We start from the raw sequence: 55311 nt of genomic DNA on the forward strand, positions 1-55311 counted from the left end.
CGCGGGCCAACCGGGCCACCGCCGAACGCTCCGCCGCCGAGCTGCGTGAACAGCTCGCCGAGGCGCGCGCCGAGGTGGCCGCCGCCAAGGAGGCGGTGCAGCACGCCGCCGCCGCGAAGCGGGAGGCGGAGAGCCACCGTAACGCCGCCGCCCGCCGCCTCGCCGAACTGGGCGCTGCCGCCCGCTCCGCCAAGGCGGAGACCGACCGGCTCGGCGAGTCCCGGGCCCGCGCCGAGGCGGCCCGGGAACGGGACCTCGCGGCGCTGGCCGAGCTGGAGGAACGGCTGCGGCTGGCCGAGGCCACCCCGATCGACGCCGAACCGTCCACCGAGGAACGCGACCAGCTCGCCGCCATGGTGCCGCAGGCACGGCAGAACGAGATGGAGGTCCGGCTCGCGGTGCGTACCGCCGAGGAGCGGGTGGCCTCGATCGCCGGGCGGGCCGACTCGCTGGCCCGGCAGGCCACCGCCGAACGGGCGGCGCGGGAGCGCGCCGCGGCCCGGCGCGCGGCCCGCACGCGCGGCGCCCAGATCGCCCGGGCCGTGGTCGGCGGCGCCCGGGAGGCGCTCACCCGGCTCACCGTCTCGATCGCCCGGGCCGAGGAGCACCGCGACGCCGTCGCCCGCGAACGCGCCGCGCGCGAGGCCGAGCTGTCCGAGGTACGCGGCGCGGCCAAGCGCCTCGCCGCCGAGCTGGAACGGCTGACCAGCCAGGTGCACCGCGACGAGGTGGCCCGCGCCGAGCAGCGGATGCGCATCGAGCAGTTGGAGGCCAAGGCCGCCGAGGACTTCGGGCTGGACGTGGCCACGCTCGTCGCCGAGTACGGCCCGGACCGGCTCGTCCCGCCCACCGACGCGGACGTGGCGCTCGCCGAGAAGGAGGGCCGGCCGGTGCCCGAGCCGGTCCGTTACGAGCGGCCGGTGCAGGAGAAGCGGGCCGCCAAGGCGGAACGGGAACTGGCCCTGCTGGGCAAGGTGAACCCGCTGGCGCTGGAGGAGTTCGCCGCGCTGGAGGAGCGCTTCAAGTTCCTCTCCGAGCAGCTGGAGGACCTCAAGGCGACCCGGCGCGACCTGCTCACCGTGGTCAAGGACGTGGACGACCGCATCCTGGAGGTCTTCGCGAGCGCGTTCGAGGACACCGCACGGGAGTTCGAGCAGGTCTTCACCGTGCTGTTCCCCGGCGGCGAGGGCCGGCTCGTGCTCACCGACCCGGAGGACCTGCTCACCACCGGCGTCGAGGTCGAGGCCCGCCCGCCGGGCAAGAAGATCAAGCGGCTCTCGCTGCTCTCCGGCGGGGAGCGGTCGCTGACCGCGGTGGCGATGCTCGTGGCGATCTTCCGCGCCCGGCCCAGCCCGTTCTACATCATGGACGAGGTGGAGGCGGCGCTCGACGACGTGAACCTGGGCCGCCTGATCACGCTGCTGGCGCAGTTGCGGGAGAAGAGCCAGCTCATCGTGATCACGCACCAGAAGCGGACCATGGAGATCGCCGACGCGCTCTACGGAGTGACGATGCGCGCCGGTGTGACCCAGGTGATCAGCCAGCGGCTCAACCGGGCCGACGACGAGGAACAGGTGACGAGCGAGTGAGTCGGGAACGCGCCACGGCGCTCCTGGTGGACTTCGACGGCGTACTGCGCCGCTGGGATCCGGCGGTGGCCGCCGGCGTCGAGCGGGAGTACGGGCTGACCGAGGGCGTCCTCGGTGAGATCGCGATGTCCTGGGGACTGCTCCAGCCGGTGCTCACCGGCCAGGTCAGCCACGCCCAGTGGATGGTGAGCGTGGCCGACGCGCTGACCCCCGCCGTCGGCGCGGACCGGGCCCGCGCGGCGGTCCAGGAGTGGCAGAGCTACCGCGGCGAGGTCGACCCGGAGGTGCTGGCGTTCGTCCGCGAGGTGCGGGCTGCGGGCATCCGGGTCGGGCTGGGCACGAACGCCACCGACCTGCTCGACGCCGACCTGGCCGCGCTGGGCCTGACCGAGGAGCTGGACGTGATCGTCAACTCCTCGGTCGTCGGGGTGCACAAGCCGGCGAAGGAGTACTTCCAGGCCGCCTGCGAGGCGCTGGCGACGCCGCCGGGGCGGGTGCTGTTCGTCGACGACGAGGACCGCGCGGTGGCCGGCGCCCGGGTGGCGGGTCTCTCCGCGCACCGCTGGAACGGCCCGGCCGACCTGCGGTACCTGCGGGCGGCGCTGGCGTACTGAGCCGGGCTCAGGCGCCGGTGACGCCGTCGATGCGTTCCCGGATCAGGTCGGCGTGGCCGTTGTGCCGGGCGTACTCCTCGATCATGTGCACGTACACCCAGCGCAGGCTGATCTCGTGCGTGGTGTCGCCCCGGCGGTGGCGGAAGGTGTGCTCCAGCGGCAGGCCGGCCACCGCCTCCCGGGCCGCCTCGATCTCGGCGCGCAGCGTGGCGAACGCCTCGGCCGGGTCGGCGTCGGCGATGTCGTTGAGGTCCGCGTCCGGGTCGGTGCTGTAGTCGTAGAGGTCGGGCAACTCCAGGGCGGCGGCGCGGTGGCGGAACCACCAGCGCTCCACGTCGGCCATGTGCCGGACCAGGCCGAGCAGGGTCAGCCCGGAGGGCTCGACGCTTCGGGTACGCAGTTGCTCGGCGGTCAGCCCGGCGCACTTGTGCACCAGGGTGTCGCGATGGTGGTCGAGCCAGCCTTCGAGCATGGTGCGCTCGTCGGCGACGTACGGCTCGTGGCGGCGGTCGATCTCAGGCACGGTCCAGGTCATGGGCGCAGATGTTAAGAGGGGCCCCCGGTACGACGCGAGGCGTTAACAGGGGGCCCTTCCTTCAGGGCACCACGACGACGGGCCAGCGGCCGGTGCGGACCAGCCGGGTGGCGACCGAGCCGACCAGCCTGTGCCCGGCCTGCTCGGACGAGCCGACCACGACCATGTCGGCGCGGTGCTCGTCGGCGGCCCGGCACAGCTCGGTGTAGGCGTCGCCGCGCCGGCACAGGAACGTCACCGGCAGGTCCAGTTCCTCGGCCCCGCGCCGGCACTCGGCACGCAGCTCGTCGGCCAGCTCGTCGTGGGTCTGCTGGACCGCGCCGGCCACCACGCCGGAGAGCATCGCGCTGTACGAGGCGGGCGAGCTGACGAACACCGCCACCAGCGTGGCGCCCTGCCGCCGGGCCAGTCCGGCGGCGTACGCGGCGGCGCGCATCGAGGTGCGGCTGCCGTCCACGCCGACGAGCACCACCCGTGGCCCGTCCGTACCCCGTTCGTAGGGCAGCGGCCGGGTCTGCGGGCCGTACCGTTCACGCTCCGCGGCGTCCATCGTCAGTCCTTCGTTCCGGCCGGAACGGCCTCGGCCGTCTCCCGCCCGGTGGGGACCGGCTCGGCGTTGGAGCGGCGCAGCGGCACCTCCCGGATGAGGACCACCGCGATCAGGGCGAGCAGCCCGAACGGGGCGGCGGCCAGGAAGATGTCACCGGCGGCGTGGCCGTACGCGGACTCGACCACGGCCCGGATCGGGCCGGGGAGCGTGTGCACGTCCGGCAGGCCGCCGCCACCCGACCCGGAGGCCGGGACGCCGAGGCGGCTCAGGCCGTCGGCCAGGTAGCCGGTGACCCGGTGCCCGAGGATCGCGCCGAGCGCGCTGACGCCGATCGCGCCGCCGAGGCTGCGGAAGAACGCCACCACCGAGCTGGCCGCGCCGAGTTCGTCCGGGCGGACGGTGTTCTGCACGGCCAGCACCAGGTTCTGCATGCTCATGCCGACGCCGAGGCCGATCAGCGCCATGAACACGGCGAGGCGCCAGTACGGGGTGTCCGCGCGCATGGTGCCCATCAGCGCGAAGCCGGCGGTGAGCAGCACCGAGCCGATGACCAGCCAGCTCTTCCAGCGGCCGGTGGCGGTGATGATCCGGCCGACCACCGTCGAGGAGACCAGCAGGCCGCCGATCATGGGCAGCGTCATCAGGCCGGACATGGTCGGGCTGGCACCACGGCTGATCTGGAAGTACTGGCCGAGGAAGACCGAGGCGCCGAACATGCCGACGCCGACCGCGATGCTGGCGATCACGGCGAGCGTGATGGTGCGGTTGCGGAACAGGTGCGGCGGGATCATCGGTTCCGCGGCACGCTTCTCGACCCGGGCGGCGAGCACGCCGAGCACCGCCGCGCCGGCCACCATCGCACCGCTGGTCCAGGAGATCCAGTCGTACTTGTCGCCGGCCAGGGTGATCCAGACCAGCAGCAGCGAGACGGCGGCGGTGATGAGCGTGGCGCCCCACCAGTCGATCTTCACCTCGCGCTTGACCACCGGCAGGCGCAGCGTCCGCTGGAGCACGACCAGGGCGAGCACGGCGAACGGCACGCCGACGTAGAAGCACCAGCGCCAGCCGAGCCAGGAGGTGTCCACGATCACGCCGCCGATCAGCGGGCCGCCGATGGTGCCGACGGCCATCACCGCGCCGAGGTAGCCGCTGTACCGGCCGCGCTCGCGGGGCGCGATCATCGTCGCCATGATCACCTGGGCCAGGGCGGTGAGGCCGCCCGCGCCGACGCCCTGCACCACGCGGCAGGCGATCAGCTCACCCGTGGTCTGCGCCTGCCCGGCGAGCACCGAGCCCAGCACGAAGACCACCAGGGAGAGCTGGACCAGCAGTTTCTTGCTGAACAGGTCGGAGAGCTTGCCCCAGATGGGCGTGGTCGCGGTGGTCGCCAGCAGCGTCGAGGTGACCACCCAGGTGTACGCGGACTGGCCGCCGCGCAGGTCGGTGATGATCCGCGGCAGCGCGTTGGAGACCACGGTGGAGGAGAGGATCGCGACGAACATGCCCAGCAGCAGGCCGGAGAGTGCCTCCAGGATCTGCCGGTGGGACATGTCGACGGCGGTCGCCCGCGCGGGCGCAGTCGCCTGGGTCATCGTGGATTGCCTCCGGAACGGGGGAGAAAGGTTGCCTCGGGCAACCGTATAAGCCGTTGCCTTGAGCAACAACTCGGGTCGGGCCGGCTTTGTTCCCCCTCGCCGGGGGCTCAGAACGACTCGTTGAAGCGGTGCATCAGCCGGGCCAGGTCCGCCACGTCCTCTTTCGGCCAGCTTTCGAGCGAACGCCTGATCTGTCCGAGTCGTGCCGCCCGGGCCGCGTCGAACCGCCGGGTGCCCTCCTCGGTCAGGCTCAGCTGGGCCGCCCGCCGGTCGGTCGGGTCCGGGTCGCGCCGGACCAGGCCCAGCGCCTCCAGACCGCCGATCTGGCGGCTCAGCGTGCCCTTGCCGATGCCCAGCTTCGCGGCCAGGTCGGTGAGGCGGATCGACCCGGAGCGGCGTAGCCAGAGCAGCAGGCCGTACGCGTTGGGTTCCAGGTTCGGGTGGACCTCGCGGGCGATCTCCCAGGACAACGCCCGGCCGCGGCGCAGCAGCGCGGTCAACTCGTGCTCCACGGCGCGCAGCGTCTCGTCCACGCTCAGAGGGTACTCAGTCCCCGTCGCTGAGTTGCTGGTGCGCCACCGGTCGCAGCTCGCCCTCGCTGGTCGTGCCCTCGATCACCACGGCGGCCCTGCGGCCCTGATGGGTGAGCGTGGCGACCGCGTTGCCGAAGTAGGGCCCGGCCAGCTTCCGCCAGCGCACCGGCGGGCGGCGTACCCCGGCCGAACGCGCCAGCGCCCGGGTCGCCCCGGCCGGCCCCGGATTCCAGCCGAGCGTCATCAGCGGGCGCATGCCGGCCGGCACCTGGTTGTGGATCGGCGAGCAGGTGAGCTGGTGCACGGGCGTCCGGACGTCACGGTCGGCGAACCGCGCCCGGGCCACGTACGAGTGGTGCACGTCACCGGAGAGCACGCTGATCGACGCCGGTCGCGCGTACGCCGGCCCGGCGCCCACCCGCGCCCCGGTGCGCGGCGCGGTGCCGCTGCCCAGCCGCGCGAACAGCTCGCCCAGCGCCTCGAACGAGCGCCGGAACGCGGCCCAGTGCTCCAGGTCCAGGGCCCGGCGGATCTGCTCGGAGATCCGCGCCACCCACTGCCGGTTGGAGTCGGCCAGGCGCTCGTTCCACGCCTCGACGTGGTGGATGCCCGGCGGCAGCAGCCACGGCAGCGAGCTGCCCACCACCAGATGGTCGTAGGTGCCGTGCGCCTGGTCGAGGAACCACGACCACTCGCCCGGCGGCAGCATCGCCCGGCTGCCGGGCAGGAGCACCCGGCTGGACCGGTTGTCCAGCATGACCAGGCGGGTGCGGCCCAGGTCCAGCGCGTAGCTCCACTGGTATTGCACGGCCCGCCAGCGCTCGGTGTCGTGCGCCAGGTCGGCCTCCTTGTCGACCCGCTCACCGAACTCGTGCAGCACGCTCGTGGCGTCCTCGGCGGCGATCACCTTCGCGTACACCGGGTCGGCGGCGATCTCGTCCGGGCTGAGGTTGCCCAGGTGCTGGTAGACCCAGTAGGAGGCGAGGCCGCTGCGGATCCGCTCGGCCCACCACGGCTGCTCGCGCATGTCCGCGCGCCACGACTGCGAGGTGTTCCAGTCGTCGATCACCTCGTGGTCGTCGAAGATCATCACGCTCGGCACGGTGGAGAACAGCCAGCGGATCTCCGGGTCGCGCCACGACTCCAGGTAGAGCTTGGTGTACTCGTCGAAGCTCACGACCTGCGTCGCCGGGGCGTCCTTCGGCCGCCGCCGGCGCCGCTTGAGCAGCCGCCGCACGGTCGGCGAGGTCTCGTCCGCGTACACCTGATCGCCGAGCAGCACCAGCAGGTCGGGCAGCACGGCCTCGTCGGGCGCGGCCATCACCCGCCGGGCGTACGCGTCCAGCGCGTCAGGCGGCAGCCGGCGCGCGGTGGAGTGCTGGGTGGTCTCCCGGCACGAGCCGAACAACAGCCGCACCGGCTGGTCGGCGTCGTCGAGCGCGCGGGTGCGGATCACGCTGGGCGGGAACGACGAGTCGGGCAGCGGCCACGCCACCTCGTCGTCGATCAGCACCTCGTAGGTGGTGGCGCTGTCCGGGGTGAGCCCGCTCACCACGACGATCGCGTAGTGGTGGTCGTACGCGGAGAAGGTGGGCGAGCTGCCGGTGGCGCCGTCCGCCGTGCGGACGGTGACCACAGCGGGCGAACTGGTCTCCACCCAGATGGTGGCCCGCGTGTCGACGACCCGGCGCAGCAGCGGGCCGATGAGCAGGCGGGAACCGGGCACGACGCACCTCCGACAAGATCGTTGCGGCTGATTCCTACCCGGCCGGCGGTTGCGGTACGCCTTCCGGTGTGAGCGTACCCGCAGGTTGTTCGCGTGCCGAGGCGGTGAGTGGGACGCCGTCGCCGGCATCTGACAGGATTTCGGGCATGACGGAATACCTCCTCGTCGCTCTCGCCCTGCTCGGCGTGCTGATCATCGGCGGCCTGAGCCTCGTGGTGCCCCGGCTGCGCCGGCGCCCGCAGCCGCCGCTGCCGCGCACGGAGGTCGACACCCGGACGGAGGAGGACCTGGCCGGCCCGCCGGTCGAGGCCCCGGAGGCGGAACTCACCACCGGCGTGGTGGTCGAGGCGCCGCCGGCCCCTCCGGTCGAGGTGCCGCAGGTCGAGGTGCCGGAGCCGACCGCCGGCCGCCTGGTCCGGCTGCGGTCGCGGCTGTCCCGCTCGCAGAACGCCTTCGGCAAGGGCCTGCTCGGCCTGCTCAGCCGCGACCGGCTGGACGAGGACACCTGGGAGGAGATCGAGGACAGCCTGATCACCGCCGACGTCGGCATCGACGCCACCCGGGAGATCGTCGACCGGCTGCGCGAGCGGACCCGGGTGCTCGGCACCCGTACCGGGGACGAGCTGCGCGCGCTGCTCGCCGCCGAGCTGGTCAACGCGCTCGACCCGGGCCTGGACCGCTCGCTGCGCACCGCGCCGAAGGAGGGCGTCCCGGCGGTGGTGCTCGTGGTCGGCGTCAACGGCGCCGGCAAGACCACCACCTGCGGCAAGATCGCCCGGGTGCTCGTCGCGGACGGCCGCAGCGTGCTGCTCGGCGCGGCCGACACGTTCCGGGCCGCCGCCGCCGACCAGCTGGAGACCTGGGGCGGCCGGGTGGGCGCCGAGACGGTCCGCGGGCCCGAGGCCGCCGACCCGGCGAGCGTCGCGTTCGACGCGGTCAAGCGCGGCATCGACACCGGCGTGGACACCGTGCTCATCGACACCGCCGGCCGGCTCCAGAACAAGATCGGCCTGATGGACGAGCTGGGCAAGGTCAAGCGGGTGGTGGAGAAGCACGGCCCGATCGACGAGACGCTGCTGATCCTCGACGCCACCACCGGCCAGAACGGGCTGGAGCAGGCGCGGGTCTTCACCGAGGCGGTGAACGTCACCGGCGTGGTGCTGACCAAGCTCGACGGCACCGCCAAGGGCGGCATCGTGATCGCCGTGCAGCGCAAGCTCGGCATCCCGGTCAAGCTCGTCGGCCTCGGCGAGGGCAAGGACGACCTGGCCCCGTTCGACCCGGCACAGTTCGTCGACGCGTTGCTCGGCACCGAGCCGCTCGCCCGGGACGCGTAGCCTCTCCCGTGACGACTGACGATCGCGCCTACGCGGGGTGGCGCGACCCCAGCCACCCGTCGCCACGCCTCGGGAGACCGTACGTGACTTCGCAGGAGATCCCGCTGCACGGCGGGAACGTGAGCACAGTGGTCCGTGTGGGAGACACGGTCCGGCGCAACGCCGGCCCGTGGACGCCCTCCGTGCACGCGCTGCTGCGCCACCTGGAGTACGTCGGATTCACCGGCGCGCCCCGGGCGCTCGGCATGGACGAGCGCAACCGGGAGGTCCTGTCGTACCTGGAGGGGGAGTGCGGGGAGTACCCGCTGGCCCCGCACTGGGTCACCGACGAGGCCCTGGTCACGGTGGCCACGATGCTGCGGATGTTCCACGACGCGCAGTACGGCTTCACCCCGCCGCCCGGCGCGGTCTGGCGCTCGTTCGGGCCGCCCCCGCCGGACACCGAGGTCATCTGCCACCACGACGCCGCGCCGCACAACGTGATCTGGCGGCCGGACGGCACGCTCGGGCTGATCGACTTCGACCTCGCCTCGCCCGGTGCCCGCATCTACGACGTGGCGTACGCGGCCTGGACCTGGGTGCCGATCTTCTCCGACCGGGACTCGATCACGCTCGGCTGGAAGCACCCGGACCGGCCGCGCCGGCTGCGGCTGTTCGCCGACGCGTACGGGCTGATCCCGCGTGACCGGCACCGGCTGATCCGGACCATCCGCAAGCGCATCGTCGACCACGTCGAGGGCATCCGGCGGATGGCCGCCGCCGGTGAACCGGCGTTCGTCCGGATCGTCCACAAGGGCCACCTGCGTCGCCCTATGCGTGACCTGCGGCTGCTCGACTACGAGCGGCACCAGTTGGAGTACGCGCTGCGCTGACCAAGATCGGCGTTCTTCACACGCCGGAAACAACCCGTCACGCGTCGGAAATCGCGCGGTGTCGCTGAAGGAAACAGCCGGCGACAAAGCTTCCGCGCAACCGGCTGACGGGCGATGCTGCCAGGTCTCAGTCGGAGGGAGGAATACGACAACGAGAGGAGGCAGCGTGGAGATCGACACCGGGAACACTGCCTGGTTGCTTGTCTCGACTGCCCTCGTGCTGCTCATGACCCCCGGTCTCGCGCTGTTCTACGGCGGCCTGAACCGGTCCAAGGGCGTTCTGAACATGATGATGATGAGCTTCTCGTCCATCGGGCTCGTCAGCATCCTGTGGCTTTTCTACGGCTTCACCGTCGCCTTCGGCGAGGGCGGCAGGTTCTGGGGTGACCTGGGCCAGTACCTCGGCACCAAGACCTTCGTCGGCGAGAACGACCTGTGGGGCGAGACCGGCATCCCGATCTACGTCTTCATCGCCTTCCAGATGATGTTCGCGATCATCACCGTGGCGCTGATCAGCGGCGCGCTGTCCGACCGGGTGAAGTTCGCCGGCTGGCTGCTGTTCGCGTTCGGCTGGGCCACCCTGGTCTACTTCCCGGTCGCCCACATGGTCTGGGGCGGCGGGCTGATCGGCGGCGACATCGGCGCGCTGGACTTCGCCGGTGGTACCGCTGTGCACATCAACGCCGGTGCGGCGGCGCTCGCGCTGGTGCTCGTGCTCGGCAAGCGGGTCGGCTGGCCGCGCGAGAGCATGAAGCCGCACAACGTCCCGATGGTCGCCCTCGGCGCCGCGCTGCTGTGGTTCGGCTGGTTCGGCTTCAACGCCGGTTCCGAGCTGACCGCCGACGGGGTCACCGCGCTGGCGTTCATCAACACCCAGGTCGCCACCGCCGCCGCGCTGCTCGGCTGGATCGTGGTGGAGTGGCTGCGCGACGGCAAGCCGACCCTGGTCGGCGCCTCGTCCGGCGCCATCGCCGGCCTGGTCGCGATCACCCCGGCCTGTGCGTTCATCACCCCGGCCGCAGCGGTGCTGCTGGGCGTGGTGGCCGGTGCGGTCTGCGCCCTCGCGGTCGGCCTGAAGTACCGGCTCGGCTACGACGACTCGCTCGACGTGGTCGGCGTGCACTTCGTCGGCGGCTGGATCGGCTGCCTCTGGATCGGCCTGTTCGGCACCGCCTCGGTCAGCTCGCTGGTGGAGACCGACGGTCTGCTCGTCGGCGGCGACGCCTCGCTGCTCGGCAAGCAGGCGATCAGCGCGCTGATCGTCAGCGTCTACTCCTTCGTGGTCGCCTTCGCCCTGGGCTTCGTGATCGACAAGACGATCGGCCTGCGGGTCTCCGCCGAGGCCGAGGTCGACGGCATCGACATCGCCGAGCACGCGGAGAGCGGCTACGACCTGTCGCCCACCACGGGCAGCAGCGGTGGCGCGTTCGCGATGGCCGGGATCGGCGCCGGCAAGCCGGCCGCGGAGCCCGCCGTCGAGACCGACGAGTCCGCGCCGGTCAGCGAGAAGGTCGCCGGTTAACGTTCCTGGGATGGAGGGGTTGGACATGAAGCTGGTGACCGCGGTCATCAAGCCGTACCAGCTGGACGCGGTGAAGGAGGCCCTGCACGCGCTCGGCGTGGCTGGGCTGACCGTCAGCGAGGTCCAGGGCTACGGCCGGCAGAAGGGGCACACCGAGGTCTACCGGGGTGCCGAGTACACGGTCGAGTTCCTGCCCAAGATCCGGGTCGAGGTGCTCACCGACGAGATGGACGTCGACAAGATCGTGGACGCGATCGTCGGCGCCGCCCGGACCGGCAAGATCGGCGACGGCAAGGTCTGGGTGACCGGCGTCGAGGAGGTCGTCCGGGTGCGTACCGGCGAGCGCGGGCTCGACGCCCTCTGATCGCCGGATCCGCCGACGTGACCTCGTTGACCACGGCCGCCGCCCCCACCGGGGACGGCGTGCCCGTGGTCAACGAGGTCGCCGGCGTTCCCGCCGGCATCGGCGCGGCCGCCCGGACCGCCCGGGCCGAGGCGCTCGACGCCTGGCTGTGCCGGGCCTTCCCGGACCGGGACGGGGTCGCGCTCGTCGCGGTGGGCGGGCTGGGCCGCCGCCAGTGCGCCCCCTACGGCGACCTCGACCTGGTGCTGCTGCACGCCGGGGTACCCGGCATCGACGAGCTGGCCGCGTCGCTCTGGTATCCGATCTGGGACGCCGGGCTGCGGCTGGACCACTCGGTGCGCACCGTCGCCGAGGCGCTGTCGGTGGCCCAGGACGACGTCAAGGTCGCTCTCGGCCTGCTCGACGCCCGGCACGTGGCGGGCGATCCGGCGCTCACCGACCAGCTCGCGCGTACCGCCACCGACCACTGGCGGCGGACCGCGATCCGCCAGCTCCCCGGCCTGCGCGAGATCACCGCCGCGCGCTGGGAGGCGCACGGCGAACTGGCGTTCCTGCTCGAAGGCGACCTCAAGGAGGCGGCCGGCGGGCTGCGCGACGTGGGCATCCTGCGCGCCATCGCCACCGCCGGCGTCACCGACGCGCTCCGCCCCGCCGTACACGCGGCGCACCGGCGGCTGCTGGACACCCGCGACGCGCTGCACCAGCAGGTGGGCCGTCGGGTCGACCGCCTGGTCGCCCAGGAACGCGACGGCGTGGCGCGGCTGCTCGGCGCCGAGGACGGCGACGCGCTGCTGCGGCTCGTGGCCGGCGACGCCCGCACCGTCAGCCACGCCCTGGACGACGCCTGGCGGGCCGCCGACCGGCTCCGCTCCGGCCGGCACCGCGCCGCGCCCGGCCGCCCGCTGCGCCGCCCGGTCGCCCGGGACGTGGTCGAGCAGGACGGCGAACTCGTGCTCGCCCGCACCGCCATCGGGGCCCGCCCCGACCCGAGCCTGTCGCTACGTGTGGCCGCCGCCGCTGCCACCACCCGGCTGCCGATCGCGCGCGCCACCTGCGAGTGGCTCGCCGCGTACTGCCCGCCGCTGCCCGCGCCCTGGCCGTCGGCGGCCCGCGCCGCGCTGATCACCCTGCTCGGCGCCGGTCCCGGCCTGGTGCCCGCCTGGGAGACCTGCGACAGGTACGGGCTGATCGACCGCTGGCTGCCCGAGTGGACCCGGATGCGCAGCCTGCCCCAGCACAACCCGGTGCACCGGTTCACGCTCGACCGGCACCTGGTGCAGACCGCGTACGAGGCGAGCCGGCACACCCGCGACGTGGAACGGCCCGACCTGCTGCTGCTCGGCGCGTTCCTGCACGACATCGGCAAGGGGCTGGACGGCGACCACTCGACTGTCGGCGCGCCGCTGGCCGAGGCGGTCGCCACCCGGATCGGGCTGCCGCCCGAGGAGGCGGCGCTCATCGGCACGCTGGTCCGGCTGCACCTGCTGCTGCCCGACGTGGCCACCCGCCGTGACCTGTCCGACCCGAAGACCGTCGCCGGTGTCGCCGAGCGGGTCGGCGACACCGGCACGCTGGAACTCCTGCACGCCCTGGTCCGCGCCGACGCCGCCGCCACCGGCCCGGCCGCCTGGTCCGGCTGGAAGGGCCGGCTGATCGCCGAACTGGTGAGCCGGGTACGCACCACGCTGGACACCGGCGTGGTACCCGCCCCGCCGGCCCCGGACCCGGCGCTCGTGGCCGGGCCGCTGCCTGTCGTACACCTGGGGGAGGACCGGGTGTCGGTGGCCGCGGCCGACCGGCGTGGGCTGCTCGCGACGGTGGCCGGGTGCCTGGCGCTGCACCGCCTGGAGGTGATCTCCGCGGATGCCGCCACCGTCGACGGCCGCGCCCTGGTCGAGTGCCGGGTGCAGCCGCGCTACGGGCTGGCCCCGGACCCGATCGCGCTCAGCGCCGACCTGCGCCGCGCGGTCGGCGGTGACGTCTCGGTCATCCAGCGGCTGCGCGGCCGGGCGCTCGCCGCGCGCAGCCAGGGCGCCGCACCCCGGGTGGTGTGGCACCGGGAGGCGGCCACCGACGCAGTGCTGCTGGAGCTGCGGGCCGCCGACGCCGCAGGGCTGCTCTACCGGGTCACCTGCGCGCTGGACGAGGCGGGCGCCCAGGTGCGGGCGGCCCGGATCTCGACGCTGGGTGGCGACGTGGTGGACGCGTTCTACCTGGTCGGCGGCTGGCCGTCGGACGAGGAACGGACCCGGATCGAGGCCGCCGTCCTCGCCGCCGTGTAGCGGAACGGGCCGCCGGGCCGGAGCGGGGGTGCGGGCGGCGGGCTACCCTAACGGTGGGCTGGACCACCGGCCCGGCAGCATGTGCCCGCCGAAAACGACAAACGGGATGTTCGCGTGTTTGACACCTTGAGTGACCGCCTGTCCGGGATCTTCACCAAGCTCCGCGGCAAGGGCCGGCTCACCGACGCCGACATCGACGCCACCGCGCGCGAGATCCGGATGGCGTTGCTGGAGGCCGACGTCGCCCTGCCGGTGGTCAAGGGCTTCATCGCGAACGTCAAGGAGCGGGCGCGCGGCGCCGAGGTCTCCCAGGCGCTCAACCCGGCGCAGCAGATCGTCAAGATCGTCAACGAGGAGCTGATCAAGGTCCTCGGTGGCGAGGGGCGGCGGCTCCAGTTCGCCAAGCACCCGCCGACCGTGATCATGCTGGCCGGTCTCCAGGGTTCCGGTAAGACGACGCTCGCCGGCAAGCTGGCCCGCTGGCTCAAGAGCCAGGGCCACCAGCCGCTGCTCGTCGCCGCCGACCTCCAGCGTCCCAACGCCGTCGGTCAGCTCCAGGTGCTCGGTGGCCGGGCCGGGGTCGAGGTGTACGCCCCGGCGCCCGGCAACGGCGTCGGCGACCCGGTGCAGGTGGCCCGCGACTCGATCGAGCACGCCCGCCGCGCCGCCCGGGACATCGTCATCGTCGACACCGCCGGCCGGCTCGGTATCGACACCGAGATGATGCAGCAGGCCGCGAACATCCGCGACGCGGTCCAGCCGGACGAGGTCATCTTCGTCATCGACGCCATGGTCGGCCAGGACGCGGTGCGTACCGCCGAGGCGTTCCGCGACGGCGTGGGCATCACCGGCGTGGTGCTGTCCAAGCTCGACGGCGACGCCCGCGGTGGTGCCGCGCTCTCCGTCCGCGAGGTGACCGGCCAGCCGATCCTGTTCGCCTCCACCGGCGAGAAGCTGGAGGACTTCGACGTCTTCCACCCGGACCGGATGGCCAGCCGGATCCTCGGCATGGGCGACGTCCTCACTCTGATCGAGCAGGCCGAGGCGGCCTTCGACTCCGATCAGAAGGAGAAGATGACCGCCAAGCTGATGGGCGGAGAGACCTTCACGCTGGAGGACTTCCTCGATCAGCTCATCGCGGTCCGGCGGATGGGCCCGATCGCCAACGTGCTGTCCATGATGCCGGGCATGGGGCAGATGAAGGACCAGCTCGCCGAGCTGGACGACAAGCACTTCGACCGGGTCACCGCGATCATCAGGTCGATGACCCCGGCCGAGCGCACCAACCCGAAGATCATCAACGGCTCCCGCCGGGCCCGGATCGCGAACGGCTCCGGCGTCACCGTCATGGACGTCAACCAGCTGCTCAACCGCTTCGCCGACGCGCAGAAGATGATGAAGCAGATGGGCGGCATGATGGGCCTGCCCGGCGGCGGCCGGCGCAAGGCGACCAAGTCGCCGAAGAACAAGCGCAAGGGTACGAAGGGTGGCGGCCGGCCGCGTACCGGTGCCGGAATGCCGGGCGGCTTCCCGGGCGGCATGCCGCAGCTCCCGCCGGGCCTGGACCCGGGTGACCTGGCCGGTGGACAGGGCCTGCCGCCGGGCTTCAAACTCCCGAAGATCGACTTCAACAAGCTCGGCAAGGGCGGCGACAAGGGCCCCCGCTAGCGTGTCGGTGACGGTGGGTGACATCGCTGTCTCTTAAAGTGATGTCGCCCCCTGGAAGGAGGTGTCAATGACCGCGGCCCCGATCCTGCCGGAGCGGCACGAGTGGACGGTCGACGACCTGGGCGAGCTGCCCAAGGACCTTCCGAACGAACTGATCAACGGAAGGTTGATCGTGCCGTCGCCCACTCTGCTGCACCAGGACATGTGCGTCGAGTTGCTGCTCGCGCTTCGCGTCAACTGCCCGAAGGAGTATCAGGTCGGGATCGACCTGTCGATGCGGGTCGACCACCGGAACGAGCCCCGGCCGGGCGTCGTCGCGGTCGTGCGGGGTAACGCCAACCGGAGCCCGTTGCCGGTCGAGGACGCGGTGCTCGCCGTCGAGGTCATCTCGCCGACCTCCACCTTCCGCGACATGTACGACAAGGCCAGGGTCTACGCGCACGCCGGTGTCCGCTCCTACTGGGTGCTCGACCCGGTCAAGGAGAAGATCACGCTGACTGAGTACGTGCTTGGCGCCAATCGCGAGTACAAGCAGGTCAGTCAGGCCGAGGACCTGTTCGTCACCGAGCGGCCCTGGAAGGTCTCTGTCGATCTGCCGGCGCTGACCGCGCGCCGCAACGACCTGCTCGCCGGCGAGGAGGACTGATCGGGTAGGACTGTGCACATGGCTCTGCACGTGCGCGGTGTGTTCCTTCCCGACGACGAGGTCCGGGACGTCTGGCTGGTCGGCGACCGGGTGACATTCGAACCGGTGCCCGGCGCCGAGACGGTGGCCGACGGTGGCTTCGTGCTGCCCGGCCTGACCGACGCGCACTGCCACATCGGCATCGCCCGCGGCGGCAGCCCGATCACCTCGCTCGACCAGGCACGGGATCTGGCCCGGACCGACCGGGACGCGGGCGTGCTGGCGATCCGGGACGCCGGGTCGCCGTACCCGTACCCGGAACTGGAGGACGAGCCGGACCTGCCGCGACTGGCCCGCGCGGGCCGGCACGTCGCGCCGCCGAAGCGCTACCTGCGCGACATCGGCGTGGAGGTCGGCGCGGCGGAGGTCGCCGCGACGGTGGCCGCGCAGGCCGCGGCCGGCAACGGCTGGGTCAAGCTGGTCGGCGACTGGATCGACAGGGGCGTGGGCGACCTGGCGCCGGCCTGGGACGCCGACACCATGACCGCGGCGGTCGCCGCCGCGCACGCCGCCGGGGTACGCGCCGCGGTGCACACGTTCTCCGAGTCGGCGGTGGAGATCATGGTGCGGGCCGGGGTGGACTCGGTGGAGCACGGCACCGGGCTGAGCCTCGACCTGATCGACCTGATGGCCCGGCAGGGCACCGCGCTGGTCCCCACGATGATCAACATCCGGACGTTCGGCCACATCGCCGAGCAGGCCCGGCCCAAGTTCCCCGGGTACGCCGATCACATGCTCGCCCTGCGCGACCGCTTCCCCGAGGTGGTGCGCGCCGCGCACGAGGCGGGCGTGCCGATCTACGTCGGCACCGACGCGGGCGGCGGCATCGACCACGGCCTCGCGGCCGAGGAGATGCTGCTGCTGCACGAGCAGGCCGGCATGTCCGCCCCGGACGTGCTCGCCGCCGCCTCCTGGCGGGCCCGGGAGTGGCTCGGCTTCCCCGGGCTGGTCGAGGGCGGCCTCGCCGACCTGGTGGTCTACCCCGAGGATCCGCGCCGCGACCTGCGCGTGGTCCGGACGCCCAGCCGGATCGTGCTGCGCGGCCGGGTCGTCCGCTGACCGGCCGCCGTCGGCGACGGCTCTAGCGGGCCGTCGCCGCCATCAGGAACAGGTGCACCGCCAGGTCGGCCAGCCGGTCGGCGGTCTCGTCCACCGGGCCCCCGGGCAACACGATGTGGCTCACCACCAGGCGTACGACGCTGTCCGCCGCGAACGCCAGGGCGGCCGGATCGGCGTCCGGCAGGCGTGCACCGGTCCACTCCAGCAGCGCCCGCGCGGCCTCGGCGAGCACCAGCTCGGACCGGGTGGTGAGGTAGGGCAGCAGTTCCTCCGAGCCGCCCCGGGTGCTGGTCAGCACCGCCCGCACCAGCGGGTTCTCGGCGGCCGAGGCGAGCGTGCGGTGGATCGCCGCGTACGCGGCCGCGCGGACGTCGGAGTCGTGCTCGTCCAGCGCGGACCGGACCTGGCCGACGAACCGGTCCACCTCGTGCCGGGCCAGCGCCTCGCCCAGGCCCGCCTTGGTGCCGAACTCGTTGTAGACCGTCTGCCGGCTCACTCCCGCGGCGCTCGCGACCGCACCCATCCGGACCCCGGCCCAGCCGGTCGTGACGGTCAGCGAACGGGCGGCGTCGACGATCGTGTCACGCACCGGCGTGACGTTCTTCGGCTTGCGCATGGTGATCGAAGTCTACGGGCGCTGTTCAGCGCACCTCGAGTTCGTACTCCGCCTCGACCCGGAACCGTCCGCCGTCGTGGCCGCCGAAGGTCAGGTGGTGCGTCCCCGGCGCGGGCGGCGGCACCAGACCCCACAGACCCCAGCAGGAGACGTGCACCGGCCACGGCCACGCGGTGACGACGTTGTTGAAGAACCCCCGCACCGGGAACGAGGCGGGCGAGCCCGCGGGCCGCACCGGCACCGCCACCCCGTCCAGCTCGGCGTGCCCGTCGGCGTGGGGCATCGGCGGGACCGGGTCGTCCCGGCGGCCGACCGTCCAGCAGCAGATCGCCGGGAAGAACAGCGGACGACCCGCCGGCACCACGCAACGCCGGCTGACCCCGCCGCCCTGCGTGCCGGCGAGGAACCACACGTCGTCGGGCTGGTGACGCCCGCCGTGCCGGCCGGTGGTGTCCTTGAGCGGGTTGACCGGCTGGCGGTGGGCGGCGACCCAGGCCACCCAGCGGGCGGCGAGCGGGGCCAGTGCCGGCGCCGGGTCCGGGGCGGGGAGGTGCATGACGGCAGATGGTAGTGCGGGCGCGCCCGGCTGCGGCGACCCGTCACGGGACGCATAGGATGTGCGGTCATGGCACGCGTGCTCACTCCCCGTGCGGAGGACTTTCCCCGCTGGTACCAGGACCTGATCGCCAAGGCGAAGCTGGCCGACAACGGCCCGGTCCGGGGGACCATGGTGATCCGACCGGCCGGCTACGCCATCTGGGAGCGGATGCAGGCCGAGATGGACGCCCGGATCAAGGCGGCGGGCGCGGAGAACGCGTACTTCCCGCTGTTCATCCCGGAGAGCTACCTGAAGCGGGAGGCCGAGCACGTCGAGGGCTTCTCGCCGGAGCTGGCGGTGGTCACGCACGGTGGCGGCAAGCAGCTCGCCGAGCCGGTGGTGGTGCGCCCCACGAGCGAGACGGTCATCGGCGAGTTCATGGCCAAGTGGATCGACTCGTACCGCGACCTGCCGCTGCTGCTCAACCAGTGGGCGAACGTGGTCCGGTGGGAGCTGCGCCCGCGGATCTTCCTCCGCACCAGCGAGTTCCTCTGGCAGGAGGGGCACACCGCGCACGCGACCCGTGAGGACGCCCGCGCCTACGCGCGGCGGATCCTGCACGAGGCGTACGAGGATCTGATGGTCAACGTGCTCGGCATCCCGGTGGTGGTCGGCCTGAAGACCGCCCGGGAGCGCTTCGCCGGCGCCACCGCCACGTACACGTGCGAGGGCATGATGGGCGACGGCAAGGCGCTGCAGCTGGGCACCAGCCACGAGCTGGGCCAGAACTTCGCCAAGGCGTTCGACATCAGCTACTCCTCGGCCGAGGGCGGCCGGGAGCACGCGTGGACCACCTCCTGGGGCACGTCCACCCGGATGCTCGGTGGTCTGATCATGTGCCACGGCGACGACAACGGGCTGCGGGTGCCGCCGAAGCTGGCGCCGGTGCAGGCGTACGTGATGATCGTCAAGGACGGCGAGGGCGTGAGCCAGGCGGCGGCCAAGCTGTGCGACGCGCTGCGCGACGCCGGGGTGCGGGTGGCGCTCGACGACCGGACCGACACCGCATTCGGCCGCCGCGCCGTCGACGCCGAGCTGCGCGGCTACCCGGTCCGCGTCGAGGTCGGCCCGCGTGACCTGGCCGCCGGCAACGCGGTGGTGGTCCGGCGTACGGACGGCTCGAAGGCCCCGACGCCGGTGGCCGACGTGGTCGGCGCGGTGGTGGCCGCGCTGGATGCCGACCAGCGGGCGCTGCACGACCAGGCGCTGGAGTTCCGCCGGTCCCGCACCGTCGAGGTGTCGACGCTGGCCGAGGCGATCGAGGCGTCCGCCACCGGCTGGGCGCGGGTGCCGTGGTCGGCGGTCGGCGTCGAGGGCGAGGCCGAGGCGAACGGCCAGGGCGTGACGGTCCGCTGCCTGGTGCGCGCCGACGGCTCGGTGCCGGACTCGGAGGACGAGCCCGACCTGGTGGCGATCCTCGCCCGCGCGTACTGAGATGCGGCCCGGCGATCCGGCCGGCCGGTTCGCGCCGGGGCGGCTGATCCTGCACCGGAACGTGCGGCACGGCCGGATCGGCTGGGTCCGGTCGGCCCGCGTGGTCTCCGACGACGAGCGTGGCCTGCTGCTCTGGGTGGCGCGGACAGCGCCCGTCGCGCACGAGGTGACGGAGGCCGGCCTGGGCATGCGGGCCGTGCCGTTCGCCGAGTGGGTGACGTCGTCCTACCGGCTCGCGCAGGGGCTGTGGAACGGCCCGCCGGTGCTGAAGTTCCTGCCCACCGGCGCGTCCCACTCGGTCTGGTGGTTCCGCGACGCCGCCGGCCGCTTCCAGAACTGGTACGTCAACCTGGAGGAGCCCGGCGTCCGCTGGGACGACGGCACGGTGGCCGGCGTCGACATGGTCGACCAGGACCTCGACGTGGTGGTGTACCCGGACCTGAGCTGGGAGTGGAAGGACGAGGACGAGTTCGCCGAGCGGCTGGCGTTCCCGGAGCACTACTGGGTGACGGACGAGAAGGCGGTACGCGCCGAGGGCGAGCGGGTGATCCGAATCGCCGAGGCGGGGGAGTTCCCGTTCGACGGCACCTGGTGCGACTTCACTCCGCCCGCCGAATGGGACGTACCGGACGAACTTCCGCCGGGCTGGGACCGCCCGCCGGTGCGCTGAACGAGTGTCCTCGGTCACGGCCCGGGCTTCCCCGGGCGTGGTGTCCGGGTCCGGTGTGAGAGTTCCGGTCCGGATCTGGCAGAATGGTTCGCTGGTATCCGGCACGCGTCCGGCGCCCTCTAACCCGGGCGCGTCGCCAGTTCACCGAGCAGTCTCCGGCCCAAACCCCACTGTGCCGGTCGGCGCTCACCCGCACACCGCCCGTACGGGCCGGTGAGATCGCAACAGGAGCGAAACAACTGTGGCCGTAAAGATCCGGCTCCTGCGGATGGGCAAGATCCGCAACCCGCAGTACCGCATCGTCATCGCCGACTCGCGCACCAAGCGTGACGGTCGGGCGATCGAGTTCGTCGGTGTGTACCAGCCGAAGGAAGACCCTTCGGTGATCGAGGTCAAGTCGGAGCGGGTCCAGTACTGGCTCTCGGTCGGCGCCCAGCCGAGCGAGGCCGTGCAGCGCCTGCTGGAGCTGACCGGTGACTGGCAGAAGTTCAAGGGCCTGCCGGCTCCGCCGCCGCTGAAGGTCGCCCCCGAGCGGGCCGACCGCAAGGCGGCGTACGAGGCCGAGGCGAAGGCCGCCGCCGGCGTGGCGGACACCCCGGCGAAGCCGGCCAAGAAGGCCGCCGCCAAGGCGGAGGAGCCGAAGGCCGAGGCCCCCAAGGCCGAGGAGCAGACCGGTGCCGAGTCCGGCGAGCAGGCCTGACATGCCGCTGCGTCCCGCTCTGGAGCACCTGGTCAAGGGCATCGTCGACCACCCGGACGACGTCCGGGTGCGCATGGTCGACTCCCGTCGGGGCAAGCGCCTCGAAGTCCGCGTGCACCCCGAGGACCTCGGCACGGTGATCGGGCGGTCCGGCCGGACCGCCAAGGCGCTGCGCCAGGTGATCGGCTCCATCGGCGGGCGTGGGGTACGCGTCGACATCGTCGACTCGTACTGATGCTTCTCGTCGTCGGCCGGATCGGTAAGCCGCACGGCATCCGCGGTGAGGTCACCGTGGAGGTGCGTACCGACGAGCCCGAAGCACGGTTCGCCCCCGGTTCGGTGTTGACCACCGAGCCGGGGGTCACCCCGTCGGAGCCCGGCGCCTGGCGGGTGCCCCCGACGCTCACCGTCGAGTCGGCCCGCTGGCACCAGGGCCGCCTGCTCGTCGCCTTCGAGGGCGTGCTGGAGCGCGACGTCGCCGAGGCGCTGCGCAACACGCTGCTCGGCGTGGACAGCGCCGACGTCGCCCCGCCGGAGGACCCGGAGGAGTTCCACGACCACCAGCTGGTCGGGCTCACCGTGGTCACCCGCGACGGCGAGCACGTGGGCGAGGTGGCCCGCATCGACCACGCGCCCGCGTCCGACATGCTGGTGCTGCGGCGCCCCGAGGGGCGTACCGCGCTGGTCCCGTTCGTCAAGGCGATCGTGCCCGAGGTGGATCTGGCGGGCGGTCGCGTCGTCGTCGACCTGCCCGGCGGCCTGCTCGACCTCTAGCTCTCGACCTCCGGCTGGAGCCACCGCATGCGCGTCGACATCGTGTCGATCTTCCCCGAGTACTTCGCCCCGCTGGACCTGTCGCTCATCGGCAAGGCCCGCGCGAACGGCACGCTGCGGCTGGCCGTACACGATCTGCGGACCTGGACCCACGACGTGCACCGCACCGTCGACGACACGCCCTACGGCGGCGGTCCGGGCATGGTCATGCGGCCGGAGCCGTGGGGTGAGGCGCTGGACGCGCTGGCGCCCGGCGAGCTGAGCCCGGACGGGCACACGCTGCCCCGGCTGCTCGTGCCGTCGCCCGCGGGCGTCCCGTTCACCCAGGCCCTGGCGCACGAGCTGGCCGCCGAGTCGCACCTGCTGTTCGCCTGCGGCCGGTACGAGGGCATCGACCAGCGCGTGCTGGACCACGCGGCGACCCGGATGCCGGTGACCGAGGTCTCCCTCGGCGACTACGTGCTGTTCGGCGGCGAGGTGGCCGTGCTGGTGATCCTGGAGGCGGTCACCCGGCTGCTGCCCGGAGTGCTCGGCAACGCCGGGTCGCTGGACGAGGAGTCGCACGCGCACGGGCTGCTGGAGGCCCCGCTCTACACGAAGCCGGCGAGCTGGCGCGGGCTGGACGTGCCCGAGGTGCTGCGCTCCGGCGACCATGCCCGGATCGACCGCTGGCGGCGCGACGAGTCGCTGCTGCGGACCGCGGCCCGGCGGCCGGACATGATCGGCGCGCTGGCCCCGGAGACGCTCGACAAGCGGGACCGGGTGACGCTGGAGCGGGGCGGATTTTCCCCGCCACCGGGGCATGTGGCAAAGTAGAGGGGTTGCCGCATCCGTCCACGCCGTGGGCGGTTGCGAGGACCCTCGACCGGGGCCGGTATCGCCGGTCACCACCCGGGGGTCAGAATCACCCATCCGCGCATCGACTGACGATGCGCCGTGAGCCTCACGAGGACGCAGCGATGAACATCCTGGACGCCCTTGACGCCCAGTCGAAGCGTACCGACCTGCCCGACTTCCGTGCCGGTGACACCGTCAAGGTGCACGCGCGGGTCGTCGAGGGCAACCGCTCCCGGGTCCAGATCTTCCAGGGCGTCGTCATCCGCCGCCAGGGTGACGGCCTGCGTGAGACCTTCTCGGTCCGCAAGGTCAGCTTCGGTGTCGGCGTGGAGCGGACCTACCCGCTCAACGGCCCGGGCATCGACCGGATCGAGGTCGTGACCCGCGGTGACGTGCGTCGCGCCAAGCTCTACTACCTGCGTGAGCTGCGCGGCAAGAAGGCCAAGATCAAGGAGCTGCGGGAGAAGCAGCCGGCGAACTGATCCACGTTCGCCACGCCGCCCGGCCTGCGCGGATGTCGTATCGACCAGACCGCATTACCCTGGTCGGTACGGGCGCAGCCGGACGGTGCGAAACGGTCCACTACCGCCCGTGGGGTCTCCGAGGAGACTCCCGGGCGGTAGTGTCGTTTCCGCGGACCGGAGAGTGGCATGGTGCAGATGGTTGACGAGGACGGCGCCGTCGATCCCTGGCGCCGGCGGGCCCGCCGCAGCCGCCGCCAGATGCCGCTCTGGCAGGAGCTGCCGCTGCTGCTGATCGTGGCGTTCTGCCTCGCGGTGCTGATCCGGACGTTCCTGCTCCAGGCGTTCTTCATCCCCTCCGGGTCGATGGAGGACACCCTGCTCGTCGGCGACCGGGTGCTCGTCAACAAGGTCGTCTACGACGTCCGGGACCCGGTCCGCGGCGAGGTGGTGGTGTTCCGGGGCACCGACCGCTGGGTCGCCCAGGAGGCGCCCGCGCCGCCGACGAACTTCGCCGGCCGGGTCGGCCGCACACTCGGCGACCTGGTGGGCGTCAGCCGCCCCGGCGAGAAAGACTTCATCAAGCGCGTCATCGGCGTACCGGGCGACAAGGTCTGGTGCTGCGACGACGGCCGGGTGGTGGTCAACGGGGTGCCGCTGGACGAGACGGCGTACGTCTCCGAGGACTCCCCGGTCGAGCTGCCACCCAATCCGAAGGAGTGCCGGTCCCGGCAGTTCACCGAGGTGGTGGTGCCGCCGGGGCAGATCTTCGTGATGGGTGACCACCGGCTGGTCTCGCAGGACGCCCGATGTCAGGGGCCGGTGCCGATCGAGAACGTGGTCGGCCGCGCCTTCATGATCGTCTGGCCCTCGCAGCGGTGGACGAGTCTGCCCGTACCGGAGACCTTCTCGAGCGTGCCGCGTGCGGACGCCGCGGCGGCGCCGGGGCCGGTGCCGGTGGATCCCGACCCGGTCGGCGGCGTCGTCCTGATCCTCCCGGTCGCGGCGACGCTCACCGTTCTGGCGGGTTCGGGGCGACCGCGGCGTACCCGGCGACGTAGGCTCCACCCGTGATCGACGAGCAGACCGAGAAGCCCCGCAGCTCCTTCTGGAAGGAGCTGCCCATCCTCCTGGGCGTGGCGATCCTGGTCGCGGTGCTGGTGCGTGCCTTCGTGCTGCAGACCTTCTTCATCCCGTCGCCGTCCATGGAGAACACCCTCAAGATCGACGATCGGGTGCTTGTCAACAAGCTGGTCTACGACTTCCGCTCGCCGCACCGGGGTGAGGTCATCGTCTTCAAGGCGCCCACCGAGTGGAGCGGCAACCCCGACGGCGAGGACTTCATCAAGCGGGTCATCGGCGTCGGCGGCGATCACGTGGTCTGCTGCGACCGCACCGGCGGCCAGGAGCGGCTGGTCATCAACGGCAAGCCGATCGACGAGCCGTTCATCTTCCCCGGCAACAAGCCCGCCGACCAGGACTTCGACATCACGGTGCCGAAGGGGCGCCTGTGGGTCATGGGTGACCACCGGGAGGCGTCCGGCGACTCGCTGGAGCACTGGCAGCAGTCGGGCGAGGACATCAACGTCGCCACCATCCCCGAGGGCGAGGTCGTCGGCCGGGCCTTCACCATCTTCTGGCCGGTCAGCCGCGCGACCTGGCTCAGCGTTCCGAAGCAGTTCGACGGGATCCCCAATCCCTGAGCAGGCCCGCGCCACGCTCCGGCACGCCGGCCCCGCGCCGGCGGCGGGAGGGCGTGGTCGTTCGTCGCAGGCGTCTGGCAGGCTGGTGCGGTGACCGTCTACACCCCTCGTCGCGCGGCCCGGGTCCTGCTGGTCGACGCGTCCGACCGGGTGCTGCTGTTCCAGGGCAGTGATCCGGCCCGGCCGGGTCACCGCTACTGGTTCACCCCCGGCGGCGGGCTGGACCCGGGGGAGTCCCCGGCCGACGGCGCCGCCCGCGAACTGGCCGAGGAGACCGGCCTGCGGATGGCCCCGGCCGAGCTGGGCGCTCCGGTCTGGGCGGACACCGTCGAGTTCCCGTTCGACGGCGTCTGGTACCGCCAGGAGCAGCAGTTCTACCTGGTCCGGGTGACGGGCTGGGAGGTCGACACCGCGGGTTTCAACGACGTCGAACGGGCGAGCGTGCACGGGCACCGCTGGTGGCCGGTCGCCGAGCTGGCCGCCACCGCCGAGCGCTACTACCCGCCGGACCTGCCCGGCCGGCTCGGCGCCGTGCTGGCGGGAGGCGGCGCATGCTGACTCCGCCGCGCACCGTGGTCCGCCGCGACGGCGGCCTCTACGCGCTGGAGCGCGCCCTGCAACGGCGTGGCTTCCGGCACGTGGCGGGCGCCGACGAGGCCGGCCGGGGCGCCTGCGCCGGGCCGCTGGTGGCCGCCGCCGCGATCCTGCCCGAGGGCCGGCGCGGCGAGATCGACGAGCTGGCCGACTCGAAGCTGCTCACCCCCGCCGCCCGCGAGCGCGTCTACGACGAGGTGGTGGCACGGGCCTTGGCGTACGCCGTGGTGGTCATCCCGGCCGAGGAGGTCGACGCCCGCGGGCTGCACGTGTGCAACCTCGCCGCGATGCGCCGGGCGCTCGCCTCGCTCACCACCCGCCCGGAGTACGTGCTGACCGACGGCTTCGGCGTCGACGGGCTGGACGTGCCGGGGCTGGCGGTCTGGAAGGGCGACCGGGTGGCCGCGTGTGTGGCGGCGGCGAGTGTGCTCGCGAAGGTCACCCGGGACCGGATGATGGTGGAACTGGACGGGCGGTTCCCCGGCTACGGCTTCGCCGAGCACAAGGGCTACATCACCGCCGAGCACAGCGCCGCCCTGCGCGCGCTCGGGCCCTGCCGGGAACACCGCTTCTCGTACGTGAACGTGGCCGCCGTCTCCGGACGGGACGGCCGGCCTCCCCGCGCCCGCCGCCCGGTGGGCACCGACGCGGCGTCGCCCGAGCCCGCAGCAGGGCTGCCGGGTCTCGGGCCCGGAGCGTTCGCCGGCCGCCCGGACGAGCCGATGGGGCACTGCGGCGCGTCAGGGGGTACCGTCGGCGTGGCGTTGGGCGAGCAGCCGCGACCTCCGGCGTCGGTGGGGGAAGATGTGGTCATGGAAGGCGGAGTGCGATGAGCGCGGAAGATCTCGAGAAGTACGAGACCGAGATGGAGCTGCAGCTCTACCGGGAGTACCGGGACATCGTCCGCCAGTTCTCCTACGTGGTGGAGACCGAGCGCCGTTTCTACCTGGCCAACCAGGTCGACCTGCACGTGCGCAACTCCGACGGCGAGGTCTACTTCGAGGTCGAGATGCACGACGCCTGGGTGTGGGACATGTACCGCCCTGCCCGTTTCGTCAAGAATGTTCGAGTAATGACGTTCAAGGACGTCAATGTGGAAGAGCTCGAAAAGCCCGACATCTCGCTTCCCGCAGATTCCGGCTTCGGGAGCTGACCGCAGGCGGCTGAACGCCCCCGATCACTCCGCAGGCACGACCACCTCGACCCGCTGCACCAGGTTGTTCGCGAACCCGCCCCGGTTCCACGGCTGCTCGACCGGTTGGGTCCGCCCCGACGCGTCGGTCGCCCGGGCGCCGAGCACGTACCGCCCCGGCGTCGCCGTCCAGTTCACCGACCAGCGGCGCCACGCCCACTCGCCCCCGGCCGGCTCGTCCAGGACCGCCGGTGTCCACGTCCCGCCGCCGTCGGTCGTCACCTCGACCGAGGTCACCGGCGCGTGGCCGGACCAGGCCCGGCCGTCCAGAGTGCACGGCCCGGGCCGCAGCACTCGGGTGCGGGACATGAAATCCGGGAACCCGGGCGGACGCACCAGCGCACGCGGCTCGATCCGGGTCACCGGCACGCCCGGGTCGTCGGCGTCGCGCCGCAGCCGGTAGGCCACCGCGTTCTGGTAGCCGTCGAACGGCTCGGTCGTCACGGTGATGTCGCGCAGCCACTTCACGTGCGCCATGCCGTACCAGCCGGGCACGATCAGGCGCAGCGGTGCGCCGTGCTGCGGCAGCAGGGGAGCGCCGTTCATCTCGTACGCCAGCAGCACCTCCTCACGCAGCGCGTCGGCCACCGGCAGCGCCCGCTGGTAGTCCTGCTCGACGCCACGCTCCACCCCGTGGTCCGCGCCGGTGAACACCACGTCCACCGCGTCGCCGGACAGGCCGGCCTCGCGCAGCAGCGGCGCCAGCGGCGTACCGGTCCACTCGGCGTTGCCCACCGCCTCCACCAGCCAGGGCTGGCTCACCGGGCGGGGATGCAGCAGCGCCCGGCCGTTGCCGGCGCACTCCAGCGTCACGCGGTGGGTCACCCGGGGCCGGTCGCGCAGCGCCGCCAGGTCCAGCCGCAGTGGACGCTCGACCGCGCCGGACACGTTCAGCGCGTACGCCGCCGGGTCGACGTCCGGGATGTCGTAATGGATGAGCAGGTAGTGCAGGCCCGCCGGGGTCACGTCGTACCTCAGCGCCTCCAGCGGGATGCCGTGGTTGCGCGCGGCGAGCTGAAGCTCCTCGGTGCTGATCGCCTCGTCCGGCCCGGCCACCCGGGAGGGCCGGCTCACGTCGTCCACAGTGGTCATTCCTGCTCCGTCCGCTCCAGCACGTCGTAGCCCACGAACGTGAACATCCGCACGCCCGGCGCCAGCGGGCGGGGCGTGCCGGTGAAGCGGTGCGCGCCGACGCCCACACCGTCGGCCGGGCTGTTCACCGCGACCGGCTCGAAGCCCTCCTCGGCGAACCACTCGCAGATGACCGGCACCAGGTCCGGCTCCCGCCGGTGCCGCGTCCACAGCACCGTGCCGCCGGTGGCGCAGAGCGAGGCGCAGTGCCGCACCGTGGCCCGGATGTCGTCGTCGCTGATGTTGCCGAAGATGCCGCAGACCAGCACCAGATCCGCCGGGGCCAGGTCGGCGTACCGGTCGGTCAGCGAGGCGTCCCCGGTCACCACCTCCACGCCGGTGAGCCCGGCGTCGGCGGCGGCGCGGCGGGCCGGATCGGTGTTGCGCGGATCCAGCTCGACCAGGCGGGCGGTCACGTCGGCGCCCCGCGGATGGGCGGCCAGCACCGGGATCAGGTCACGGCCCTGACCCGCGCAGAGACTCAGCGCGCGCAGCGGACCGGCCGGCGCGGCGTCGAGGGCGTCGGAGACACGCTGCCGCACCTCGGCGAGCCGCCGGGCCAGTGCGGACTCGGGCTGGTCGTAGTCGCTGTGCCAGGCGTACCAGTCCTTCGTCACCCGGCCAGCATAGGCGTCCGGGCCGTAGCAGATCGGCCCCGAATTCGGCGCTCGTCCACAGTGAGGGCGTCGTCCACAGGGCCGGCCGGTGGGGTGCGCGGGAGGGTGCCCGGGCCGGGCAGGGTGCTCGCGTGCGTTCCTCGATCTCTTACGCAGTGGTGTTGTTCCTCGTCGTCTGCCTGCCGGGGCCCTCCGCGTCTTCCCGGGCGACGCTGTCGGCCTCGGTCGGGCCGTTGTCGGGGCTACCTGCGGGTGCCCCGGCTTCTGGTGCTTCGGCGACGGGCGGCTCGGCTGCGGGACTTCGGGGTGCGCCCGGTGGGCGGTTCCGGTGGCCGCTGCCGGGCGCGCCCCGGGTGGTGCGGCGCTTCGACCCGCCGCCGCAGCCCTGGCGGTCCGGGCACCGGGGCGTCGACCTCGCCGCCGAGCCGGGCGCACCGGTGCTGTCGGCCGGTGCCGGGACCGTCCTGTTCGCCGGCACCGTCGCCGGCCGGCCGGTGCTCACCGTCGGGCATTCCGACGGGCTGCGCACCACATACGAACCGGTCCGCTCCCGGCTCACCGCCGGTACCCCTGTGAACGCCGGCACGCCGCTCGGCGACCTGCTCACCGGGCATCCCGGGTGCGTGGAGGCGGCCTGCCTGCACTGGGGACTGCGACGCGACGCGGAGTACCTCGATCCGCTGGCCCTGCTCGGGCTCGGTCGCGTCCGGCTGCTGCCGCTGCACCCCGTCCCCGCCGGGTGATCGGCTGTGTCGCTCAGCGCTGGGCGAGCAGCGTGGGCAGCCGGACGGCCAGCCGGTCGTACTCGTCGGGGGTGTTGTAGACCTGCCCGCACAACCGCAGGTAGCCGCGCCCGTTCCAGCCGGCGATCGACACCTCGGCGGAGAGCCGGTCGGCGATCCGGGCCCGCAGATCCCGGGCCGCGTCCAGCGTCGTCGCGACACCGGGCGGCAGCGGCACGAGCCGCATGGCGACCGCCGGTCCGCCGGGCTCCGGCAGCCGCTCCGGCGCCACGCCGAGCGCGTCCCCGACGACCCGTTGCCCGTACGCGGCCAGCGCCGCGTTGTGCGCGCGTACCCGGTCCACGCCGAGGCTGCGCAACGTGAACAGGCCCACCGGCGCGGCCAGCCAGCCGGTGTAGTCGAGCGTCGCCTGCCACTCGACACGGACCGGGAAGCCGCTGTCCTGCTCCCACGAGACGACGAGCGGCTGGATCTTCTCCCGCCACTGCGGCGCCACCACGAGTACGGCGGTGCCGCGTGGCGCGTACGCCCATTTGTGCAGGTTGCCGACCCAGAAGTCGGCGCCTACCGACGCGACGGTGGCCGGCAGCATGCCCGGCGCGTGGGCGGCGTCCACCAGCACCGGCACGCCCTGCTCCCGGGCCACCGCGACGATCGCCGCGGTCGGGAACAGCCGGGCGGTCGGCGAGGTGAGCTGGTCGACGATCAGCAGTCTGGTACGCCCGGACCGCAGCCCGGTGCGGACGATCTCGACCACCTCCTCGTCGGTGGCGGTCAACGGCACCGGCAGCGTGCGGTGCACCGCCCCGGTGCGGGCGCACTCCCTGGCGATCGACAGCGCCACCGCCCCGTACCCGTGGTCGGTGGTCACGATCTCGTCGCCGGGGCGCAGCGCGAGCGACTGCAACACCACGGCCGCACCGGTGGTGGCGTTGCCGACGAGCGTGGTGCCGTCCGGGTCGGCGCCGAGGAACGCGGCCAGGTGCCGGCGGGCGTGGGCGATCCGGTCGACCAGGCCCTGCGTGAAGAACCGCAGCGGGTTGGCCTCCATCTCGTCGCGCAGGCGCTGCTGGGCGCGTTGCACGGCGATCGGTACGGCGCCGAACGAGCCGTGGTTGAGGTGACTGACGGAGGGATCGAGGGAGAAGAGCAGCCGAGCCCCGGGAATCGGCTCGGGCGGCTGCGGCACCGTCATCCACCGATCCTAGCCCGGGATGGATCATGCGCCGGCCGGATTCGGTGGTCAGGCGCGGGGGTGTGCCTGCCGGTACGCGGCGCGGAGCCGCTCGACCGAGACGTGCGTGTAGATCTGGGTGCTGGCGAGCGACGAGTGCCCCAGCAGCTCCTGCACGGCGCGCAGGTCCGCGCCTCCTTCGAGCAGGTGCGTGGCGGCCGAGTGGCGCAGCCCGTGCGGCGTGACCCGCGGTACCCCGGCCGCACCGGCCCACCCGGACACGATCCGCCGCGCGGTGGTCGGGTTGAGCCGCCCGCCCCGCGCCCCGAGCAGCAGTGCCCGGCCCGAGCCCGGGGTCAGCAGAGTGGGCCGGCCGTCGTGCAGCCAGGCGTCGAGCGCCCGCTGGGCCGGCACCCCGTAGGGCACCGAGCGTTCCCGCCCGCCCTTGCCCAGCACGCGTACCACCCGGCGGGCCTGGTCGACGTCGGTGACGTTGAGGCCGCACGCCTCGCTGACGCGTACCCCGGTGCCGTAGAGCAGTTCCAGCAGCAGCCGGTCGCGCAGCAGCACCGCGTCGGGCGGTCCGTCGCCGGCCGCCTCGGGGGCCGTTCCGTGGTCGCGTCCGAGCCCGGCACCGTCGGGGTGGACCGTCGAGCGGTCGGCCTCGGCCGGGCCCGGGCGCTGCCGCGACGGGGCCTCCACGAGAGTGGCGGCCTGGTCGGCGCGCAGCACGGTGGGCAGTTCCCGCCGCGCCCGCGGGCTGGCCAGCGGCGCGGCCACGTCGTCGGCGAGCAGGCCGGTCCGGTGCGCCCAGGCGCTGAACGTCCGGGCCGCGGCGGCGCGCCGTGCCATCGTCGTCCGGGCCGCCCCCATGGTCCGCTGCTTCGCCAGCCAGCTGCGCACCACGGAGAGGTCCAGCTCCGGCAGTTCGGCGCAGCCCATCCGGACGGCGTGATCAAGCAGCGACACGAGATCCGTGACGTACGCCCGGACGGTGTGGACGGAGCGGTTGCGCACCCGCGACAGGTGGTCGGCGAAGTCGTCCACCGCCTCGCGCATCGAGGCCGGCAGTTCCTCGTGCGCGTCCCGGGTGCCGCGCTGCCGTTTGCTCACCGCGGCACCCGATCCGGGCGCACACGGTCGCGGCGGCGGAGGCGGACGGCGATCACCGCCCCAGCGTAAGGCCGGAGCGCCGCCCGCCGCCGTGCCGCCGCCCGCCGCTTCGTCGTGCCGCCCGGCTGTCGCTTCCGCCTTCGCGGCGGGTCGGCCGTCGCCCGTGGGTTGTGCCGTCCGCCACGTGGCCCGCGTCCTTCCGCCGCGGGATGCGTGACGACGCGCTGAGCGGGGTGGCAGAAGCCGGTCTGGACAGGGGAAACTCATGCTGCGGCACGCTCCGGTGCGGCGACCGGCGGGCAGCGTGGCCCGAGCCGGCCCCGACGGAGGCCGATCCGGCCGCGATCAGGCCAGTGCGTCCCGTGACGGTGACGCCGGTACGAGGAGGCCGAGAGTGGGAGTGGACGCCGTCCTCTACCGGCAGATATCGGCGGGCACCGGTCGTCGCCGGCCCGCGTACGTCTCGATCGAGGCCGTTGCGGACTCGCAGGACGTGCTGCTCGACCTGCTCAAGCGTGTCCGGGGCGGTGGGCGGACCCCGCTGCTGGACCGCGTCGACCCGCTCGGCGAGCTGACAGTGAGCGCCGAGCGGATGCCGCAACTGCTCGCCGAGCTGCGGTGCCTGGCCGAGGTGGCCGGGGCACCGGCCGAGGTCGAGCACGTGCACCGGCTGGCCCGGCTCGTCCGCCGATGTGCCGAGCGTCGCGACGCCGAGATCCGGTTCGAGGGCGACTGACGCGCTCACGAACGGGCGACCGGTGGTGGCGGTGCGAGCGCGTAGCCGTCGTCGCGGCGTACCACCATCGCCAGTTCCTCCAGCATGGACAGTTTGCGCATGGCGGTACGCAGGTCCACGCCCGCCCGCGCCGCGACGCTCTCCAGGTCGAGGGCCCGGCGGCGGGGCAGCGCCTCCAGCACCTGGGTGGCCTCCTCGTCGAGCCGGTCCCGGGGACGTTCGGGCGCCCGGGCGGGCGGGGCCAGGTCGTACCCGATGCGTCCCACCTCCTCCAGCACGTGCGCGACGTTCGCGACCAGCCGGGCCTCCGGTCGTTCCCGCAGCACCTCGTGCCCACCGACCGACATCGCTGAAGTGACCGGCCCGGGCACCACCATCGCCGGGCGGCGCAGGCCGAGCGCCCGGTTGAGCGTCTGGGTGGCGCCGCTGCGAGCGGCGGCCTCGACGAGGACCGTGCCGTTCGTCGCCGCCGCGATGACCCGGTTGCGGATGAGGAACCGTGGCCGCAACGGCTCCGCCCCGGGAATCCACTCGCTCACCAGCAGGCCGGTTTCGGCGATCCGGTCGAACAGCGCGGCGTTGCCCATCGGGTAGGGGCGGTCCACCCCGCAGGCGAGCACGGCGACGGTGCGCCCGCCCGCCGTCAGCGCCCCGCGATGCGCGGCGGCGTCGATGCCGAACGCCCCACCGGACACGACTGTCCACTCCCGGTCGGCGAGACCGTAGCCCAGCTCGGTGGCGATGTGCGCGCCGTAGGGGGTGGCCGCCCGCGCGCCGACGACCGCCACCGAGCGCGCCAGCGCCTCACCGAGCGGCCACGCTCCGCGTACCCAGAAGCAGAGCGGCGGATCGGTCTCCACGTCGACCCGTCGGGTGGCGCCGGACAGCGCCAACCGGCGCAGGTCGCCGACCTGGGTGGGCCATTCGTCGTCGTCCGGGGTGACCAGCCGGGCCCCGAGCCGTTCGCCGCGGGCCAGCGCGTCGGCGGCGACCGCCCGGGCGTCACCGGCGGCGCCGCGCGCCGCGACGGCCGACCGCAGCGTCCGTTCCGGCGCCCCGCCGGACAGCAGTAGGTCGAGTGCGGCGACCGGGCCGAGCCGCTCGACCAGGGCGTAGACCGACCGGGTGCCGGGTTCGGCGAGCCAGGTGAGCGCGACCCGAGCCAGCCGCCGATCGTCGGCGTTCACGCGCCCTCCCCGGTCCGGAGCTGGATGGCCTCCGCCACGTCGTCGTGGCCGGGCCGGTCCCGCCCGTCCAGGTCCGCGATGGTCCAGGCGAGCCGGAGTACGCGGTCGTAGCCGCGCGCGGACAGCGAACCGGTGTCGAGCCGGCGGCGCAGATCCCTGGTGACCCGGGCGGGCAGGTGCCACGGCGGCCGGCGCAGGTCCGGGCCGGAGACGTCGGCGTTCACCCGGTGCCCGGTGGCCGCCCAGCGCTCGGCGGCGGCGCGCCGCGCGGCGACCACCCGGGCGGCGACGGTGGCCGAGGACTCCTGCGCGGCGCCGGTGCTCAGCAACTCCGCCGCGCGTACCGCCTTTAGCTTGACCTGCACGTCCACCCGGTCGAGCAGTGGACCCGACAACCGTCCGAGGTAGCGTCGCCGAGCCAGCGGCGGGCACTCGCAGTCGACGTCACCGGAGGGCTTCGCGCACGGGCAGGGATTGGCCGCCAGCACCAGTTGGGTGCGGGCCGGGTACTCGGTGGCGCCGCGGGTGCGCGCCACCCGCACCCGGCCGCTCTCCAACGGCTGCCGCAACGCCTCCAGCGCGCCCTTGCCGAACTCGGGCGCCTCGTCCAGGAACAGGACCCCGCGGTGGGCGAGCGACACCGCGCCGGGCCGGGCCAGCCCGGAACCGCCTCCGACGAGCGCGGGCACCGTGGCGGTGTGGTGCGGCGCCTGGAACGGGGGACGGCGCAACAGCCCGCCGCCGGGTGGCAGCAGGCCGGCGATCGAGTGCAGCGCGGTCACTTCCAGGGCTGCCTCGTCGTCCAGCTCGGGCAGGATCGACGGCAGCCGCTCGGCGAGCATGGTCTTGCCGGCGCCGGGCGGACCGAGCAGCGCGAGGTGGTGGCCACCGGCGGCGGCGATCTCCAGCGCCCGCCGCCCGAGTGGCTGCCCGGCCACGTCGACCAGGTCCGGCCCGGCCGTGCCGTGGCCCGGGGCGGGAACGGGCGGAACGAGCAGCGGGCTGCCGTCGCGGACGTGGGCGACGAGTCGATGCAGCGTGTCGACCGCGTGCACGCGTATGCCCGGGATGACTGCCGCCTCGGCGGCGTTGCCGGCGGGTACGACGACGCGGGTGTGCCCGGCGCGGGCGGCGGCGGCGACCATCGGCAGCGTGCCGCGGACGGGGCGTACCGCGCCGTCGAGGCCGAGCTCACCGAGCACGACAGTGGCGTCCAGGGCGACCGGCGGCAGTTCACCCGAGCCGGCCAGGACGGCGAGCGCGATGGCGAGGTCGAACGCCGAGCCGTACTTCGGCAGGGTGGCGGGGAGCAGGTTGAGGGTGATGCGCCGGTTGGGCCACTTCTGGCCGGAGTTGACGATCGCGGCGCGGACCCGGTCGCGCGCCTCGTGCAGGGCGGTGTCGGGCAGGCCGGAGATGATCACGGCGGGCAGTCCGGGAGCCAGGTCGGCCTCGACCTCGACGAGATGCCCGGCGACTCCGGCCAGGCCGACGCTCAGCACTTTCGCGTACCCCATGTCAGAACGCGCCGCGGAGGTGCTCGACCCGGGCGGGGCCGGTGAGCGGGAGCCGGACGGAGAGCACGTCGAAGCGGACCTCGTCGGCGGTGGTTCCGGTCTCGGCGAGCCAGCGCGCGGCCAGGCCGCGCAGCCGGCGGGCCTTGGCCGGTACGACGGCCTCGGCGGGCGAGCCGAACTGCTCGGTGCGGCGGGTCTTGACCTCGCAGATGGCCAGGACCGGGCCCTCCCAGGCGATGATGTCGATCTCGCCCTCGGGGCAGCGCCAGTTGCGGGCGACCGGGCGCAGGCCCGTCTCGATCAGGTGCCGTAGCGCGCACCGCTCGCCGTACGCCCCGACGGCTCGGTTCCGGTTCGTCATGCCGGCCAGGATGCGACCGGCGGACGGGAGCGGGGGCGCCGTGAGGGGCTGCCCTGTGGACAGGAGCGGCCTTGTGGACGGACCGACGATCATGCGGCCGTTCTGCTACGGAACCCGGCAGAGGCATGATGATCCGACTCGATCGCGAGGGGGAGTGCCGTGACTGATCGGAACACGTCGTTCGATGCGTCGACCTGCGGCATCTGCGGGCAGCCGTCGGATGCCCGCCATGGCGGCGACGGACCCGGCGCCGGCCGGAGAGTCGACTACGTCGTGGTCGGCACGAGGGGCGGGATCGCGGAGTTCCGCGAGGCGGACGCCGAATCCCGGGTTCGGAGGACGGATGCGGCGGTGCTCGCCCTGAATCTGAGGGTCGAGCAGTCCAGCCTTGCGGGCAGGCGTTTCAGCTGCCTGGTGGTGCCCGACCAGTACGGGGTCACCAGAAGTGACTTCAGACTCGCGTGAACCGGTACGTCGAGCGGCTGGCGCGGATGGTGCCGCCTCCGCCCCGGTCGAGCGCGCCGCCGAACTGGCCCGCGGTGGAGCGCTCGCTCGGCTTCGCACTCCCCGGCGACTACAAGGATCTCGTCGACCGGTACGGCCCGGGGAGGTTCGACGACTTCCTGGCGGTGCTCGTGCCCGGTCATCCGGTGCCGCGACTGGACCTTGTGCACGGTGTCGCGGAGGCCACCGAGACGTTGCGCGCGTACGCGTCGAGCGGTGAGGCGCTACCCGCGCCGGTCGACGGCCTGACAGCGGTCGCGCTGACCGACAACGGCGACACGGTCTACTGGGTGCGCGAGCCGGGCGACGCGCCGGATCGATGGCGCATCGCGGTGAACGGCGCCCGGGACTTCGACGAGTGGCACCTGTTCGACGGTTGCCTCGCTCACTTCCTGGTCGCCGTGCTGAACCGCGAGTCGGGGGTGCCCGCCTTCCCCGACGACTTCCCCTACCCGGGCGTCGCGCCGATCTTCACGCCGTACGGCTACTGAGCGTGTCCCGCCGGCGACCCGGCGATATCGGCGCTGACCTGGGCCGATCCCCGGAGACCCGAATGGCGCGGCTGGAGCCCGTCGCATACCGTGCCGGTCGTGGACGGACGACGGAACTATTCCGAGGATGAGCAGGGGTCGCGATGGGGCGACCGGGGATACGAGTCGGACTGGCGCGCCGCGGGCGAGCCCCGCTACCGCGACGACGACTACCGCACACCCGAGCAGCGCGCCGGTGAGAATCGGTACGCCGAGCCGGGCCGGTACTCCGCCGCCGATCCGCTGGTGGACGACACGAGCAGCTGGCGGTCGCAGCGGCCGGACGACCCGGAGGTCTCCGGTGAGCTGCCCGGGTCGCGCGCCGGCCGTCGCGCGGCACGCGAGTCGGCGGCCGACCCGCTCGGCGCGGTGTCCCGCAGCGGCGTCGACGCGCTCGGGACCGCCGCGCACGGCAACCCGCTGTCGAGCACGCTCGGTACGCCGGCTACCGCCCCGCTGACGGGTGCCGCGCCGGCCGGTGCCGACCCGTACGGTCTCATCGCCCTCGGCAGCGACCCGGCGGGCGGCGCCGGCGTCGACGCCCGGAGCGCTGCCGCCGGCGTCGAGAAGCCCCGGCTCAGCCCGATCGGCGGCTATCCGGTCGTCGAGCCGGCGCCGGGTGCCGACGGCGGGGCCGAAACGGCCGCCGCGGCACGGCTGAACCCCGGCGAGGCCACTCCGCTGCGGATCGGCGAGCGTCCGGGTGGTCCGGCCCAGCCGGCGGCGACCCCGAATCCGCTGGAGATGCCGACCGGTCCGATGCCCGCGGTGCTGCCCCGCCCGGACGGGCCGCCGCCCGGTGACGGCGTCTACCGGACCCGGCGTCCTGCGCTGGCGGTCCTGCTGGCGGTGATGGTGCTGGTGCTGGAGGTGCCGGCGGTGCGGGTGCTGCTGCACGGCCTGTTCGGCGACCCGGTGTCGACGTCGCACGTGGTGGTGGGCATCTTCCTGGTGGTGGGTCTGCCGATCTTCGGCACCGGCCTGTACGGGCTGCGTACCGGCGGGCTGGCGCTCGCCGACGGCAGCCGGGGCTGGCTGCGCCCGCCGACGGCGTACCTGACCGTCGGTCTGGTGCTGTTCCTCGCCGCCGCCCTCGCGGCGGGCTGAGCCCGACCCCAGTACGCCGGAGTGGCGGTGTCACCGACAGGGTGACGCCGCCACTTCGCCGTCCTGGAGTCGATCAAGGCGCACCTGGCGTCGATCACGCCGGCCTCCGCACCCGGGGGTCGTGCAGCGGAGAGGGCGCGTACACTGGTCGACTGGCGACCGCCTCGCGCGGTCGACCTCGCGTGCCCTCTCCACGGTCTCCTCCGTGGGGCGACGGCCTCCCTGGTCCCGGTCTGACGTACCGGGCCCACCCTGGCCGGCGACCGGGCGCCAGGCGTCCGGCCGCCGGCTGGACGGACAACCAGGGACAACGTAGGAGTAACCCACCATGGCCGTCGTGACCATGCGTCAGCTGCTGGAAAGCGGTGTGCACTTCGGGCACCAGACCCGCCGCTGGAACCCGAAGATGAAGCGCTTCATCTTCACCGAGCGCAACGGTATCTACATCATCGACCTGCGCCAGACGCTCGACTACATCGAGAAGGCGTACGAGTTCGTCCGCACCACCGTCGCCGGTGGCGGCAGCATCCTGTTCGTCGGCACCAAGAAGCAGGCCCAGGAGGCCATCGCCGAGCAGGCGACCCGGGTCGGCCAGCCGTACGTGAACCACCGCTGGCTCGGTGGCATGCTGACCAACTTCCAGACCGTGTACAAGCGGCTGCAGCGGATGAAGGAGCTGGAGGCCCTGGGTGACCTGAGCGGCACCGCCGCCGGTTACACCAAGAAGGAGACGCTCCAGCTCTCCCGCGAGAAGATCAAGCTCACCAAGACCCTCGGTGGTCTGCGGGACATGCAGAAGCTCCCGGCCGCGGTCTGGATCGTCGACACCAAGAAGGAACACATCGCCGTCGACGAGGCCCGCAAGCTGGGCATCCCGGTGATCGCGGTGCTCGACACCAACTGCGACCCGGACGAGGTCGACTTCCCGATCCCGGGCAACGACGACGCCATCCGCTCGGCCGAGCTGCTGACCAAGGTCGTGGCCGCCGCCGTCGCCGACGGTCTGATCGCCCGTTCCGGCCGTAACCGGGGCGCGGACGAGAAGCCCGAGGCCGGCCAGGTCGCCGCCGACGAGCCGCTGGCCGAGTGGGAGCGCGAGCTGCTCGAGGAGCCGAAGAAGGCCGACGAGCAGCCCGCCGCCGCCGCCGCTGCCGCCGAGCTGGCCGCGCCTGCCGCCGAGCAGCCGGCGACCGCCTCCGCGGAGTGATCTCGCCGTCGCGTCCCCACCGTCCGGGTTCCCGGCGGTGGGGACGCGACGGGTACGCCGGGCAGAACCGGCCCGGGACCGGGTAACCAGCACCCCAGACCACCTCACTGACACCGAAGAGAGAGTCATGTCCAACTTCACCGCCGCGGACGTCAAGAAGCTCCGCGACCTCACCGGCGCCGGCATGATGGACTCCAAGAAGGCGCTGACCGAGGCCGAGGGCGACTTCGACAAGGCCGTCGAGATCCTGCGCGTCAAGGGCGCCAAGGACGTCGGCAAGCGGGCCGGGCGCACCGCCGCCAACGGCCTGATCGCCCACTCCGGCCAGGCGCTGCTCGAGCTCAACTGCGAGACCGACTTCGTCGCCAAGAACGACGCCTTCATCGCGCTGGCCCAGCAGCTGGTCGAGCACGGCGTGGCCAGCGGCGCCACCAACGCCGAGGAGCTGCTCGCCAGCAGCATCGACGGCAAGAGCGTGGCCGACCTGATCCAGGAGCAGTCCGCCAAGATCGGCGAGAAGCTGGTGCTCAACCGCTTCGCCAAGCTGGACGGCACCACCGCGGTCTACATGCACCGCAAGAGCCAGGACCTGCCCCCGGCAGTCGGCGTGCTGGTCGAGTTCACCGGCAAGTCGGACGAGGCGGCCGACGCCGACGCGCGCGCCGTGGCCATGCAGATCGCCGCGATGCGGCCGAAGTACCTCACCCGCGACGAGGTGCCGGCCGAGACCGTCGAGTCCGAGCGGCGCATCGCCGAGCAGACCGCCCGCGAGGAGAACAAGCCCGAGGCGGCGCTGCCGAAGATCGTCGAGGGCCGGGTCAACGCCTTCTTCAAGGACTTCGTCCTGCTGGAGCAGGCGTCGGTCGCCGACAACAAGAAGACCGTCAAGCAGGTGCTGGCCGACGCCGGCATCGAGGTGACCCGCTTCCTGCGGTTCGAGGTCGGCCAGGCCTGAGCCGCCGCACCGGGCCGTCCGGCCCGGGCACAGGGGAGAACGTCGACGAGGAGGCCGCCGGTGTACGCGACAGGCACCGCGGCCTCCTCGTCACATAGGGTCGGCAGGGGCACGTACGCGACGCTCGCGCGATGCGCGGGGAGAAGGGGCGGGGCGGATGACGCAGGTTGTGAGTGACCGGAGCCTGGCGGCGGAGGACCCGACCGCCCCTCCGCCCGGTCGGTCCCGCCGGGTGGTGCTGAAGCTCTCCGGTGAGGTCTTCGGCGGCGGCGCGATCGGCGTCGACCCCGACGTCGTGCAGGGCATCGCCCGCCAGATCGCCACCGTGGTACGCCGCGGCGTGCAGGTCTCCGTGGTGGTCGGCGGCGGCAACTTCTTCCGCGGCGCCGAGCTGCAGAAGCGCGGCATGGACCGGGCCCGCGCCGACTACATGGGCATGCTCGGCACGGTCATGAACTGCCTGGCCCTCCAGGACTTCCTGGAGAAGGAGGGCATCGAGACCCGGGTGCAGAGCGCCATCACGATGGCCCAGGTCGCCGAGCCGTACATCCCGCTGCGCGCGATCCGCCACCTGGAGAAGGGCCGCGTGGTCATCTTCGGCGCGGGCGCCGGCATGCCGTACTTCTCCACCGACACGGTCGCCGCCCAGCGGGCGCTGGAGATCCGCGCGGACGTGGTGCTGATGAGCAAGAACGGCGTGGACGCGGTCTACACCGCCGACCCCCGGATCGACCCGACCGCGAGCAAGCTCGACTCGATCACCTTCTCCGAGGTGCTGCGCCGTAACCTGCGGGTGGCCGACGCCGCCGCGTTCAGCCTCTGCATGGAGAACGGCCTGCCGATGCTGGTCTTCGGCGCCCAGGGCGACGACACCATCGTCCGGGCCGTCGGCGGCGAGAAGATCGGCACCCTGATCACCGCCTGACCGGCCCGCCGGACCGGCAGCGGTCCCTCTGCCACGGCAGCACCCGCACCACACACGACGAGCGACAGAAGGAGGCGAGGAGACCGGTGATCGACGACACCCTCCTCGAGGCGGAGGAGAAGATGGAGCGTGCCATCGAGCACGCCAAGGAGGAGTTCGGCGGCATCCGTACCGGACGCGCCAACGCCGCCATGTTCTCCCGGATCGTGATCGACTACTACGGCAGCCCGACCCCGCTGCCGCAGATGGCGTCCATCGCGGTGCCCGAGCCGCGCATGGTGATCATCAAGCCGTACGACAACTCGCAGCTGGGCGCCATGGAGAAGGCGATCCGCGACTCGGACCTCGGGGCCAACCCGAACAACGAGGGCAACCAGCTCCGCATCGTCCTGCCGCAGATGACCGAGGAGCGGCGCCGCGACATGATCAAGGTCGCCCGGCAGAAGGGCGAGGAGGCCAAGGTCGCCGTCCGCAACATCCGCCGCAAGGCCAAGGAGGAGCTGGACCGCCTGGTCAAGGACGGCGAGGTCGGCGAGGACGAGGGCCGGCGCGCGGAGAAGGAGCTGGACGACCTGACCCAGCGCTTCGTCGCCGGCGTCGACGAGCTGGTCAAGCACAAGGAGAGCGAGCTGCTCGAAGTCTGAGCACCCGCGTACCTCGCACGGCACCGCGCCGCCGTCGCCCGTCCGGGCGGCGGCCCGGTGCCGTCGTCGTGCCCGGCGGCGCACACCCTCAAGGCCGCGGCGGGTGCAGTAGGCTCGGCACGATTCCCGACCACCACGGGGTGAACGGCGGGAGTCGCCCGGCCGTCGGTCGGTAAACAGGAAGTCTCACGCCGGTAGGGGATGGCCTTGGTCTTGCGTCATGTGGTGGCTCTCGTACCGGCTGCCGGTGCGTGATGTCCCACCCCGACCCCTACGGCAACACCGAGTCGCGTGGCTGGGACCGCCCGGCCGCCCCGGCCCTGCCCTGGCCGGACACCGATCTGGAGCCCGGCCCCTGGCGGCCCGGCCCGGCCGCGCACACCCCCCCCGCCGAGCCGGACACCTACGCCCGTCCCGGAGCAGGCCCGGACACGTACGCCGGTCCGGACACGTACGCCGGATCTGACACCTACGCCGGGCCGTACCCGACGACCTCGCGGCACCACGACGGCCCGGGCCGGTACGACGGACCGCCGGCCGGCGACCGTGGGCGGCCCGCCGGGCCGGACCACGACGGCCCCTGGGGTGAGCCCGCCCGCGACGACGAGTACCCGACCGCGCAGATCGCGCCGGTGCGCGACGAGCCCACCGAGCAGATCCCGGCGGTACGCGACGAGCCCGCCTCGGAGCCGCCGGCCGGCCGCCGCGGGCCGGGACGCCGGCGGGCGAGCGCCGAGCGTCCGCCGACCACCGCGCCGAAGACGTCCCGGGCGGGGCGCAACCTGCCGGCCGCGATCGGCGTCGGGGTGGCCCTCGGCGCGGCGGTCGTGGTGCCGCTGTTCTTCTTCATGCCGGCGTTCCTCGCCGTGCTCGCGACCGCTGTGGGGATCGGCATCTGGGAGATGGCCCGCGCGGTACGCCGCAGCGGCGCCCACCCGCCGCTGGCGCCGCTCGTCGCCGGTGGCGTGATCACCGTGGGCCTGGCCTGGTACGCGGGCCCCGACGCGCTCTGCCTCGGCCTGCTGGTCACGGTGCTGGGCACGATGATCTGGCGGCTGGGCGACGGGCCCGGCAACTACCAGCGTGACCTGACCGCGGCCACCCTGATCGCGGTGTACGTGCCGTTCCTCGCCGGGTTCGCGGCGATGCTCGCGGCGGCGCCCGGTGACGGGCACCTGCGGGTGCTGGTGACGCTGGCGGCGGTGGTGCTCTCCGACACCGGCGGGTACGCCGCGGGCGTGTCGTTCGGCAAGCACCCGATGGCGCCCACGATCAGCCCGAAGAAGTCCTGGGAGGGCTTCGCCGGCTCGGTGACCGCCGCGGCGGCGGGCAGCGCGGCGCTGCTGTGGGCGTTGTTCGACGTGGCCCCCTGGTGGGGTGCGCTGTTCGGGATGGCGATCTCGGTCTCGGCGGTGCTCGGTGACCTCGCCGAGTCGATGATCAAGCGGGATCTGGGCGTCAAGGACATGAGCAACCTGCTGCCCGGGCACGGCGGCCTGATGGACCGGCTCGACTCGATCCTGTTCGCCGTGCCGGTGGCGTACCTGCTGCTCGCCGTCTTCGTCCCGGTGGTGAACTGAGGCATGCGTCACGGCGGCGACCCGCTGCGGGCCGGGTGGCCGGGGGCGATTCGACACGTACGGACGGGTGCGTCCGGGCGGGAGCGTGTCAGACTGGACGCGCCATGACGAGTCTTCCGCTGATCTCCGTAGACCCCGACGCCCGCGGCCGCCGGCCCGCGATGCCTCCCCGCCACCTCGCCGACCTGGACCTGCCGGGCCGGCAGGCGCTCGTCACCGAGCTGGGTGAGCCCGCGTTCCGCGCCAAGCAGGTCTCCAACCACTACTTCGGCCGCCTGGTGCGCGACGCGGAGCGGATGACCGACCTGCCGGCCGCGACCCGGGAGCGGCTGGCGGGTGAGCTGCTGCCCACGCTGCTCACCCCGGTCCGCGAGCTGGCCTGCGACGACGGCGCGACCCGCAAGGCGCTCTGGCGGCTGCACGACGGCTCGCTGGTGGAGAGCGTGCTGATGGGCTACCCGGACCGGGTGACCGTCTGCATCTCCAGCCAGGCCGGCTGCGGCATGGCCTGCCCGTTCTGCGCCACCGGCCAGGCCGGGCTGACCCGTAACCTGTCCACCGCCGAGATCGTCGACCAGGCGGTCTACCTGGCCGGGGTGGCCGCCTCCGGCGCCGTGGCCGGGTCGCCGCCGCGGCTGTCGCACGTGGTGTTCATGGGCATGGGCGAGCCGCTCGCGAACTACTCGCGGGTGGTGGCGGCGATCCGCCGGCTGGTCGCCCCGGCGCCGGAGGGACTGGGCCTGTCGCAGCGGCACATCACCGTGTCGACCGTCGGTCTGGTGCCGGCGATCCGCCGACTGGCCAGCGAAGACCTCTCGGTGACCCTTGCGCTGTCGCTGCACGCCCCCGATGATGAGCTGCGCGACGAACTCGTCCCGGTCAACCAGCGCTGGAAGGTGTCCGAGGTGCTGGACGCGGCGTGGGACTACGCGGCCACGACGGGGCGTCGCGTGTCCATCGAATACGCGATGATCAAGGACGTGAACGATCAGCCGTGGAGAGCCGATCTGCTCGGGCGGCTACTGGCCGGCAAGCTGGCCCACGTGAACCTGATCCCGCTCAACCCGACTCCGGGCAGCCGCTGGGACGCCAGCCCGAAGCCGGTCGAGCGGGAGTTCGTCCGGCGGTTGCGCGACGCCGGCGTGTCGACCACGGTGCGCGACACCCGGGGACGCGAGATCGACGGGGCCTGTGGGCAGCTCGCCGCCGCCGGGGACACGGACGGCGACTCACGCGCGGCAACGGCGTAGCGGTACGAGACCAGGAGACATAGTGGCGAGTCAGGGTCAGCGTTTCCGGCGTAAGGCGCTCCGCCGGGGCTACAAGGTCGACGAGGTCGACGCCTTCCTGGACCGGGTCGAGGCGACACTCGACGGCCAGCCGATCGGCGCGCCCGTGGCCTCCCAGGAGGTCCACGACGTCGTCTTCCGGGTCCGGTTCAACGGCTACGACGAGTGGCAGGTCGACCTGCACCTCGACCGGGTCGAGCGGCAGCTCGCCGAGCTGGAGGAGCGCGGTGGCGCGCCGGCCGGGCGCGGTGGCGACCCCCGGATGGCCGACCGGCTCGGCCCGCCGATGCGCGACGACCGGGGTATGTCGCCGGTGCCGCAGCCGCCGATGCCGCCCCGGCAGATGCCCGCCCAGCCCGGCCCGCCCGCCGACCGGTACGGCAACCGCTACGACGAGCCGACCGGCGCGTTCGCCGGTGGCTACGACGGCCCGCGCGGTGGCTACGACGGCCCCCGCGGCCCGGGTGGCCCCGGCCCGATGGGCCCGGGCGCGCCGATGGGGCACGGCGGCCCGCCGCCGCGCGGCCTGCCGCCCGGCCCGGGCGGTTACGGTCCGCCGGACAACGGCCCGGGCGGTTACGGTCCGCCGGACAACGGCCCCGGTGGGTACGGCCCGCCGGACAGCGGCCCCGGTGGGTACGGTCCCCCGGACAGCGGCCCTGGCGGGTACGGCCAGGAGGAGCGCTTCGACGGGTTCGAGGCCGGCCGGCGTGCCCGTGCCGACATGACCGCCGAGATCCGCATGCCCGAGCGTGAGCTGCGCGGTCGTGGCCCCGGCGGCCCGCCGGCGCTGCCGCAGCAGGGTTACGGCGCACCGGAGCCCGGCTACGGCCCGCCGGACCCGGGTTACGGGCCGCCGGACCAGGGCTACGGCCCGGGCCCCTCGATGACCGGCCCGCCGCTCGTGAGCCCGCCGGTCGCCGGTCCGCCGATGGTGGGGCCGCCGATGGCCGGCCCGCCCGGCAGCGACCTGCACCGGGTCGACCAGATCCGGCGCAGCTTCCAGGTCCGGCGGTTCGGCAGCGGGTACGACCCGGACCAGGTCGACCGGTTCTTCGAGACGCTGCTCGGCGGCATGCAGGGGCGCAACCCGATGCCGGTGAACCCGAAGGAACTCGACACGCTGCGCTTCGGGCTGGTGCCCGGTGGCTACTTCGAGGCCGAGGTCGACGCCGCGCTCAAGGACGTGCAGGACATCCTGCTCGGCCGCTGACCCCGCCTCCCGAGACGACGAAGGGCCCGCCCCCCGGTGAGGGGGCGGGCCCTTCGCGCACTACCGTGGGCGCCGCGCGTCAGGACCGCAGGCCGTTGCGGCGCAGCACGGCGTCGCCGATGACGATGGCGATCAGCAGTCCGGCGATCCCGAACAGCCAGATGTGCTCCACCCGGCCCTCCTCGATCCCGCAGAGCGCCATCAGTACCAAAGCCACCGCCGACAGCACCGCACCGATCCGTCCGGACTTGCGGTGTCCGGGCTTGTGCTGATCTGGCGCGGTTACCGGCTCGTCTCCTGCCACTGTCGGTCCTTCCCTCGCGATCGGATCTCCGATCAGTCTGGCACGGCCCCAACCGGGCCCGGCGCAGGGTCCGACCTCCTGTGCCGGGGATGACCCGGGCGGGCGACAGCGGGCGGGCGGCGCGGCCCGGGTCGTTGGTCCCGTACCGGTGGGGGCGGATGGCCACTACCGGCGTCGCGGGACGGCGAGCACACTGCCTCCGGTAGCGTCTTGACGTACACCTTGATGCCTTTTTGAGGAGGACTGCGGTGCGAGTGACCGGTACGGGGCATGCCAGCATGCGGATCGACACGGCCGCGGGCAGCATCCTGTGCGACCCGTGGGTCAACCCCGCCTACTTCGCCTCGTGGTTCCCCTTCCCGGACAACTCCCTGCTCGACTGGGCGACCCTCGGCCAGGTCGACTACCTGTACGTGTCGCACCTGCACCGGGACCACTTCGACGCGAAGCACCTGCGTGACTTCGTGTCGAAGGACGCCACCGTCCTGCTGCCCGAGTTCCCCACCTCGGAGATGGAGGACGAGTTCCGGGAGCTGGGCTTCACCAAGTTCCTCAAGGCCCCGAACGAGCAGGTCGTGGAGCTACCGGGCGGCCTGAAGATCATGATTCAGGCGCTGACCAGCCCGACCGACGGCCCGATCGGCGACTCGTCGCTCTGGGTCGAGTACGACGGTGTCCGGCTGCTCAACCAGAACGACGCCCGCCCGACCGACCTGACCGTCTTCGCCGAGCTGGGCCACGTGCACGCGCACATGCTCCAGTTCTCCGGCGCGATCTGGTACCCGATGGTCTACGAGCTGCCGCAGGCGGCGAAGACCGCGTTCGGCAAGCAGAAGCGGGACCGGCAGTTCGACCGCACGTGGCGCTACATCGACGACCTGAAGGCCGACCACGTCTTCCCGATCGCCGGCCCGCCGTGCTTCCTCGACGACGAGCTGTGGCAGTTCAACGACATCTTCGGCGACGAGGGCAACATCTTCCCCGACCAGTCGGTGTTCCTGGCCGAGTACGCCAAGGTCGGCGGCACCAACGGCATCGTGCTGCTGCCGGGCAGCGTCTCGGAGGTCACCACCGAGGGCGCCACCACCACGCACCCGGTGCCGGTGGAGGAGTTCTTCGCGAACAAGGTCGCCCACCTGGAGGAGATGCGGGAGCGCAAGCGCCCGGTCATCGAGGCCGAGAAGGCGTCCTGGCGGCACCCCGAGGTCGACGTGCTCGGTGAGATGAAGCGCCGGATCGAGCCGCTGCTCGACGAGTCGATCTACCTGGCCAAGGGCGTCGGCGGGCCGGTCCGCTTCGACCTGGTCGGCTACGACGGCGCCGAGGTCGAATCCATCGTGGTGGACTTCCCGGGCAAGGAGGTCCGGCCGTACGCGGACGAGAAGGTCCGCTACCGGTTCCGGACCGAGCGGGCGCTGATCGAGCACCTGCTGCACATCGGCGAGGTGGACTGGGTCAACTCCCTCTTCCTGTCCTGCCGTTTCTCCGCGGCCCGCATCGGCCAGTACAACGAGTTCGTCTACGCCTTCTTCAAGTGCCTGTCCGAGGAGCGCCTCCAGTACGCCGAGGGCTGGTACGACGAGCACGAGCGGGCGGTCGACGCCGAGGACATCACGCTCGACGGCTGGGTGGTGCAGCGGCGCTGCCCGCACCTGAAGGCGGACCTGAGCCGGTTCGGCATCGTCGACGGCGACCAGCTCACCTGCCAGCTGCACGGCTGGAAGTTCGACCTGGCCAGCGGGCGCTGCCTGACCAGCGTCGGGCACAAGATCCGCGCGCACCGCGCCGACGCGGAGACCTCGACGCCGGCCGTCTGACGGTTTCGCCCCGCACGCCGCCCCGGCACGCGACCATCGGTCGTGAGGGGGCGGCGTGACGGGTGCGGACAGGGAACCGGCGTACCGGTTCGGGCGCGGCAACGAGATGGCGCGCGACGCCTCCCGGGTGGAGGCGTTCAGCGACGCCGTGATCGCCATCGTGCTCACCCTGATGGCCGTCGAGCTGCTGTCGTTCGACCCGGACACGCCGCAGGACGACGGGCTGCCGGCCGCGCTGCTGCACGAGTGGCGCGCCTACCTGGCGTACGTGATCACGTTCGCCATCGTCGGCCAGGTCTGGCTGACCCACCACAACATGTGGCGTTACGTCCGCCGGGTCGACCAGATGCTGCTGGTGCTGAACCTGCTGCTGCTGATGTTCGTGGCGGCGATCCCGTTCACCGCCGACCTGCTCGCGGACAACCTGCGCGGCACCGTCGGTGACCAGCGGCTGACCGCCGCGCTGTACGCGGGCGTGGTGCTCGGTGAGGCGCTGTTCTTCAACCTGAGCTGGTGGTGGGCGCGCCGCCGCGGGCTGCTGCAACCGGGCCTGGACCCGAGGCTGGCGCGGGCGGTGGCCCGCCGGTTCCGCCTCGGTCCGCTGCTCTACCTGGTCGCGTTCGCGATCGTGTTCGTCGACCCGGTGCTGAGCCTGCTGGCGTACCTGCTGCTTGTCGGCGTCTACCTGGTGCGCGGCCCGGGCGACCTCCCGCCCGCCGGTCAGGAGGCGCCCGAGACGCCGTGAGGACTCAGCCCAGGTCGGCGAGGATGCGGCGGGCGGCGTTGTGCCCGGCCGCGCCGATCACGCTGCCCGCCGGGTGGCAGCCGGCGCTGCCCGCGTACACCCCGTCCACCCCCGTCGCGTACGGCATCCGGTCGGTGAACGACACAGTGTTGTCGACGTGGTGGATGTGCCCGCCGGTGATCCCGAAATGCGCCTCGATGCCGGGCGGCGGCAGCGGCACCGCGTCCGCGACCAGGTCACCGGCGCCCGGGGCGTACCGCTCGCAGATCGCGATCAGCCGCTCCACGTAGCCGGGCAGCGCCGCCTCCCAGGTGGTGCCGGCCAGCTCGTAGGGGACCGACTGCACGAACAACGCCGACGAGTGGTGCCCCGCCTCGTCGGACAGCGACGGGTCGACAGTGGTGTGCAGGTACCACTCGATCGTCGGCTCCTCCGGTAGCCGCCCGGCCCGCACGTCCGCCCACATGCCGCGCAGCGCCGCCATCGGCGACTCGCCGCCGTCGCCGACGAGCGAGGCCGAGCCGGGCAGCAGGTGGATGGTCGACCCGAACGGGCTCGGCGCGTCGGCCGGCAGGCAGGAGAAGCGCGGCAGCCCGGTCAGCGCCAGGTTGAGCTTGAGCGTGGTGCCGGGGCGGCGGACCGCCGCCATCCGCGCGCCCAGCTCCGCCGGGAGCGCGCCGTCGGGCAGCAGCCCCATCAGCCGGTACGGGTCACAGGCGCCGAGCACCACAGGGGCGTCCACCTCCCGCCCGTCGGCGAGCGTCACCCCGGCGGCGGCGCCTCCGGCCAGCCGGATTGCGGTGACCGGCGCGTCGGCCACGATCCGCGCCCCGGCGCGCACGGCGGCCTCGGCGAACGTGCGGGACACCGTACCCATGCCGCCCCGGGTGATCATCCAGGTGCCGTCCGCGCCTGGTAGCCGGCACATGTTGTGCACCAGGAAGTTGTGCCCGGTGCCGGGGTCGTCCGGGCCGGCGTTCAGCCCGGACAGGCCGTCGGTGACCGCGTACATGCTGACCAGCAGCTCGGAGCGGAAGTCGAAGCGGGCCAGGTGGTCGGCCACCGAGCCGCGTACCAGGTCGACGAAGACCTGCCGCAACGCGGGCCGCACGTAGCGCTCGGCGGTCTCCTCGACCGGCAGCGGCTCGGCCAGCCACGCCGGGGCGAGATCCTCCCGCAGCTGGGCCAGCTCGGCGTGGAGCGCGTCGTCGGCGGCGACGTCGGCGGGGGAGAACATCTCCGCGAGCTGCCGCCGGCTCGCCGCCACGTCGCTGCCGGCCAGCAGGTACGGCGAACCGAGCCCGCCCGGCGTGGGCAGGAAGTAGTGCGGGTCGCGGCGCAGCACCGGGATGGTCACGTCGAGCGTGGCCAGCAGCTCCGGCGGCATCAGCCCGAGCAGGTACGACCCGGTGGAGTGACGCAGCCCCGGCACCTTCGGGAACGGGTTCTCGGTGCGGGTCGCCCCGCCGATCACGCCGGACGCCTCCAGCACCAGCACGTCCAGGCCGGCGCGGGCCAGCAGGATCGCCGAGACCAGGCCGTTGTGCCCGGCGCCGACCACCACGACGTCGGCGCGGGACGGCAGCTCACTCGCGTCGCTCATGGGCCGGAGCGTAGCGGCGGGCGAGCTATTGCGGGAGGGTTCGCCCTGGGGCGCTACCGTTCCGGGCATGTCCCCGGCTGTCCAGATCGCGCTCGCGGTGGCGCTCGTCGTGGTGGTGCTCCTTCTCCTGCTCGTGCTGCGGCGCGACCGTCCCCGGGACCTGGTCGCCCCGGATCGCCCGGCCGGCGACGGGCAGGCCGAGGTGCTCCGGCTGGCCCGCGCGGGGCGTACCGTCGAGGCGGTCAAGGTGCTGCGCGAGCAGACCGGGCTGTCGCTGCTGGACGCGAAGCGGGCGGTGGACGCGCTGACGGCCGGTGGAACCTGGTCGCCCGGCCCTCCGGCCCCCGGAAAGGGCGTCGACGAGGCGGTGCGGGCCGAGGCCGCGCGGCTGCTGTACCAGGGGAAGAAGATCCAGGCGATCAAGGTGGTGCGGGAGCACACGCACATGTCGCTCGCCGACGCCAAGCGGTACGTCGAGGGCCTCTGACGCCGGACGGCCGTCACCGGGCGTTCACTCTATAGTGGCGGTGGTCGATGCATTTCTCGTCCTACCGTCGACGGGACACCCACCGCCTCCGGGAAGGTCACCCCCGATGGATCGTCGTACCGTCCTGCGTGCCACAGCCGTCGGTGGCGCCGCCGCCTTCGCCGGTGGTCTCTGGGCCGCCGCTGCCGCCCCGGCCCAGCCCGCCCAGCCCGGTCCCGGCCCGTACGGCGACCTGCTGGCCGCCGACGCCAACGCCCTCCAGTTGCCGGCCGGCTTCACCAGCCGGGTGATCGCGCGGTCCGGGCAGCGGGTCGCCGGCACCTCGTACACCTGGCACCCGGCGCCCGACGGCGGCGCCTGCTTCCCGGCCGGCGACGGCTGGATCTACGTCTCCAACTCGGAGGTGCCGCTCGTCGGCGGCGCCTCGGCGGTGCGGTTCGCCGCCGACGGCGCGATCGCCGCCGCGTACCGGATCCTCGGCGGCACGAACGTCAACTGCGCGGGCGGGCCGACCCCGTGGGGGACGTGGCTGTCCTGCGAGGAGGTGCCGCTGGGGCGGGTCTTCGAGACCTGGCCCGAGGGCGGCCGGTCCGGCGAGGAGCGGACCCGGATGGGCCGCTTCAAGCACGAGGCGGCGGCCTGCGACCCGCAGCGGCGGGTGGTCTACCTGACCGAGGACGAGGGCGACGGCTGCTTCTACCGGTTCGTCCCGGACACCTGGGGTGACCTGCGCACCGGCAAGGTGCAGGTGCTGTGCGCCCCGGACGGCCAGGTGACCGGCCCGGTGACCTGGCGGGACCTGCCGGACCGCGACGGATTCCCGGTGCCCACCCGCTACCAGGTGGGCGCGGCGCAGACGTTCGACGGCGGCGAGGGCTGCTGGTACGCCGACGACACCTGCTGGTTCACCACCAAGGGGGACAACCGGGTGTGGGCGTACGACGCGGTGAACGAGCGGCTCGACCTCGCGTACGACGACTCGCTGGTGCCGGCCGGTGCCGCGCCGCTGACCGGCGTCGACAACATCACCGGTACCGCCGGCGGTGACCTCTACGTGGCCGAGGACGGCGGCAACATGGAGATCAACGTGATCACCCCGGCCGGTGTGGTGGCACCGTTCCTGCGGCTGCTCGGGCAGCCCGAGTCGGAGATCACCGGGCCGGCGTTCTCGCCGGACGGCAGCCGGCTCTACTTCTCCTCGCAGCGCGGCACCAGCGGCGCCCGGGCCGGGACCGGCGGCATCACGTACGAGGTGCGCGGCCCGTTCCGGCGCTGACCTCCCGCCGTCAGGCGCGGGCCGCCTCCCGGGTGGCCCGCCACCGGCTCGCCGCCAGCGTGGCCGAGTAGCCGGACAGCACGATCACGTGGAACAGGTACAGCCAGAGCAGCACCGCCACGCCGCCGCCGATCTCGTCGAACCCGCCGAACGGCACGCCCAGGTCCAGCGGCAGCGAGCAGAACAGCACGAAGCCGTGCACGAAGCCGGACAGGTTCGCCGCCGTGAACGAGCCCAGGGCCACTGTGGCGAGCCAGTCCGGCGAGGCCGGGCCGACCACCCGGAACACCCAGATCAGCACCGGCGTGAGCACCAGCCACACCGCGAGGAACGACAGCACCACGCCGAGCGCGCCGATCCAGCCGCCCTGGCGTACCAGCCGGGTGGTCATCGGCAGCCCGAGCAGGATCGACAGCAGCAGCACCGGGGCCGGCGCCAGCAGCGGGAGCAGCAGCAGGCGCCCCCGCCAGCCGACCAGCGCGCCGGACTCGGCGCGCGGCTCGGCCACCGAGACGAAGGCGCGGCGCAGTCCTTCCCCGTAGAGCGAGGCCGGCAGCAGCGACGCCAGCGCCAGCAGCGGGGTCAGCCCCAGCCCGGCCTCGACGAGTGCGGCCGCCGCCCGGTGGGCGCCGATCTCGGTGGGCAGCGTGTCGATCGCGTACCCGGTCAGCCGCCGCACCCGGTCCGCCCCGGCGAGCAGCCCGGTCAGCCAGATCGCCAGCAGCGCCACCGGCACCACGGCGATCGCGCCGTAGAAGGTGATCGCGGCGGCGTGCAGCGACAGGTCCCGGCCGCGGACCGGCCGGAACGCCGCAGCCGTGATCCGCTTGGTCCGCTCCCACCCGTCGCCCATCGCCCTCTCGTTCCCCGTACGAGCCCGCGCCACGCATTACGATCCGGCGGCATGACGATCGCCACGACCGACCGGCTGGTGCTCCGCGACTGGACAGAGTCGCCGGACGACCTGGCCCGGATCTACGACATCTACTCACGGGACGAGGTGATGCGCTGGCTGGGCGGCGGCAAGGGGCGGATGACCGACCCGTCCGAGGCGCGCGAGCGGGTCCGGATGTGGCACGAACGCTGGGCGCCGTACGACGGCCGGTGGGGCCTGTGGGCGATCGAGCCGCGTGCCGGCGGGCCGGTGGCGGGGAGCATCCTGCTCAAGCCGCTGCCGGGACGCGACGGCGTCACCCTGACCGACGACATCGAGGTCGGCTGGCACCTGCACCCCGACGCCCAGGGCAACGGTTACGCGACCGAGGCGGCCCGCGCGGTGGTGGAACGCGAGTTCGCCACCGGCACCCCGAGGGTGTACGCGGTGGTGATGGCCGGGAACGACCCGTCGATGGCGGTGGCCCGGCGCCTCGGCATGACGCACGAAGGCGTGCGCACCGACTGGTACGGCGGGGTCGAACTGGAGACCTTCGTCCTGGAACGTCCGGCCTGAGCCGTGCCGTTGGCAGTTCGCCCTCGGCCTCCTACGGTGGTGGGGACGCGGGGGAGGCACGGATGGTCGACGGTGGCGACGCAGCGCGTTGGCTGCACCTCCACGCCGCCCGGGGCGGTCCGGACGACCTGTCGCTCCTGGTGAACCGGGTCGCGCCCGTCATCGGGGCCACCGACATCGTGATCTACCTGGCCGACTACACGCAGTCCTCGCTCGTACCCCTGGTCGGCGCGGGCGCGCCCCGGGACGAACTCACGATCGAGACGACGCTGGCCGGCCGGGCGTTCACCGGCCTGCAGGTGCAGCGCGCCCCTGACCGCCCGGACCGGCTCTGGGTGCCCCTGCTGCTCGGCTGCGAACGGCTGGGGGCGCTGGAGATCGTGTCGTCGCGCGCCGGCGACCCCGCGCTGGACCGGCCGGCCTGGGAGGTGGCGGTCGCCGTCGCTCAGGTCCTGGTGAACCGCCGGCTCTACGGCGACGTCGTGGAACGGATCCGCCGCCGCCTGCCGATGCAGGTCGCCGCCGAGACCGTGTGGGGGCTGCTGCCGCCGCTGACCTTCGCGACGGACGAGCTGGTGATCACCGCCATCCTCGAACCGTGTTACGACGTCGGCGGGGACATCTTCGACTACGCGCTCAACGGTGACGTGCTCAGCGTCGGGCTCTTCGACACCTGCGGGCACGGGATCAAGGCGAGCGCGTTGGCCTCGCTCGTGGTCAGCGCGTACCGCAACGCCCGGCGCACCGGTCTCGACCTGGTCGACACGGCGATCAGCATCGACAGGTGGGTCCGCTCCGAACACCCCGGCCTGTTCGCGACCGCGCTGCTCGCCGAACTCGACCGGCGGACCGGCGTGCTGCGGACCATCAACGCCGGCCACCCCGGCGCCATGCTGCTGCGGGACGGCAAGGCCGTCCGGGCACTGCCCGGACCGACCGCGCTGCCGCTCGGGCTGGGCAACCTGTCGACGCGGCGCCCGCGGGCGCACGAGGAGGCGCTGCACCCGGGCGACCGCATCCTCGCCTACACCGACGGCATCACCGACGCCCGGGGCGACGACGGGGAACGGTTCGGGCTGGACCGGCTCGTCGACTTCGTCGAGCGTGCCCTCAACGAGCGGCTGCCCAGCCCGGAGACGATGCGCCGGCTGGTGCGCGCCGTCCTCGCCTACCAGCAGGACGAGCTCGACGACGACGCCACCGCGCTGTTCCTGGAGTGGCAGCCCTCGCACCTGCCGTTGGAGCACCTGGAGCACCTCACCGCGCCAGACGGGACGATCGCGTCCCCGTAGCCCGAGACCTACGCCCGGGAGCGCCTCGCCTGACCGTTCGGCGGGACAGGCGCACAGTGGGTGCGACCGGCGGCTCCGAGAACGTGTGATCCTCCGGTGCGATCGGCAGGTTTCAGCGCTGCCAGGTGAGAGGATGAGGCATTCAGTGAGGTGGAGAAGGTGAGCGCCCCCATGTCGACCGACGCCGAGCGCAACCCGGACTGGCCGAGCACGTTTCACGTGCCGGCCGACGAACTCGCACGGCGCCAGGGCGTCGAGCCGGTCACCAGTCTCGACGACCTTGCCCGTCCGGACCTGATCGAATCGGACGAGGAACTGGACCGCTTCCTCGCCGACCTGTACGCCTCCCGGCGCGAGGGACTGGCTTGAGCATCATCGTCCTGGACACCGACGTGGCTTCGGCGATCCTGCGAGGCCGAGTGGACGAGCGGTTGAGAGCGCGGCTGACCGGGTCGACCCTCGCCATCACCTTCGTAACGTTGGGGGAGTTGACCAAGTGGACCGTGGTCCGCAGCTGGGGCCCGCGCAAGTTGGCTGACCTGGCGCTCTGGCGCCGGAACCTGGTCCTGCTGCCCTTCGACGAGGCCGTCGCGGTGCGTTGGGGCCGAATTCAGGCCACGGCCCAGCTCCGTGGACGGCCGCGGCCGGTCAACGACTCATGGATCGCCGCATGCTGCCTGGTCCACCGGCTTCCGCTCGCGACCTTCAATGGCAAGGACTACGCGGACTTCGCCGACCATGACGATCTAAAGCTCCTCGACCTGGCCTGACCACGACCCGTCTCGGGGCCGTTGGATCTGCTCGGGTGTCTTGACCAGCCCACGACGAGGAGGCGCCGCAGGCGTGATCGAAACCAGTTCGCCGAAGTGGTGGCATCGCGGCGGCTGGGATGCCACCACCTCGGGGAAGTGGAGTGGATCATGTCGCCGGGCACTCCGGGACGAACCGGGGTGAGGCGCTGGGGAACAATGGTCCGGTGACCACTCCCCGAGATCTCGTGCTGCTCGGCTCGACCGGCTCGATCGGCACCCAGGCCATCGACATCGTCAAGCGCAACCCGGACCGCTTCCGGGTGGTTGCCCTCGGCGCGGGTGGCGGCAACGTGGAGTTGCTTGCCGCGCAGGCGCTGGAGCTGGGCGTGGAGGCGGTCGGTGTGGCCCGCGCGTCCGCCGCGCAGGATCTTCAGCTCGCGTTCTATGCCGAGGCGAGCCGGCGCGGCTGGGCCACCGGCGACTTCAAGCTACCCAAGATCGTGGCCGGGCCGGACGCGATGACCGAGCTGGCGCAGTGGCCG

At 73.1% G+C, this 55311-nt stretch carries 60 protein-coding genes (2 of these 60 running past the window's edge); 43 read left to right on the forward strand and 17 right to left on the reverse strand.

The features are described from left to right. A protein-coding gene (smc, locus tag OC439_RS20215) for a chromosome segregation protein SMC (protein WP_262014773.1) crosses the window boundary here: on the forward strand, positions 1 to 1589 show its 3' end. 2011 nt of this gene lie to the left of the window's left edge; 1589 of the gene's 3600 nt are visible here — the last part of the coding sequence; its start codon lies off the left edge, out of view; its stop codon occupies positions 1587 to 1589. Then, complete coding sequence (locus OC439_RS20220; protein WP_262014774.1) at positions 1586 to 2203, forward strand: HAD family hydrolase; 618 nt, start codon at positions 1586 to 1588, stop codon at positions 2201 to 2203. Before smc ends, OC439_RS20220 begins: the two co-directional genes overlap by 4 nt. A 7-nt stretch (positions 2204 to 2210) precedes the next feature. Here the strand turns inward: OC439_RS20220 and OC439_RS20225 are convergent, their stop codons facing one another. The 5 genes from OC439_RS20225 to OC439_RS20245 all read right to left on the reverse strand — a co-directional run bounded on the left by OC439_RS20225 (position 2211) and on the right by OC439_RS20245 (position 7142). Further along, complete coding sequence (locus OC439_RS20225; protein ID WP_262014775.1) at positions 2211 to 2738, reverse strand: DinB family protein; 528 nt, start codon at positions 2736 to 2738, stop codon at positions 2211 to 2213. A gap of 61 nt (positions 2739 to 2799) precedes the next feature. Continuing rightward, positions 2800 to 3288, reverse strand: a complete 489-nt coding sequence (locus OC439_RS20230) for a universal stress protein (RefSeq protein ID WP_194799703.1) — start codon at positions 3286 to 3288, stop codon at positions 2800 to 2802. Positions 3289 to 3290: 2 nt separating this feature from the next. Continuing rightward, positions 3291 to 4880: an MDR family MFS transporter gene (locus OC439_RS20235; protein WP_262014776.1), complete on the reverse strand. Its 1590-nt coding sequence runs from the start codon at positions 4878 to 4880 to the stop codon at positions 3291 to 3293. A 110-nt stretch (positions 4881 to 4990) separates the two neighbouring features. After that, positions 4991 to 5416, reverse strand: a complete 426-nt coding sequence (locus tag OC439_RS20240; RefSeq protein WP_013284573.1) for a MarR family winged helix-turn-helix transcriptional regulator — start codon at positions 5414 to 5416, stop codon at positions 4991 to 4993. A gap of 13 nt (positions 5417 to 5429) precedes the next feature. Beyond that, positions 5430 to 7142, reverse strand: a complete 1713-nt coding sequence (locus OC439_RS20245) for an alkaline phosphatase D family protein (RefSeq protein ID WP_262014777.1) — start codon at positions 7140 to 7142, stop codon at positions 5430 to 5432. 146 nt (positions 7143 to 7288) lie between these two features. On the opposite strand from OC439_RS20245, the gene ftsY reads away from it, so the two are divergent. From ftsY to OC439_RS20285, 8 genes are all read left to right on the forward strand, one after another. After that, complete coding sequence (gene ftsY, locus OC439_RS20250; RefSeq protein WP_262014778.1) at positions 7289 to 8479, forward strand: signal recognition particle-docking protein FtsY; 1191 nt, start codon at positions 7289 to 7291, stop codon at positions 8477 to 8479. An 8-nt stretch (positions 8480 to 8487) separates the two neighbouring features. Next, positions 8488 to 9351: an aminoglycoside phosphotransferase family protein gene (locus OC439_RS20255; protein ID WP_174361701.1), complete on the forward strand. Its 864-nt coding sequence runs from the start codon at positions 8488 to 8490 to the stop codon at positions 9349 to 9351. A gap of 166 nt (positions 9352 to 9517) precedes the next feature. Further along, on the forward strand, positions 9518 to 10873 hold the full coding sequence (locus OC439_RS20260) for an ammonium transporter (protein ID WP_262014779.1): 1356 nt from the start codon (positions 9518 to 9520) through the stop codon (positions 10871 to 10873). Positions 10874 to 10898: 25 nt separating this feature from the next. Continuing rightward, complete coding sequence (locus OC439_RS20265; protein ID WP_013284578.1) at positions 10899 to 11237, forward strand: P-II family nitrogen regulator; 339 nt, start codon at positions 10899 to 10901, stop codon at positions 11235 to 11237. A gap of 17 nt (positions 11238 to 11254) precedes the next feature. After that, positions 11255 to 13519, forward strand: a complete 2265-nt coding sequence (locus OC439_RS20270) for a [protein-PII] uridylyltransferase (RefSeq protein WP_262014780.1) — start codon at positions 11255 to 11257, stop codon at positions 13517 to 13519. A 114-nt stretch (positions 13520 to 13633) separates the two neighbouring features. Further along, positions 13634 to 15187: a signal recognition particle protein gene (gene ffh, locus OC439_RS20275; protein WP_262014781.1), complete on the forward strand. Its 1554-nt coding sequence runs from the start codon at positions 13634 to 13636 to the stop codon at positions 15185 to 15187. A gap of 67 nt (positions 15188 to 15254) precedes the next feature. Further along, a complete protein-coding gene (locus OC439_RS20280) occupies positions 15255 to 15833 on the forward strand; it encodes a Uma2 family endonuclease (protein WP_262014782.1) in 579 nt (192 codons plus the stop codon). A gap of 18 nt (positions 15834 to 15851) precedes the next feature. After that, on the forward strand, positions 15852 to 16931 hold the full coding sequence (locus OC439_RS20285; protein ID WP_262014783.1) for an amidohydrolase family protein: 1080 nt from the start codon (positions 15852 to 15854) through the stop codon (positions 16929 to 16931). A gap of 22 nt (positions 16932 to 16953) precedes the next feature. On the opposite strand, the gene OC439_RS20290 is transcribed toward OC439_RS20285, so the two are convergent. Together OC439_RS20290 and OC439_RS20295 are read right to left on the reverse strand one after the other, a co-directional pair. Continuing rightward, complete coding sequence (locus tag OC439_RS20290; protein ID WP_262014784.1) at positions 16954 to 17547, reverse strand: TetR/AcrR family transcriptional regulator; 594 nt, start codon at positions 17545 to 17547, stop codon at positions 16954 to 16956. A gap of 25 nt (positions 17548 to 17572) precedes the next feature. Beyond that, complete coding sequence (locus OC439_RS20295) at positions 17573 to 18103, reverse strand: hypothetical protein (RefSeq protein ID WP_262014785.1); 531 nt, start codon at positions 18101 to 18103, stop codon at positions 17573 to 17575. A gap of 69 nt (positions 18104 to 18172) precedes the next feature. Between OC439_RS20295 and proS the strand changes: the two genes are divergently transcribed. From proS to OC439_RS20355, 12 genes are all read left to right on the forward strand, one after another. Then, on the forward strand, positions 18173 to 19579 hold the full coding sequence (proS, locus tag OC439_RS20300; protein ID WP_262014786.1) for a proline--tRNA ligase: 1407 nt from the start codon (positions 18173 to 18175) through the stop codon (positions 19577 to 19579). Between the two features lies 1 nt (position 19580). Next, entirely contained in the window at positions 19581 to 20249 is a 669-nt protein-coding gene (locus OC439_RS20305; protein ID WP_262014787.1) for a DUF402 domain-containing protein, read from the forward strand. A gap of 241 nt (positions 20250 to 20490) precedes the next feature. After that, the gene (gene rpsP / locus OC439_RS20310; protein WP_018786330.1) at positions 20491 to 20949 is read left to right on the forward strand and encodes a 30S ribosomal protein S16; all 459 of its coding nucleotides are present in this window, start codon (positions 20491 to 20493) and stop codon (positions 20947 to 20949) included. After that, positions 20924 to 21184, forward strand: coding sequence for an RNA-binding protein (locus tag OC439_RS20315; protein WP_026268109.1), 261 nt, complete (start codon positions 20924 to 20926; stop codon positions 21182 to 21184). The genes rpsP and OC439_RS20315 overlap by 26 nt, the downstream gene beginning before the upstream one ends. Further along, positions 21184 to 21723, forward strand: a complete 540-nt coding sequence (rimM, locus tag OC439_RS20320) for a ribosome maturation factor RimM (protein ID WP_030269963.1) — start codon at positions 21184 to 21186, stop codon at positions 21721 to 21723. The genes OC439_RS20315 and rimM overlap by 1 nt, the downstream gene beginning before the upstream one ends. A 27-nt stretch (positions 21724 to 21750) precedes the next feature. Continuing rightward, entirely contained in the window at positions 21751 to 22539 is a 789-nt protein-coding gene (gene trmD, locus OC439_RS20325; protein ID WP_262014788.1) for a tRNA (guanosine(37)-N1)-methyltransferase TrmD, read from the forward strand. Between the two features lie 143 nt (positions 22540 to 22682). Next, a complete protein-coding gene (rplS, locus tag OC439_RS20330) occupies positions 22683 to 23042 on the forward strand; it encodes a 50S ribosomal protein L19 (protein ID WP_013284591.1) in 360 nt (119 codons plus the stop codon). 168 nt (positions 23043 to 23210) lie between these two features. Continuing rightward, on the forward strand, positions 23211 to 24095 hold the full coding sequence (lepB, locus tag OC439_RS20335; protein ID WP_262014789.1) for a signal peptidase I: 885 nt from the start codon (positions 23211 to 23213) through the stop codon (positions 24093 to 24095). After that, positions 24092 to 24724 carry a signal peptidase I gene (gene lepB / locus OC439_RS20340; RefSeq protein WP_262014790.1) on the forward strand — a complete coding sequence of 211 codons (633 nt, stop codon included), beginning with the start codon at positions 24092 to 24094 and terminating at the stop codon, positions 24722 to 24724. Before lepB (OC439_RS20335) ends, lepB (OC439_RS20340) begins: the two co-directional genes overlap by 4 nt. Before the next feature lie 90 nt (positions 24725 to 24814). Then, the gene (locus OC439_RS20345; protein WP_262014791.1) at positions 24815 to 25282 is read left to right on the forward strand and encodes an NUDIX hydrolase; all 468 of its coding nucleotides are present in this window, start codon (positions 24815 to 24817) and stop codon (positions 25280 to 25282) included. After that, entirely contained in the window at positions 25276 to 26151 is an 876-nt protein-coding gene (locus OC439_RS20350; RefSeq protein ID WP_262014792.1) for a ribonuclease HII, read from the forward strand. The genes OC439_RS20345 and OC439_RS20350 overlap by 7 nt, the downstream gene beginning before the upstream one ends. Beyond that, complete coding sequence (locus OC439_RS20355; protein WP_011905215.1) at positions 26148 to 26471, forward strand: DUF2469 domain-containing protein; 324 nt, start codon at positions 26148 to 26150, stop codon at positions 26469 to 26471. Before OC439_RS20350 ends, OC439_RS20355 begins: the two co-directional genes overlap by 4 nt. 24 nt (positions 26472 to 26495) lie before the next feature. On the opposite strand, the gene OC439_RS20360 is transcribed toward OC439_RS20355, so the two are convergent. Next, positions 26496 to 27602 carry a sulfite oxidase gene (locus tag OC439_RS20360; RefSeq protein WP_262014793.1) on the reverse strand — a complete coding sequence of 369 codons (1107 nt, stop codon included), beginning with the start codon at positions 27600 to 27602 and terminating at the stop codon, positions 26496 to 26498. After that, the gene (locus OC439_RS20365; RefSeq protein ID WP_262014794.1) at positions 27599 to 28258 is read right to left on the reverse strand and encodes a methyltransferase domain-containing protein; all 660 of its coding nucleotides are present in this window, start codon (positions 28256 to 28258) and stop codon (positions 27599 to 27601) included. Before OC439_RS20365 ends, OC439_RS20360 begins: the two co-directional genes overlap by 4 nt. 131 nt (positions 28259 to 28389) lie before the next feature. Between OC439_RS20365 and OC439_RS20370 the strand changes: the two genes are divergently transcribed. Further along, on the forward strand, positions 28390 to 29001 hold the full coding sequence (locus OC439_RS20370; protein WP_410054940.1) for a M23 family metallopeptidase: 612 nt from the start codon (positions 28390 to 28392) through the stop codon (positions 28999 to 29001). A gap of 13 nt (positions 29002 to 29014) precedes the next feature. On the opposite strand, the gene OC439_RS20375 is transcribed toward OC439_RS20370, so the two are convergent. Beyond that, a complete protein-coding gene (locus OC439_RS20375; protein ID WP_262014795.1) occupies positions 29015 to 30196 on the reverse strand; it encodes an aminotransferase class V-fold PLP-dependent enzyme in 1182 nt (393 codons plus the stop codon). A gap of 48 nt (positions 30197 to 30244) precedes the next feature. Then, complete coding sequence (locus tag OC439_RS20380; RefSeq protein WP_262014829.1) at positions 30245 to 31234, reverse strand: tyrosine recombinase XerC; 990 nt, start codon at positions 31232 to 31234, stop codon at positions 30245 to 30247. Positions 31235 to 31682: 448 nt separating this feature from the next. On the opposite strand from OC439_RS20380, the gene OC439_RS20385 reads away from it, so the two are divergent. Then, the gene (locus tag OC439_RS20385) at positions 31683 to 32024 is read left to right on the forward strand and encodes a hypothetical protein (protein ID WP_262014796.1); all 342 of its coding nucleotides are present in this window, start codon (positions 31683 to 31685) and stop codon (positions 32022 to 32024) included. 5 nt (positions 32025 to 32029) lie between these two features. Here the strand turns inward: OC439_RS20385 and OC439_RS20390 are convergent, their stop codons facing one another. Genes OC439_RS20390 through OC439_RS20400 form a run of 3 tightly spaced genes read right to left on the reverse strand, consistent with a single transcriptional unit; the run spans position 32030 to position 35089 of the window. Beyond that, positions 32030 to 33211, reverse strand: coding sequence for a DNA-processing protein DprA (locus OC439_RS20390; protein ID WP_262014797.1), 1182 nt, complete (start codon positions 33209 to 33211; stop codon positions 32030 to 32032). Then, a complete protein-coding gene (locus OC439_RS20395) occupies positions 33208 to 34728 on the reverse strand; it encodes a YifB family Mg chelatase-like AAA ATPase (protein ID WP_262014798.1) in 1521 nt (506 codons plus the stop codon). Before OC439_RS20395 ends, OC439_RS20390 begins: the two co-directional genes overlap by 4 nt. A 1-nt stretch (position 34729) precedes the next feature. After that, positions 34730 to 35089, reverse strand: a complete 360-nt coding sequence (locus tag OC439_RS20400; RefSeq protein WP_064447257.1) for a YraN family protein — start codon at positions 35087 to 35089, stop codon at positions 34730 to 34732. Positions 35090 to 35248: 159 nt separating this feature from the next. Between OC439_RS20400 and OC439_RS20405 the strand changes: the two genes are divergently transcribed. From OC439_RS20405 to OC439_RS20450, 10 genes are all read left to right on the forward strand, one after another. Continuing rightward, on the forward strand, positions 35249 to 35554 hold the full coding sequence (locus tag OC439_RS20405) for a hypothetical protein (RefSeq protein ID WP_262014799.1): 306 nt from the start codon (positions 35249 to 35251) through the stop codon (positions 35552 to 35554). Continuing rightward, a complete protein-coding gene (locus OC439_RS20410; protein WP_262014800.1) occupies positions 35551 to 36084 on the forward strand; it encodes a hypothetical protein in 534 nt (177 codons plus the stop codon). The genes OC439_RS20405 and OC439_RS20410 overlap by 4 nt, the downstream gene beginning before the upstream one ends. 90 nt (positions 36085 to 36174) lie before the next feature. Then, a complete protein-coding gene (locus tag OC439_RS20415) occupies positions 36175 to 37230 on the forward strand; it encodes a hypothetical protein (protein WP_410054941.1) in 1056 nt (351 codons plus the stop codon). A 328-nt stretch (positions 37231 to 37558) separates the two neighbouring features. Next, positions 37559 to 38437, forward strand: a complete 879-nt coding sequence (rpsB, locus tag OC439_RS20420) for a 30S ribosomal protein S2 (RefSeq protein ID WP_262014802.1) — start codon at positions 37559 to 37561, stop codon at positions 38435 to 38437. A gap of 127 nt (positions 38438 to 38564) precedes the next feature. Continuing rightward, a complete protein-coding gene (gene tsf, locus OC439_RS20425; RefSeq protein ID WP_030269902.1) occupies positions 38565 to 39392 on the forward strand; it encodes a translation elongation factor Ts in 828 nt (275 codons plus the stop codon). Positions 39393 to 39549: 157 nt separating this feature from the next. Continuing rightward, positions 39550 to 40317 carry a UMP kinase gene (gene pyrH, locus OC439_RS20430; protein WP_013284607.1) on the forward strand — a complete coding sequence of 256 codons (768 nt, stop codon included), beginning with the start codon at positions 39550 to 39552 and terminating at the stop codon, positions 40315 to 40317. 86 nt (positions 40318 to 40403) lie between these two features. Beyond that, positions 40404 to 40961, forward strand: a complete 558-nt coding sequence (gene frr, locus OC439_RS20435; protein WP_013284608.1) for a ribosome recycling factor — start codon at positions 40404 to 40406, stop codon at positions 40959 to 40961. A 254-nt stretch (positions 40962 to 41215) separates the two neighbouring features. Beyond that, on the forward strand, positions 41216 to 42541 hold the full coding sequence (locus OC439_RS20440) for a phosphatidate cytidylyltransferase (protein WP_262014803.1): 1326 nt from the start codon (positions 41216 to 41218) through the stop codon (positions 42539 to 42541). A 104-nt stretch (positions 42542 to 42645) separates the two neighbouring features. Continuing rightward, entirely contained in the window at positions 42646 to 43791 is a 1146-nt protein-coding gene (gene rlmN / locus OC439_RS20445; protein WP_262014804.1) for a 23S rRNA (adenine(2503)-C(2))-methyltransferase RlmN, read from the forward strand. Between the two features lie 22 nt (positions 43792 to 43813). Further along, positions 43814 to 45043 carry a DivIVA domain-containing protein gene (locus OC439_RS20450; protein WP_262014805.1) on the forward strand — a complete coding sequence of 410 codons (1230 nt, stop codon included), beginning with the start codon at positions 43814 to 43816 and terminating at the stop codon, positions 45041 to 45043. 79 nt (positions 45044 to 45122) lie between these two features. Here OC439_RS20450 and OC439_RS20455 read toward each other — a convergent pair whose 3' ends face one another. Beyond that, positions 45123 to 45347: a hypothetical protein gene (locus tag OC439_RS20455; protein WP_013284612.1), complete on the reverse strand. Its 225-nt coding sequence runs from the start codon at positions 45345 to 45347 to the stop codon at positions 45123 to 45125. 248 nt (positions 45348 to 45595) lie between these two features. On the opposite strand from OC439_RS20455, the gene OC439_RS20460 reads away from it, so the two are divergent. Both OC439_RS20460 and OC439_RS20465 read left to right on the forward strand, forming a co-directional pair. Further along, entirely contained in the window at positions 45596 to 47164 is a 1569-nt protein-coding gene (locus tag OC439_RS20460; RefSeq protein ID WP_262014806.1) for a Rieske 2Fe-2S domain-containing protein, read from the forward strand. Positions 47165 to 47270: 106 nt separating this feature from the next. After that, positions 47271 to 47909, forward strand: coding sequence for a TMEM175 family protein (locus tag OC439_RS20465; RefSeq protein ID WP_030269894.1), 639 nt, complete (start codon positions 47271 to 47273; stop codon positions 47907 to 47909). A 4-nt stretch (positions 47910 to 47913) separates the two neighbouring features. Here OC439_RS20465 and OC439_RS20470 read toward each other — a convergent pair whose 3' ends face one another. After that, a complete protein-coding gene (locus tag OC439_RS20470) occupies positions 47914 to 49512 on the reverse strand; it encodes a phytoene desaturase family protein (protein WP_262014807.1) in 1599 nt (532 codons plus the stop codon). A gap of 67 nt (positions 49513 to 49579) precedes the next feature. Here OC439_RS20470 and OC439_RS20475 point away from each other — a divergent pair, with 67 nt between their 5' ends. Beyond that, positions 49580 to 49999, forward strand: coding sequence for a ribosomal protein L7/L12 (locus tag OC439_RS20475; RefSeq protein ID WP_262014808.1), 420 nt, complete (start codon positions 49580 to 49582; stop codon positions 49997 to 49999). Between the two features lie 106 nt (positions 50000 to 50105). Further along, on the forward strand, positions 50106 to 51275 hold the full coding sequence (locus OC439_RS20480; RefSeq protein WP_262014809.1) for a PhoX family protein: 1170 nt from the start codon (positions 50106 to 50108) through the stop codon (positions 51273 to 51275). Between the two features lie 10 nt (positions 51276 to 51285). On the opposite strand, the gene OC439_RS20485 is transcribed toward OC439_RS20480, so the two are convergent. Further along, positions 51286 to 52128, reverse strand: a complete 843-nt coding sequence (locus tag OC439_RS20485) for a YihY/virulence factor BrkB family protein (protein ID WP_262014810.1) — start codon at positions 52126 to 52128, stop codon at positions 51286 to 51288. Positions 52129 to 52179: 51 nt separating this feature from the next. Here OC439_RS20485 and OC439_RS20490 point away from each other — a divergent pair, with 51 nt between their 5' ends. The 5 genes from OC439_RS20490 to dxr form a co-directional block, all read left to right on the forward strand. Continuing rightward, positions 52180 to 52725 (forward strand): GNAT family N-acetyltransferase, encoded by a 546-nt coding sequence (locus OC439_RS20490; RefSeq protein WP_262014811.1) that lies wholly within the window; start codon positions 52180 to 52182, stop codon positions 52723 to 52725. Positions 52726 to 52787: 62 nt separating this feature from the next. Next, complete coding sequence (locus OC439_RS20495) at positions 52788 to 54017, forward strand: PP2C family protein-serine/threonine phosphatase (protein ID WP_262014812.1); 1230 nt, start codon at positions 52788 to 52790, stop codon at positions 54015 to 54017. 171 nt (positions 54018 to 54188) lie between these two features. Further along, positions 54189 to 54386 carry a hypothetical protein gene (locus OC439_RS20500; protein ID WP_262014813.1) on the forward strand — a complete coding sequence of 66 codons (198 nt, stop codon included), beginning with the start codon at positions 54189 to 54191 and terminating at the stop codon, positions 54384 to 54386. Further along, positions 54383 to 54787 (forward strand): type II toxin-antitoxin system VapC family toxin, encoded by a 405-nt coding sequence (locus OC439_RS20505; protein ID WP_262014814.1) that lies wholly within the window; start codon positions 54383 to 54385, stop codon positions 54785 to 54787. The genes OC439_RS20500 and OC439_RS20505 overlap by 4 nt, the downstream gene beginning before the upstream one ends. Positions 54788 to 54993: 206 nt before the next feature. Beyond that, positions 54994 to 55311 carry the beginning of a 1-deoxy-D-xylulose-5-phosphate reductoisomerase gene (dxr, locus tag OC439_RS20510; protein ID WP_262014815.1) on the forward strand. The gene runs 897 nt beyond the window's last position, so 318 of the gene's 1215 nt are visible here — the first part of the coding sequence; it begins with the start codon at positions 54994 to 54996; its stop codon lies beyond the right edge, outside the window.

The organism is Micromonospora sp. Mcm103, assembly GCF_024519755.1.
Taxonomy (GTDB): domain Bacteria; phylum Actinomycetota; class Actinomycetes; order Mycobacteriales; family Micromonosporaceae; genus Micromonospora; species Micromonospora aurantiaca.

Bases quoted from the DNA above. Each gene is read 5' to 3' on its own strand.
- OC439_RS20225 (WP_262014775.1), bottom strand. From the start codon at position 2,738: ATGACCTGGACCGTGCCTGAGATCGACCGCCGCCACGAGCCGTACGTC.
- OC439_RS20230 (WP_194799703.1), bottom strand. From the start codon at position 3,288: ATGGACGCCGCGGAGCGTGAACGGTACGGCCCGCAGACCCGGCCGCTG.
- OC439_RS20235 (WP_262014776.1), bottom strand. From the start codon at position 4,880: ATGACCCAGGCGACTGCGCCCGCGCGGGCGACCGCCGTCGACATGTCC.
- ftsY (WP_262014778.1), top strand. From the start codon at position 7,289: ATGACGGAATACCTCCTCGTCGCTCTCGCCCTGCTCGGCGTGCTGATC.
- OC439_RS20265 (WP_013284578.1), top strand. From the start codon at position 10,899: ATGAAGCTGGTGACCGCGGTCATCAAGCCGTACCAGCTGGACGCGGTG.
- OC439_RS20280 (WP_262014782.1), top strand. From the start codon at position 15,255: ATGACCGCGGCCCCGATCCTGCCGGAGCGGCACGAGTGGACGGTCGAC.
- OC439_RS20285 (WP_262014783.1), top strand. From the start codon at position 15,852: ATGGCTCTGCACGTGCGCGGTGTGTTCCTTCCCGACGACGAGGTCCGG.
- OC439_RS20290 (WP_262014784.1), bottom strand. From the start codon at position 17,547: ATGCGCAAGCCGAAGAACGTCACGCCGGTGCGTGACACGATCGTCGAC.
- OC439_RS20295 (WP_262014785.1), bottom strand. From the start codon at position 18,103: ATGCACCTCCCCGCCCCGGACCCGGCGCCGGCACTGGCCCCGCTCGCC.
- proS (WP_262014786.1), top strand. From the start codon at position 18,173: ATGGCACGCGTGCTCACTCCCCGTGCGGAGGACTTTCCCCGCTGGTAC.
- OC439_RS20305 (WP_262014787.1), top strand. From the start codon at position 19,581: ATGCGGCCCGGCGATCCGGCCGGCCGGTTCGCGCCGGGGCGGCTGATC.
- rimM (WP_030269963.1), top strand. From the start codon at position 21,184: ATGCTTCTCGTCGTCGGCCGGATCGGTAAGCCGCACGGCATCCGCGGT.
- trmD (WP_262014788.1), top strand. From the start codon at position 21,751: ATGCGCGTCGACATCGTGTCGATCTTCCCCGAGTACTTCGCCCCGCTG.
- rplS (WP_013284591.1), top strand. From the start codon at position 22,683: ATGAACATCCTGGACGCCCTTGACGCCCAGTCGAAGCGTACCGACCTG.
- lepB (WP_262014789.1), top strand. From the start codon at position 23,211: ATGGTGCAGATGGTTGACGAGGACGGCGCCGTCGATCCCTGGCGCCGG.
- OC439_RS20350 (WP_262014792.1), top strand. From the start codon at position 25,276: ATGCTGACTCCGCCGCGCACCGTGGTCCGCCGCGACGGCGGCCTCTAC.
- OC439_RS20355 (WP_011905215.1), top strand. From the start codon at position 26,148: ATGAGCGCGGAAGATCTCGAGAAGTACGAGACCGAGATGGAGCTGCAG.
- OC439_RS20360 (WP_262014793.1), bottom strand. From the start codon at position 27,602: ATGACCACTGTGGACGACGTGAGCCGGCCCTCCCGGGTGGCCGGGCCG.
- OC439_RS20375 (WP_262014795.1), bottom strand. From the start codon at position 30,196: ATGACGGTGCCGCAGCCGCCCGAGCCGATTCCCGGGGCTCGGCTGCTC.
- OC439_RS20380 (WP_262014829.1), bottom strand. From the start codon at position 31,234: ATGCGCGAGGCGGTGGACGACTTCGCCGACCACCTGTCGCGGGTGCGC.
- OC439_RS20395 (WP_262014798.1), bottom strand. From the start codon at position 34,728: ATGGGGTACGCGAAAGTGCTGAGCGTCGGCCTGGCCGGAGTCGCCGGG.
- OC439_RS20400 (WP_064447257.1), bottom strand. From the start codon at position 35,089: ATGACGAACCGGAACCGAGCCGTCGGGGCGTACGGCGAGCGGTGCGCG.
- rpsB (WP_262014802.1), top strand. From the start codon at position 37,559: ATGGCCGTCGTGACCATGCGTCAGCTGCTGGAAAGCGGTGTGCACTTC.
- tsf (WP_030269902.1), top strand. From the start codon at position 38,565: ATGTCCAACTTCACCGCCGCGGACGTCAAGAAGCTCCGCGACCTCACC.
- pyrH (WP_013284607.1), top strand. From the start codon at position 39,550: ATGACGCAGGTTGTGAGTGACCGGAGCCTGGCGGCGGAGGACCCGACC.
- OC439_RS20440 (WP_262014803.1), top strand. From the start codon at position 41,216: ATGTCCCACCCCGACCCCTACGGCAACACCGAGTCGCGTGGCTGGGAC.
- rlmN (WP_262014804.1), top strand. From the start codon at position 42,646: ATGACGAGTCTTCCGCTGATCTCCGTAGACCCCGACGCCCGCGGCCGC.
- OC439_RS20465 (WP_030269894.1), top strand. From the start codon at position 47,271: ATGGCGCGCGACGCCTCCCGGGTGGAGGCGTTCAGCGACGCCGTGATC.
- OC439_RS20470 (WP_262014807.1), bottom strand. From the start codon at position 49,512: ATGAGCGACGCGAGTGAGCTGCCGTCCCGCGCCGACGTCGTGGTGGTC.
- OC439_RS20475 (WP_262014808.1), top strand. From the start codon at position 49,580: ATGTCCCCGGCTGTCCAGATCGCGCTCGCGGTGGCGCTCGTCGTGGTG.
- OC439_RS20480 (WP_262014809.1), top strand. From the start codon at position 50,106: ATGGATCGTCGTACCGTCCTGCGTGCCACAGCCGTCGGTGGCGCCGCC.
- OC439_RS20485 (WP_262014810.1), bottom strand. From the start codon at position 52,128: ATGGGCGACGGGTGGGAGCGGACCAAGCGGATCACGGCTGCGGCGTTC.
- OC439_RS20490 (WP_262014811.1), top strand. From the start codon at position 52,180: ATGACGATCGCCACGACCGACCGGCTGGTGCTCCGCGACTGGACAGAG.
- OC439_RS20495 (WP_262014812.1), top strand. From the start codon at position 52,788: ATGGTCGACGGTGGCGACGCAGCGCGTTGGCTGCACCTCCACGCCGCC.
- OC439_RS20500 (WP_262014813.1), top strand. From the start codon at position 54,189: ATGTCGACCGACGCCGAGCGCAACCCGGACTGGCCGAGCACGTTTCAC.